The 57,671-nt window shown below is 50.3% G+C and carries 52 protein-coding genes, 1 pseudogene and 1 riboswitch (1 of these 54 running past the window's edge); of the genes and pseudogenes, 28 read left to right on the forward strand and 25 right to left on the reverse strand.

The annotated features are described in order from the left end of the window. The 5 genes from ACJHX7_RS10990 to yehW form a co-directional block, all read left to right on the forward strand. A partial coding sequence (locus ACJHX7_RS10990) for an IS3 family transposase (protein ID WP_322967685.1) occupies nucleotides 1-79 on the forward strand: 79 nt, incomplete at its 5' end. Between the two features lie 193 nt (nucleotides 80-272). Continuing rightward, nucleotides 273-1,190, forward strand: coding sequence for a glycine betaine ABC transporter substrate-binding protein OsmF (gene osmF / locus ACJHX7_RS10995; protein ID WP_001131249.1), 918 nt, complete (start codon nucleotides 273-275; stop codon nucleotides 1,188-1,190). Between the two features lie 6 nt (nucleotides 1,191-1,196). Next, nucleotides 1,197-2,354 (forward strand): glycine betaine ABC transporter permease YehY, encoded by a 1,158-nt coding sequence (gene yehY / locus ACJHX7_RS11000; RefSeq protein ID WP_094029837.1) that lies wholly within the window; start codon nucleotides 1,197-1,199, stop codon nucleotides 2,352-2,354. Next, nucleotides 2,347-3,273 (forward strand): glycine betaine ABC transporter ATP binding protein YehX, encoded by a 927-nt coding sequence (gene yehX / locus ACJHX7_RS11005; protein ID WP_000569360.1) that lies wholly within the window; start codon nucleotides 2,347-2,349, stop codon nucleotides 3,271-3,273. The genes yehY and yehX overlap by 8 nt, the downstream gene beginning before the upstream one ends. Nucleotides 3,274-3,277: 4 nt before the next feature. Beyond that, complete coding sequence (gene yehW, locus ACJHX7_RS11010) at nucleotides 3,278-4,009, forward strand: glycine betaine ABC transporter permease YehW (RefSeq protein ID WP_032171571.1); 732 nt, start codon at nucleotides 3,278-3,280, stop codon at nucleotides 4,007-4,009. On the opposite strand, the gene ACJHX7_RS11015 is transcribed toward yehW, so the two are convergent. Both ACJHX7_RS11015 and mlrA read right to left on the reverse strand, forming a co-directional pair. Further along, complete coding sequence (locus tag ACJHX7_RS11015) at nucleotides 3,990-4,097, reverse strand: protein YohO (protein ID WP_001216963.1); 108 nt, start codon at nucleotides 4,095-4,097, stop codon at nucleotides 3,990-3,992. The genes yehW and ACJHX7_RS11015 overlap by 20 nt on opposite strands. A gap of 59 nt (nucleotides 4,098-4,156) precedes the next feature. Then, entirely contained in the window at nucleotides 4,157-4,888 is a 732-nt protein-coding gene (mlrA, locus tag ACJHX7_RS11020) for an HTH-type transcriptional regulator MlrA (RefSeq protein ID WP_001240405.1), read from the reverse strand. 221 nt (nucleotides 4,889-5,109) lie between these two features. On the opposite strand from mlrA, the gene btsS reads away from it, so the two are divergent. The 3 genes from btsS to ACJHX7_RS11035 are packed head-to-tail and all read left to right on the forward strand — an operon-like array spanning nucleotide 5,110 to nucleotide 8,028. Further along, nucleotides 5,110-6,795, forward strand: a complete 1,686-nt coding sequence (gene btsS / locus ACJHX7_RS11025) for a two-component regulatory system sensor histidine kinase BtsS (protein ID WP_001334139.1) — start codon at nucleotides 5,110-5,112, stop codon at nucleotides 6,793-6,795. Continuing rightward, nucleotides 6,792-7,511: a two-component system response regulator BtsR gene (gene btsR, locus ACJHX7_RS11030; protein ID WP_001308766.1), complete on the forward strand. Its 720-nt coding sequence runs from the start codon at nucleotides 6,792-6,794 to the stop codon at nucleotides 7,509-7,511. Before btsS ends, btsR begins: the two co-directional genes overlap by 4 nt. 46 nt (nucleotides 7,512-7,557) lie before the next feature. Continuing rightward, nucleotides 7,558-8,028 carry a DUF1456 family protein gene (locus ACJHX7_RS11035; protein ID WP_094029838.1) on the forward strand — a complete coding sequence of 157 codons (471 nt, stop codon included), beginning with the start codon at nucleotides 7,558-7,560 and terminating at the stop codon, nucleotides 8,026-8,028. Nucleotides 8,029-8,068: 40 nt separating this feature from the next. On the opposite strand, the gene ACJHX7_RS11040 is transcribed toward ACJHX7_RS11035, so the two are convergent. The 9 genes and pseudogenes from ACJHX7_RS11040 to metG form a co-directional block, all read right to left on the reverse strand. After that, nucleotides 8,069-8,530 carry a YehR family lipoprotein gene (locus tag ACJHX7_RS11040; RefSeq protein ID WP_001296231.1) on the reverse strand — a complete coding sequence of 154 codons (462 nt, stop codon included), beginning with the start codon at nucleotides 8,528-8,530 and terminating at the stop codon, nucleotides 8,069-8,071. A 124-nt stretch (nucleotides 8,531-8,654) separates the two neighbouring features. Beyond that, complete coding sequence (locus ACJHX7_RS11045; RefSeq protein ID WP_094029839.1) at nucleotides 8,655-10,655, reverse strand: SWIM zinc finger family protein; 2,001 nt, start codon at nucleotides 10,653-10,655, stop codon at nucleotides 8,655-8,657. Next, entirely contained in the window at nucleotides 10,652-11,788 is a 1,137-nt protein-coding gene (locus ACJHX7_RS11050) for a VWA domain-containing protein (RefSeq protein ID WP_077516314.1), read from the reverse strand. The genes ACJHX7_RS11045 and ACJHX7_RS11050 overlap by 4 nt, the downstream gene beginning before the upstream one ends. Then, a complete protein-coding gene (locus tag ACJHX7_RS11055) occupies nucleotides 11,781-14,060 on the reverse strand; it encodes a DUF5682 family protein (protein ID WP_077516312.1) in 2,280 nt (759 codons plus the stop codon). The genes ACJHX7_RS11050 and ACJHX7_RS11055 overlap by 8 nt, the downstream gene beginning before the upstream one ends. A 10-nt stretch (nucleotides 14,061-14,070) precedes the next feature. After that, entirely contained in the window at nucleotides 14,071-15,159 is a 1,089-nt protein-coding gene (locus ACJHX7_RS11060; RefSeq protein ID WP_077516310.1) for an ATP-binding protein, read from the reverse strand. A gap of 541 nt (nucleotides 15,160-15,700) precedes the next feature. After that, a pseudogene (locus ACJHX7_RS11065) lies at nucleotides 15,701-16,086 on the reverse strand (hypothetical protein). A 60-nt stretch (nucleotides 16,087-16,146) separates the two neighbouring features. Then, on the reverse strand, nucleotides 16,147-19,791 hold the full coding sequence (yehI, locus tag ACJHX7_RS11070; protein WP_410231588.1) for a DUF4132 domain-containing protein YehI: 3,645 nt from the start codon (nucleotides 19,789-19,791) through the stop codon (nucleotides 16,147-16,149). A 9-nt stretch (nucleotides 19,792-19,800) separates the two neighbouring features. Then, nucleotides 19,801-23,589 carry a DUF4132 domain-containing protein gene (locus tag ACJHX7_RS11075; protein ID WP_094029841.1) on the reverse strand — a complete coding sequence of 1,263 codons (3,789 nt, stop codon included), beginning with the start codon at nucleotides 23,587-23,589 and terminating at the stop codon, nucleotides 19,801-19,803. A gap of 140 nt (nucleotides 23,590-23,729) precedes the next feature. Next, nucleotides 23,730-25,763, reverse strand: a complete 2,034-nt coding sequence (gene metG, locus ACJHX7_RS11080; protein WP_094029842.1) for a methionine--tRNA ligase — start codon at nucleotides 25,761-25,763, stop codon at nucleotides 23,730-23,732. Nucleotides 25,764-25,894: 131 nt separating this feature from the next. On the opposite strand from metG, the gene apbC reads away from it, so the two are divergent. The 6 genes from apbC (at nucleotide 25,895) to ACJHX7_RS11110 (ending at nucleotide 32,686) form a co-directional block, all read left to right on the forward strand. Continuing rightward, a complete protein-coding gene (gene apbC / locus ACJHX7_RS11085) occupies nucleotides 25,895-27,004 on the forward strand; it encodes an iron-sulfur cluster carrier protein ApbC (RefSeq protein ID WP_094029843.1) in 1,110 nt (369 codons plus the stop codon). Nucleotides 27,005-27,266: 262 nt separating this feature from the next. Then, nucleotides 27,267-27,548, forward strand: coding sequence for a YehE family protein (locus tag ACJHX7_RS11090; RefSeq protein ID WP_001046488.1), 282 nt, complete (start codon nucleotides 27,267-27,269; stop codon nucleotides 27,546-27,548). A 294-nt stretch (nucleotides 27,549-27,842) separates the two neighbouring features. Further along, the gene (locus ACJHX7_RS11095) at nucleotides 27,843-28,385 is read left to right on the forward strand and encodes a fimbrial protein (protein ID WP_000830468.1); all 543 of its coding nucleotides are present in this window, start codon (nucleotides 27,843-27,845) and stop codon (nucleotides 28,383-28,385) included. An 80-nt stretch (nucleotides 28,386-28,465) separates the two neighbouring features. Then, nucleotides 28,466-29,140, forward strand: coding sequence for a fimbria/pilus periplasmic chaperone (locus tag ACJHX7_RS11100; protein ID WP_000677183.1), 675 nt, complete (start codon nucleotides 28,466-28,468; stop codon nucleotides 29,138-29,140). 15 nt (nucleotides 29,141-29,155) lie between these two features. After that, nucleotides 29,156-31,636: a fimbrial biogenesis outer membrane usher protein gene (locus ACJHX7_RS11105; protein ID WP_201489302.1), complete on the forward strand. Its 2,481-nt coding sequence runs from the start codon at nucleotides 29,156-29,158 to the stop codon at nucleotides 31,634-31,636. Between the two features lie 15 nt (nucleotides 31,637-31,651). Continuing rightward, the gene (locus ACJHX7_RS11110) at nucleotides 31,652-32,686 is read left to right on the forward strand and encodes a putative fimbrial-like adhesin protein (protein WP_089583092.1); all 1,035 of its coding nucleotides are present in this window, start codon (nucleotides 31,652-31,654) and stop codon (nucleotides 32,684-32,686) included. Between the two features lie 81 nt (nucleotides 32,687-32,767). Here the strand turns inward: ACJHX7_RS11110 and rcnB are convergent, their stop codons facing one another. Together rcnB and rcnA are read right to left on the reverse strand one after the other, a co-directional pair. Continuing rightward, nucleotides 32,768-33,106, reverse strand: a complete 339-nt coding sequence (gene rcnB / locus ACJHX7_RS11115; protein ID WP_000153067.1) for a Ni(II)/Co(II) efflux transporter accessory subunit RcnB — start codon at nucleotides 33,104-33,106, stop codon at nucleotides 32,768-32,770. A 218-nt stretch (nucleotides 33,107-33,324) separates the two neighbouring features. Continuing rightward, complete coding sequence (gene rcnA, locus ACJHX7_RS11120; RefSeq protein WP_089583093.1) at nucleotides 33,325-34,122, reverse strand: nickel/cobalt efflux protein RcnA; 798 nt, start codon at nucleotides 34,120-34,122, stop codon at nucleotides 33,325-33,327. A gap of 120 nt (nucleotides 34,123-34,242) precedes the next feature. On the opposite strand from rcnA, the gene rcnR reads away from it, so the two are divergent. The 5 genes from rcnR to ACJHX7_RS11145 all read left to right on the forward strand — a co-directional run bounded on the left by rcnR (nucleotide 34,243) and on the right by ACJHX7_RS11145 (nucleotide 38,004). After that, nucleotides 34,243-34,515 (forward strand): Ni(II)/Co(II)-binding transcriptional repressor RcnR, encoded by a 273-nt coding sequence (gene rcnR, locus ACJHX7_RS11125; protein WP_000019944.1) that lies wholly within the window; start codon nucleotides 34,243-34,245, stop codon nucleotides 34,513-34,515. A gap of 91 nt (nucleotides 34,516-34,606) precedes the next feature. Further along, nucleotides 34,607-34,703: riboswitch (TPP riboswitch) on the forward strand. Nucleotides 34,704-34,737: 34 nt separating this feature from the next. Then, entirely contained in the window at nucleotides 34,738-35,526 is a 789-nt protein-coding gene (thiM, locus tag ACJHX7_RS11130; protein WP_089583094.1) for a hydroxyethylthiazole kinase, read from the forward strand. Next, nucleotides 35,523-36,323 carry a bifunctional hydroxymethylpyrimidine kinase/phosphomethylpyrimidine kinase gene (thiD, locus tag ACJHX7_RS11135; RefSeq protein WP_000822262.1) on the forward strand — a complete coding sequence of 267 codons (801 nt, stop codon included), beginning with the start codon at nucleotides 35,523-35,525 and terminating at the stop codon, nucleotides 36,321-36,323. The genes thiM and thiD overlap by 4 nt, the downstream gene beginning before the upstream one ends. A gap of 64 nt (nucleotides 36,324-36,387) precedes the next feature. Continuing rightward, nucleotides 36,388-37,206: a glycoside hydrolase family 25 protein gene (locus tag ACJHX7_RS11140; protein WP_089583095.1), complete on the forward strand. Its 819-nt coding sequence runs from the start codon at nucleotides 36,388-36,390 to the stop codon at nucleotides 37,204-37,206. Between the two features lie 51 nt (nucleotides 37,207-37,257). After that, entirely contained in the window at nucleotides 37,258-38,004 is a 747-nt protein-coding gene (locus ACJHX7_RS11145) for a GntR family transcriptional regulator (protein WP_000434038.1), read from the forward strand. On the opposite strand, the gene ACJHX7_RS11150 is transcribed toward ACJHX7_RS11145, so the two are convergent. From ACJHX7_RS11150 to ACJHX7_RS11160, 3 genes are read right to left on the reverse strand one after another with little or no spacing between them, the layout of a single operon-like run. After that, a complete protein-coding gene (locus ACJHX7_RS11150) occupies nucleotides 37,978-38,943 on the reverse strand; it encodes a carbohydrate kinase family protein (protein ID WP_410231591.1) in 966 nt (321 codons plus the stop codon). The genes ACJHX7_RS11145 and ACJHX7_RS11150 overlap by 27 nt on opposite strands. After that, nucleotides 38,940-39,944 (reverse strand): ADP-ribosylglycohydrolase family protein, encoded by a 1,005-nt coding sequence (locus ACJHX7_RS11155; RefSeq protein ID WP_094029846.1) that lies wholly within the window; start codon nucleotides 39,942-39,944, stop codon nucleotides 38,940-38,942. Before ACJHX7_RS11155 ends, ACJHX7_RS11150 begins: the two co-directional genes overlap by 4 nt. Further along, nucleotides 39,941-41,218, reverse strand: a complete 1,278-nt coding sequence (locus tag ACJHX7_RS11160; protein WP_000858523.1) for a nucleoside permease — start codon at nucleotides 41,216-41,218, stop codon at nucleotides 39,941-39,943. The genes ACJHX7_RS11155 and ACJHX7_RS11160 overlap by 4 nt, the downstream gene beginning before the upstream one ends. Nucleotides 41,219-41,474: 256 nt before the next feature. Here ACJHX7_RS11160 and fbaB point away from each other — a divergent pair, with 256 nt between their 5' ends. The 8 genes from fbaB (at nucleotide 41,475) to ACJHX7_RS11200 (ending at nucleotide 49,005) form a co-directional block, all read left to right on the forward strand. Continuing rightward, nucleotides 41,475-42,527 (forward strand): class I fructose-bisphosphate aldolase, encoded by a 1,053-nt coding sequence (fbaB, locus tag ACJHX7_RS11165; protein ID WP_000129551.1) that lies wholly within the window; start codon nucleotides 41,475-41,477, stop codon nucleotides 42,525-42,527. 228 nt (nucleotides 42,528-42,755) lie between these two features. Further along, entirely contained in the window at nucleotides 42,756-43,610 is an 855-nt protein-coding gene (gene gatY / locus ACJHX7_RS11170; RefSeq protein WP_000289803.1) for a tagatose-bisphosphate aldolase subunit GatY, read from the forward strand. 28 nt (nucleotides 43,611-43,638) lie between these two features. After that, nucleotides 43,639-44,901, forward strand: a complete 1,263-nt coding sequence (gatZ, locus tag ACJHX7_RS11175; protein ID WP_000853855.1) for a tagatose-bisphosphate aldolase subunit GatZ — start codon at nucleotides 43,639-43,641, stop codon at nucleotides 44,899-44,901. Between the two features lie 9 nt (nucleotides 44,902-44,910). Beyond that, on the forward strand, nucleotides 44,911-45,363 hold the full coding sequence (gene gatA / locus ACJHX7_RS11180) for a PTS galactitol transporter subunit IIA (protein ID WP_000182901.1): 453 nt from the start codon (nucleotides 44,911-44,913) through the stop codon (nucleotides 45,361-45,363). Nucleotides 45,364-45,393: 30 nt separating this feature from the next. Continuing rightward, nucleotides 45,394-45,678, forward strand: a complete 285-nt coding sequence (gene gatB / locus ACJHX7_RS11185) for a PTS galactitol transporter subunit IIB (RefSeq protein WP_000823289.1) — start codon at nucleotides 45,394-45,396, stop codon at nucleotides 45,676-45,678. A gap of 3 nt (nucleotides 45,679-45,681) precedes the next feature. Beyond that, nucleotides 45,682-47,037 carry a PTS galactitol transporter subunit IIC gene (locus tag ACJHX7_RS11190; protein ID WP_022645856.1) on the forward strand — a complete coding sequence of 452 codons (1,356 nt, stop codon included), beginning with the start codon at nucleotides 45,682-45,684 and terminating at the stop codon, nucleotides 47,035-47,037. A 48-nt stretch (nucleotides 47,038-47,085) separates the two neighbouring features. Next, nucleotides 47,086-48,126: a galactitol-1-phosphate 5-dehydrogenase gene (gene gatD / locus ACJHX7_RS11195; RefSeq protein ID WP_022645855.1), complete on the forward strand. Its 1,041-nt coding sequence runs from the start codon at nucleotides 47,086-47,088 to the stop codon at nucleotides 48,124-48,126. A 105-nt stretch (nucleotides 48,127-48,231) separates the two neighbouring features. Further along, the gene (locus tag ACJHX7_RS11200) at nucleotides 48,232-49,005 is read left to right on the forward strand and encodes a DeoR/GlpR family DNA-binding transcription regulator (RefSeq protein WP_001295426.1); all 774 of its coding nucleotides are present in this window, start codon (nucleotides 48,232-48,234) and stop codon (nucleotides 49,003-49,005) included. Between the two features lie 81 nt (nucleotides 49,006-49,086). Here ACJHX7_RS11200 and yegS read toward each other — a convergent pair whose 3' ends face one another. Next, nucleotides 49,087-49,986 carry a lipid kinase YegS gene (yegS, locus tag ACJHX7_RS11205; protein WP_000807358.1) on the reverse strand — a complete coding sequence of 300 codons (900 nt, stop codon included), beginning with the start codon at nucleotides 49,984-49,986 and terminating at the stop codon, nucleotides 49,087-49,089. 414 nt (nucleotides 49,987-50,400) lie between these two features. Here yegS and yegR point away from each other — a divergent pair, with 414 nt between their 5' ends. Then, nucleotides 50,401-50,718, forward strand: coding sequence for a protein YegR (gene yegR / locus ACJHX7_RS11210; protein WP_001303579.1), 318 nt, complete (start codon nucleotides 50,401-50,403; stop codon nucleotides 50,716-50,718). 329 nt (nucleotides 50,719-51,047) lie between these two features. Here yegR and yegQ read toward each other — a convergent pair whose 3' ends face one another. The 8 genes from yegQ to mdtC form a co-directional block, all read right to left on the reverse strand. Beyond that, complete coding sequence (yegQ, locus tag ACJHX7_RS11215) at nucleotides 51,048-52,409, reverse strand: tRNA 5-hydroxyuridine modification protein YegQ (RefSeq protein WP_000476012.1); 1,362 nt, start codon at nucleotides 52,407-52,409, stop codon at nucleotides 51,048-51,050. A gap of 102 nt (nucleotides 52,410-52,511) precedes the next feature. Beyond that, a complete protein-coding gene (locus ACJHX7_RS11220; RefSeq protein ID WP_001259171.1) occupies nucleotides 52,512-52,808 on the reverse strand; it encodes a type II toxin-antitoxin system RelE/ParE family toxin in 297 nt (98 codons plus the stop codon). A 1-nt stretch (nucleotide 52,809) separates the two neighbouring features. Then, the gene (locus tag ACJHX7_RS11225; protein WP_001329834.1) at nucleotides 52,810-53,106 is read right to left on the reverse strand and encodes a type II toxin-antitoxin system ParD family antitoxin; all 297 of its coding nucleotides are present in this window, start codon (nucleotides 53,104-53,106) and stop codon (nucleotides 52,810-52,812) included. Between the two features lie 208 nt (nucleotides 53,107-53,314). After that, nucleotides 53,315-53,647 (reverse strand): YegP family protein, encoded by a 333-nt coding sequence (locus ACJHX7_RS11230; RefSeq protein ID WP_000929408.1) that lies wholly within the window; start codon nucleotides 53,645-53,647, stop codon nucleotides 53,315-53,317. Nucleotides 53,648-53,837: 190 nt separating this feature from the next. After that, complete coding sequence (gene baeR / locus ACJHX7_RS11235; protein ID WP_094029847.1) at nucleotides 53,838-54,560, reverse strand: two-component system response regulator BaeR; 723 nt, start codon at nucleotides 54,558-54,560, stop codon at nucleotides 53,838-53,840. After that, a complete protein-coding gene (gene baeS, locus ACJHX7_RS11240) occupies nucleotides 54,557-55,960 on the reverse strand; it encodes a two-component system sensor histidine kinase BaeS (RefSeq protein WP_000675169.1) in 1,404 nt (467 codons plus the stop codon). Before baeS ends, baeR begins: the two co-directional genes overlap by 4 nt. After that, nucleotides 55,957-57,372: an MFS transporter gene (locus tag ACJHX7_RS11245; protein WP_000130874.1), complete on the reverse strand. Its 1,416-nt coding sequence runs from the start codon at nucleotides 57,370-57,372 to the stop codon at nucleotides 55,957-55,959. Before ACJHX7_RS11245 ends, baeS begins: the two co-directional genes overlap by 4 nt. After that, nucleotides 57,373-57,671, reverse strand: the final stretch of a protein-coding gene (gene mdtC, locus ACJHX7_RS11250) for a multidrug efflux RND transporter permease subunit MdtC (RefSeq protein ID WP_000667537.1). Its footprint extends 2,779 nt past the window's final position; 299 of the gene's 3,078 nt are visible here — the last part of the coding sequence; the start codon falls outside the window, past its right edge; its stop codon occupies nucleotides 57,373-57,375. It abuts the gene before it with no gap.

The following is a 57,671-nucleotide window of genomic DNA, read 5'->3' on the forward strand; positions in this document are numbered from 1 at the left end:
GAATCAAAAAAGAATAAAACTCAGTCTTGGGGGACTCAGCCCGGTAGAATACCGGACTGAGTATCAAAAAGCCGGTTAACTGAAACTGTCCAGGTTTTGGGGTTCAGTTCAGCTCGCGCCGCATCCGGCAGGAAACGCCGGACCGAATATGCCTCTTAAGTATTTATCTGATTCTGCAACTGAATCCGTCCGCTCAGGCTAACCCTGTCATTATCAACTATGCTTTTCTCTTAATTCGCTGAAAACAACAGTAAAAGAATGAGGAAAGCATCATGCCACTCTCAAAGGTCTGGGCAGGTTCACTGGTTTTGTTGGCAGCCGTGAGCCTGCCGCTGCACGCGGCTTCCCCCGTTAAAGTCGGTTCAAAAATCGATACCGAAGGCGCGCTGCTCGGCAATATCATTTTGCAGGTGCTGGAAAGTCACGGCGTTCCTACGGTAAATAAAGTGCAATTGGGAACGACTCCCGTAGTGCGCGGGGCGATCACTTCTGGTGAGCTGGATATCTATCCGGAATATACTGGCAATGGCGCGTTTTTCTTTAAAGATGAAAACGATGCTGCGTGGAAAAATGCCGGGCAAGGCTACGAGAAAGTCAAAAAGCTCGATGCAGAGCAAAACAAGTTAATCTGGCTGACGCCTGCGCCTGCAAATAACACCTGGACCATCGCCGTGCGTCAGGATGTGGCAGAGAAAAACAAACTCACTTCGCTTGCTGACCTGAGTCGTTATCTGAAAGAGGGTGGCACCTTCAAACTGGCTGCCTCAGCAGAGTTTATTGAACGCGCCGATGCGTTACCCGCCTTTGAAAAAGCCTATGGCTTTAAGCTCGGTCAGGATCAGTTGCTGTCACTGGCTGGTGGCGACACGGCGGTGACGATTAAAGCCGCTGCCCAGCAAACTTCTGGCGTTAATGCCGCAATGGCTTACGGCACTGACGGTCCGGTCGCGGCACTGGGGTTGCAAACCTTAAGCGATCCGCAAGGCGTGCAACCTATCTACGCGCCTGCACCAGTGGTTCGTGAATCGGTGTTGAAGGAGTATCCGCAAATGGCACAGTGGCTACAGCCAGTCTTCGCCAGCCTCGATGCAAAAACATTGCAGCAACTGAATGCCAGCATTGCCGTTGAAGGACTGGATGCCAAAAAAGTGGCTGCCGACTACCTGAAACAAAAAGGGTGGACGAAGTAATTTCCCGTGACTTATCTACGTATTAATCCTGTTCTGGCGCTGCTGCTGTTGCTGACGGCAATCGCAGCGGCGCTGCCGTTTATCAGTTACGCGCCTAATCGTTTAGTTTCGGGTGAGGGGCGTCATCTCTGGCAGCTGTGGCCGCAAACGATCTGGATGCTGGTGGGCGTTGGTTGCGCCTGGCTGACAGCCTGTTTTATTCCCGCTAAAAAAGGCAGCATTTTTGCACTCATTCTGGCGCAATTCGTCTTCGTATTGCTGGTGTGGGGAGCTGGAAAGGCGGCGACACAACTGGCGCAAAATGGCAGTGCGCTGGCGCGTACCAGCCTCGGCAGTGGTTTCTGGCTGGCTGCGGCGCTGGCATTGCTTGCCTGTAGCGATGCCATCCGACGAATCTCCACGCATCCGCTGTGGCGCTGGTTGTTGCATATGCAGATTGCCATCATTCCGCTGTGGTTGCTGTATTCCGGCGTGCTTAACGATCTCTCGCTAATGAAAGAATACGCCAACCGTCAGGATGTGTTTGATGACGCGCTGGCGCAACATCTGACGTTGCTGTTTGGTGCGGTGCTGCCTGCGTTAGTGATTGGTGTGCCGTTGGGCGTCTGGTGCTACTTTTCCACCGCGCGGCAGGGGGCGATTTTTTCGCTACTCAATGTCATTCAGACCGTGCCTTCGGTGGCGCTCTTTGGCCTGTTGATTGCGCCGCTTGCCGCGCTGGTGACGGCCTTTCCGTGGCTGGGTAAGCTGGGCATAGCAGGAACCGGAATGACACCCGCACTGATTGCGCTGGTGCTCTATGCCTTGCTGCCGCTGGTGCGCGGCGTGGTAGTCGGCTTGAACCAGATCCCGCGCGATGTGCTGGAGAGCGCCAGAGCGATGGGGATGAGCGGGGCGCAGCGATTCCTGCATGTTCAGTTACCGCTGGCGTTACCGGTATTTCTGCGCAGCCTGCGGGTGGTGATGGTGCAAACTGTAGGTATGGCGGTGATTGCGGCGTTAATCGGCGCAGGCGGTTTTGGTGCGCTGGTTTTCCAGGGGCTGCTAAGCAGCGCCATTGATTTAGTGTTGCTGGGGGTGATCCCGGTAATTGTTCTGGCGGTGCTTACCGACGCGCTGTTCGATTTGCTTATCGCACTGCTGAAGGTGAAACGTAATGATTGAATTTAGCCATGTCAGCAAACTGTTCGGCGCACAAAAAGCCGTTAACGATCTCAATCTCAATTTTCAGGAGGGGAGTTTTTCAGTGCTGATTGGTACATCAGGCTCCGGTAAATCCACCACTCTGAAAATGATTAACCGCCTGGTGGAGCATGACAGTGGCGTGATCCGCTTTGCCGGAGAAGAAATTCGCTCGCTGCCAGTGCTGGAGTTGCGCCGCCGGATGGGCTATGCCATTCAATCTATTGGCCTGTTCCCCCACTGGAGCGTGGCGCAAAACATCGCTACCGTGCCGCAATTACAAAAATGGTCGCGGGCGCGGATTGACGATCGTATCGACGAATTAATGGCGCTACTGGGGCTAGAGTCAAATTTACGTGAGCGTTATCCGCATCAGCTTTCCGGTGGTCAGCAGCAACGTGTGGGAGTGGCGCGCGCACTGGCTGCCGATCCGCAAGTCTTACTGATGGATGAACCTTTTGGCGCACTGGACCCGGTAACGCGCGGCGCGTTGCAACAAGAGATGACGCGCATTCACCGTTTGCTGGGGCGCACTATTGTGCTGGTCACTCATGATATTGATGAGGCGCTACGGCTGGCAGAACATCTGGTATTGATGGATCACGGTGAAGTGGTGCAGCAGGGCAATCCGCTGACGATGCTGACTCGTCCGGCGAATGATTTTGTTCGCCAGTTTTTTGGACGTAGTGAACTGGGTGTGCGCCTGCTTTCGTTACGTAGTGTGGCGGATTACGTGCGTCGCGAAGAACGGGCAGAAGGTGAGGCGCTGGCAGAAGAGATGACGCTACGCGATGCGCTCTCCCTGTTTGTCGCGCGGGGATGTGAAGTGCTGCCGGTGGTGAACACACAGGGCGAGCCTTGCGGCACGCTGCATTTTCAGGATCTGCTGGTGGAGGCGTAAGCGTATGAAGATGTTGCGCGATCCGCTGTTCTGGCTCATTGCTTTGTTTGTGGCACTGATTTTCTGGCTGCCTTACAGCCAGCCGCTGTTTGCTGCCTTGTTCCCACAACTGCCACGCCCCGTTTATCAGCAAGAAAGTTTTGCAGCTCTGGCACTGGCTCATTTCTGGCTGGTGGGAATTTCGAGTTTGTTTGCGGTGATCATTGGCACTGGTGCAGGAATTATTGTTACTCGCCCGTGGGGCGCGGAATTTCGCCCACTGGTGGAAACTATTGCCGCCGTTGGGCAGACTTTTCCGCCCGTTGCAGTGCTGGCGATTGCCGTTCCGGTGATCGGCTTTGGCCTGCAACCGGCGATTATCGCCTTGATCCTTTACGGTGTGCTACCCGTCCTGCAGGCGACACTTGCCGGGCTGGGAGCGATTGATGCCAGCGTGACAGAAGTTGCGAAAGGTATGGGAATGAGTCGTGGTCAGCGACTGCGTAAGGTCGAGCTACCGCTGGCGGCTCCGGTGATTCTGGCGGGCGTGCGAACTTCGGTGATTATCAACATTGGTACGGCGACGATCGCCTCAACGGTAGGGGCCAGCACGCTGGGTACGCCGATCATCATCGGGCTTAGCGGATTTAATACCGCGTATGTGATCCAGGGGGCATTACTGGTGGCACTGGCGGCGATCATCGCAGACCGCCTGTTTGAAAGGCTGGTGCAGGCGTTCAGCCAGCACGCAAAATAAAGGTATAACCTGCGAGCATGACGCCACCAATTCCGCCTAACGCCATAAACAGGAACAGGGCGATGACCCCAATTTTAGCTATGCGCATAATGCACTCCTTATGTTAACGAAAGGATTGTACAGTAAAGCGCATTTGTTAACGAATCATTAAATGCCGAGTGGGAAAATATCATGGCCTTGTTCCTGCCAACTGGTGAGTTGCTGCTGTTGGGCGGAGGTTCGATTATCACCGCACCACACCAGCAATGTACGACCTTCGAACAGTTCAGGGCGTAGTTGATTGAGCGAGTGGGCGAGGACATCAATGCGCCATCCTTGTTGACTGGCAATCCAGCCCTCCAGCCACAGACGAGTGGTATCCTGAATATTCCAGCCAACCACCAGTGCATCTTTACCCTGTTTTTTGCGCGCCGAAGCCAGGCAAATAGAGATGTAGTTGATCAGTACGCCGTCGAGGATCGCCAGCAGCGCCTGGAGAGTCGGTTGTTGGCACTGAAGCCGTCGGCGCAGTGGAATAAACAGGTGCGTGGTGAGTGTCTGGGCGGGGTAATCCTGACCGCGCTCTTTGATCCACGTTCGCAGGCTATGCAGATTGCCGCTTTGCAGATAAGTCAGTAATGTTTCTTGCTGATCGCGCCAGCCGTTCTGCACATCAACATTTTCATTACTGAGCAGCATTTTAACTTTGCTGACCTGCACGCCGTTGTCGATCCAGCGTTTGATCTCGCGGATACGGTCAATATCGGCATCGTTGAACAGCCGATGACCGCCGTCTGTCCGTTGCGGTTTCAGCAATCCGTAACGCCTCTGCCACGCGCGTAACGTGACAGGGTTAATATCACAAAGCAACGCCACTTCACCAATTGTGTAAAGCGCCATCGTCTCACCCTTGCTCGCGAGGTCCCGGTTTAACTTTAGACGCAGTTTTGCGAACCAGGTAGTTTTGCCCGTTTTTTGTGCATCTATAGGGTGATTTTATTTTTGCCAGGCGATTTTGAGTGATCATACTCACGAATTCTCATTTTTCTGCAAGAGTTCAAAGAAAGTTAAACGCAGGCAATGTATGTTACGCGTTTTAAAGGGAAGTGTGGTTTGCGGGTATGTACGATTTTAATCTGGTGTTGCTGCTGCTTCAGCAGATGTGCGTTTTTTTAGTCATTGCGTGGTTAATGAGTAAAACGCCATTATTCATACCGTTAATGCAGGTCACGGTTCGTCTGCCGCATAAATTTCTCTGCTACATCGTCTTTTCCATCTTCTGCATCATGGGCACCTGGTTTGGGTTGCACATTGACGATTCTATTGCCAATACCCGTGCGATAGGCGCGGTAATGGGCGGCTTACTCGGCGGTCCGGTCGTCGGTGGGCTGGTTGGTCTGACCGGCGGGTTACATCGATATTCGATGGGGGGCATGACCGCGCTAAGTTGCATGATCTCGACCATCGTTGAAGGATTGCTCGGCGGCCTGGTACACAGCATCCTGATCCGTCGCGGGCGCACTGATAAAGTCTTTAACCCCATTACCGCCGGTGCCGTCACGTTCGTCGCTGAAATGGTGCAAATGTTGATCATCCTGGCGATCGCCCGACCTTATGAAGATGCGGTGCGTCTGGTGAGTAATATTGCTGCGCCAATGATGGTCACCAATACCGTCGGCGCGGCACTGTTTATGCGTATATTGCTCGATAAACGCGCGATGTTTGAAAAATACACTTCGGCTTTTTCTGCCACTGCACTGAAAGTGGCGGCCTCGACGGAAGGCATTTTGCGCCAGGGGTTTAACGAAGAGAACAGCATGAAAGTGGCACAGGTGCTGTATCAGGAGCTGGATATTGGTGCAGTCGCGATTACCGATCGAGAGAAATTGCTGGCCTTTACCGGAATTGGTGACGACCACCATTTACCCGGCAAACCGATTTCTTCAACTTATACCTTAAAAGCGATTGAAACCGGTGAAGTGGTCTACGCTGATGGCAACGAAGTGCCTTACCGTTGCTCTTTGCATCCGCAATGCAAACTGGGGTCGACGCTGGTCATTCCGTTGCGTGGTGAAAATCAGCGAGTGATGGGTACCATCAAATTGTATGAAGCCAAAAACCGTTTATTCAGTTCAATCAACCGCACGCTGGGCGAGGGGATTGCGCAACTGCTTTCGGCGCAGATCCTCGCCGGGCAATATGAGCGGCAAAAAGCGATGCTCACCCAGTCAGAGATCAAACTGCTTCACGCCCAGGTGAATCCCCATTTTTTGTTTAATGCGCTTAACACCATTAAAGCGGTGATCCGCCGCGACAGCGAACAGGCCAGCCAGCTGGTGCAGTATCTTTCCACTTTTTTCCGCAAAAACTTAAAGCGGCCTTCGGAGTTTGTTACTCTCGCCGACGAAATTGAACATGTGAACGCTTATCTGCAAATTGAAAAGGCGCGCTTCCAGTCGCGGTTGCAGGTCAACATTGCTATTCCGCAAGAATTATCCCAGCAGCAATTGCCCGCGTTTACCCTGCAACCGATAGTGGAAAACGCCATTAAACATGGGACATCACAACTGCTGGATACAGGGCGAGTGGCAATCAGCGCCCGACGTGAGGGGCAACATTTGATGCTGGAGATCGAAGACAATGCAGGTTTGTATCAACCGGTAACCAATGCCAGTGGGCTGGGGATGAATCTGGTGGATAAGCGTTTACGTGAACGGTTTGGCGATGACTATGGGATAAGCGTCGCCTGTGAGCCTGATAGTTACACCCGAATAACGTTACGACTACCATGGAGGGACGAGGCATGATTAAAGTCTTAATTGTCGATGATGAACCGTTAGCACGGGAGAACCTGCGCGTATTTTTGCAGGAGCAGAGCGATATTGAAATCGTTGGAGAGTGTTCAAACGCCGTAGAAGGGATCGGCGCGGTGCATAAACTGCGCCCGGATGTGCTGTTTCTCGATATCCAGATGCCGCGCATCAGTGGTCTGGAAATGGTGGGGATGCTCGACCCGGAACATCGCCCGTATATTGTTTTTCTCACCGCGTTTGATGAATACGCCATTAAAGCCTTTGAAGAACATGCCTTTGATTATCTGCTGAAGCCAATTGATGAAGCGCGACTGGAGAAAACGCTGGCGCGATTGCGTCTGGAGCGCAGCAAGCAGGATGTTTCGTTGTTACCGGAAAATCAACAGGCGCTGAAATTTATCCCTTGTACGGGGCATAGTCGGATTTATTTGCTGCAAATGAAAGATGTGGCATTTGTCAGCAGTCGGATGAGCGGTGTCTACGTTACCAGTCACGAAGGGAAAGAGGGCTTTACCGAACTGACATTACGTACCCTGGAGAGTCGTACACCACTACTGCGCTGCCATCGTCAGTATCTGGTTAACCTCGCGCATTTACAGGAGATTCGTCTGGAAGATAACGGTCAGGCCGAGTTGATTTTGCGTAATGGCTTAACCGTACCGGTCAGCCGCCGTTATCTGAAAAGCTTAAAAGAGGCGATTGGCCTGTAAAAGACTGCTAAAATGGCTTTTTGCCTCATCAACACCTGAAGGCCTCATGCTAAGTAACGATATTCTGCGCAGCGTGCGCTACATTTTGAAAGCCAATAATAATGACCTGGTGCGTATTCTGGCGCTGGGTAATGTCGAAGCCACCGCGGAACAGATCGTCGTCTGGCTACGTAAAGAAGACGAAGAGGGTTTTCAGCGTTGTCCGGACATTGTTTTGTCGTCATTCCTCAATGGCCTGATTTATCAAAAACGCGGCAAGGATGAGTCTGCTCCGGCACTGGAGCCGGAACGTCGCATTAATAACAACATCGTGCTGAAAAAATTACGCATCGCGTTTTCGCTGAAAACCGATGACATTCTGGCGATCCTCACCGAACAGCAGTTCCGCGTTTCGATGCCGGAAATTACAGCGATGATGCGTGCACCGGATCATAAAAACTTCCGCGAATGCGGCGATCAATTTTTACGTTATTTTCTGCGTGGACTGGCAGCGCGCCAGCATGTGAAGAAAAGCTAAGACGGGTATGGCGGCCATGCGAAACATGGCCGCCGACAGATTATTTCACTTCTTTAAAACCAGCGGCTTTCATCACCAGTTCCATTTGCGCCATAGTGATACCTTTTTTGGCATCTTCAGCAGAAACGTTGATTCCTGAAATACCCTGTAGGGCTTTAAAATCCACTTTTTCCATATCGATAGTCACGTTTTCCTGCGCGTAGGTATCGGTATAGGTTAATTTTTCTTCAACACCCGCGATGTTTTTGTATTTGGCGCTTAACGGCTCAAGTGTCCTGGCGGCATCTTCTTTGGTGGTTGCACCAATGGAGGCAAATTGAATTTTGGTTTCAGAAGATTGCTTAAGCACCTTGTCACCTTTGTAGACATAGGTAATGGCAATTTCAGTGCCGTTCAGATTGGCGCTGAATTTCTTTGATTCTTCTTTGTCACCGCAGCCAGCAAGAGAGAAAACCAGAACAGATGCAACAACAAGGGAAAACAGCTTATTGAAAGCCTTCATGTAAAACTCCATTTTATTTAATCAAGGAACTGGTGACTCTCACCAGGGGCTATATAGGATATGCCTAATACTATGGCGTGAGCAGTCCGGAACAGGAGTAGAACTCTTAATAAAAAGCACTATTTCATCCTTGTTGCTGAAGCATGGGGAATAATTGTTCGCAAAGCAAAACACCGTTATTCATTGCTTCTACCCGTGCCTCGCTTTCTGTATTACGAAATTGTCCCAACACATGTGCCAGCCGATAAAAACCCACCGCGGTGAGGTCATTCGCCAGCAACTCTGCCTGACCAATAGCACTCTGTTCCTGATAGCGCCAGCCGTTATGGAGCAGTTGAATAAGTAACGCCTGGCAGCGCATCAGCAACTGATGAGCGGTAGACGGCACAGGCAAAACGCTGGCAGAAGGTAGCGGTGCCACAGGCGCAGTTTCTGCGTCCAGCGCCCAGGCGCGGTTTTTTGTCATCATCACCCGTGGTTCCAGTGTCAATTGCCCCTCTACAAAGCTGACAAAGCCAGAAACCAGACTCACGGGGTCGTCTGTTTGTTGCAAAAGCGCCGCCATGCGTTCAACAGCAAAGGGCGAACAGGCAGAGGCTGGTAGGGATAATGTCAGCACGTTATCTTCACCTTCGCCGCTGATTACCTGCGCATCCAGTGTCTGGCGGCTGCTATCCCAACCGAGCGAAATACACTCCGCTACCGGCAGAATAAATAAGTTATCCACCTGATTAAGAGGCCGTATGCAGGCGGGGGGACGCTGGCGTAAATATTCCCGCAAAGCCACAATGCCCGGCTGGCGCAATGGCGCGCTCAACATTTGCCAGGCGTCTGGCGACAGCGGCACAACACTACTCAAGCGGTTGCGGGTAGCTAATAGCAGTTCGCCATCGGCACTGCGTTTTGCTGCTTGTGAAACAATTTGCCCACCTGCCAGTGCGCCAGCCAGAAAACTAAACAGCCGACGCGTCGCTGCCGGTGAATTTTCCTGTTCGCTTCTCGGCCAACTACGCGAAAGATGCAAAATACTGCCGGTGTCGGGATCGGTGAACCAGATGCGTAAACCATACTGCTCAATATCCTGCCAGCAACGCATACCTAAAGACACCAGCCGCAGATGATCAAGCTTTGCTTCTCCGGCAATGCCAGAGCCAACGACCGTGCGCCACGGCACAGGAGGAACTTCACCAACACTGTCGCGCCGCGCCATCTCTTGTGCGCAATTTAATCGACTGTTTAATGCCGCAAGCTGACGTAAGCATTCTCCGGCATGGTAGTGGCTGGCGCGGGCGTGGAAGGCATCAACGCTGGCGCGCAATTGCCGTAGCGATTCACTCACCCATCGCCAGTTGCAGCGTTCCGCCGCTTGCTGCGCGCGGCTGAAAGCGGCCTCGTAATGAATAAGCGGCTGGCTGATGCCGCTCAGCCATAATGCCTGGCTTAGTTGCTGAACATATTGACGACACGCGTTGCCCTCTTCGCTGGCAAACGGATCGTCAGATGATGTGACGTGTTCGCTGCGCATCTGCCAGATTAAATGGTTAAATTCTGCTTGCTGCGCTTTGGCCTGGACAAAGGCCTGTACTGCCAGCACAACATGTTCGCAAAGTGTTCCTTCAATACAATCACAGCGTGCGAAACGAATGCTGCTGCGGGAATAAAAACGTACATCGCTCATCGGTAAGCGGGCAGAGGGAATTTCGCCCGGCGTACAGAACAACTCAATGGTGATGCCTTTAGCGACCAGCGCCTGCGCGCGTTTGCGGGTGGCATCGGGAAGGGTAGCCAGTTCTTCTAGCCAGATTGCCGGATCCCACTCTTCTTCTTTTTCCGTAGGCTGGGTGGTGGCGCAAAGTCGCTGATAACTTAAAACCAGCATCACGCGATGGCGGCACATGCCGCTGGCCCCGCAGCTGCATTGAGCCTCTTTCAGTGCCTGACCGTTCGCCAGCTGGGTACGGACACCGTCACTGAAGGTGGCGATTAAAGCGCCGTTCTTATGGCTGATTTCCGGGACGTTGCCATTTTCCAGTTCCTTAAGACTGCGTTTAACAAAACCGGCATTGCTTAACGCCGTCAGGGCCTGCGGCGTCAGTTCTAATAATTCCGGACGTAGTGAATTCATGACTGAAGATTCTCCGCAAGCCAGGCCGCCAGTTCGCCCGGTGTCATGGCAGCTATTTGTGCGCCGACATTAACCAGCGCCTGGGCCATATCGCGGTCATAGCAAGGTGTTGCGGTGCTATCGAGCGCCGCCAGTCCCAGCACTTTGACGCCGCTCTGGACACACTTTTTCACCTGATGCGTCAGCAATGATGATGAACCCCCTTCATAGAAATCGCTCACGAGGATAATGACGCTTTTTGCTGGTTGTTCAATAAGTTGCCGACCATACTCCACGGCACTGGCGATATTGGTTCCGCCGCCTAATTGCACTTTCATTAATAACTCTACCGGATCGGCAACGTCTGCCGTGAGATCAACCACGCTGGTGTCAAACGCCACCAGATGGGTACGAATGCCGGGTAACTGCCATAAACAGGCCGCCATCACCGCTGAGTGGATCACCGAGTCAACCATCGATCCGCTTTGATCAACCAGTAAGACCAGTTGCCATTGTTCGCTTTGGCGCTTAATGCGACTGTTAAAGCGGGGGGATTCGATATACAACTTGCCGTGTTGCGGGTGCCAGTGTTGCAGGTTGGCGCGCAGAGTACTTTTGAAATCAAAGTTTCGCGCCAGTGGAATAAATGAGCGGCGACGGCGATCGCGGACACCAGAAAAAGCCTGACGAACTTCCTTTGCCAGTCGCGCCATAATTTCTTCCACAACCTGGCGTACTATCCGGCGGGCGGCAGCCAGTACTTCGGGATTCATCAGATGTTTGGTGTGCAAAACGGCGCGTAGCAGGCTTTCCGAAGGCTGCATACGTTCCAGCACGTCGAGATTTGTCACCACATCTTCAATGCCGTAGCGCAGTACGGCATCGCTTTCCAGCCGTTCAATCACCTGTTGCGGAAACAGCGTGTGAATACTGTTGATCCACTCAGGGGTGGTGAGATTTGAGCCACCTAATCCACCGGAGCGTTCACCACGCTGGAGCCGTTCAGGATCGCGCCCGTACAGCCACTCCAGCGCGTGGTCTATCTGCCGGGCGTTGTCATCCAGCCCACAAAGCGTCGTTTCTGCCGCTTCGCCAAGAATTAATCGCCAGCGTTGTAGCTCACGGGTGGTCAGAAGATCGTTCAGTTCAGACATGGAAAACTCCCCAGTGTTGCAGCGATGCCAGTGCCTGCTGTTCGAGTTGTTGATGATGTGCAATGGCTTGCGGTGGACAATGCAACGGCATTTGCAGCGCTGAAATGGGAAGCTGTGCGAGCTGGTAATGCTCAAGCACCTGATGCGCCAGCGTCCCGCGTTCTCGTGGTGGTAGCCAGGCCATCGCCGCGCGTAAATCGGGCAGGGCGTTAATAAAATCGTCGTCACTCAGTTGATTTAAATGACTACTGAAACCGGCGATAAATGCCGGCTGACAGGCCAGTTGATGACGGGCTAATGCCAGCAAACCGTGCAGCGCCTCGCCGGATTGTGCCGGGGATAACTGCGCCAGCATCGTCAGCGCCGCTTCGGCACTGGCGTTGGGATGTTCCAGACGCATTAGTGCGCCAAGAGCCGCGCCGCGATCCAGCGCCGGGGCATGAATCGCCTGACTGCGGCGCTCCAGTAAGGCTACCGCCGCAGAAAGCGAAACGCCGGGTAAATTAACGCCGCTATGTAGATCGCGCAGGATATGGCAAAGCGCTTGCCAGCTATGCAGGTGAGCGTGAAACTCCTTTTCATCCGGTCTGCCGTTGGATTCACACAGCCAGAGTGTGCGATCGATAGCTGCGCATAACGTCGTCTGTAATATCTGCGCGCCTTGCATACCGCTAATTTCATCCAGCCGCCATAAGGCGTATAGCACTTCCAGCGCCTGGCCCATTTCGGCAAACTGATTTTCCTGGGCGATTAATAATGTAAGTTGCTCCAGTAATTGTTGACTGAAGGACGCCAGACCCGCTAACGCCGCCTGGCTAAGACATGTGGTGATACTGCCGATTCCACCCGCGTCCAGCATATCGGCTTCTAATTTATGGCGTGCGGCTTCCTGGAGTGTGGCACCAAAGCAGGCGGCCTCAATTAATGCCGCATGTTGGCTAAGCGGGCGGGTTAATTTCCAGCGTTCTTCACCGTTGCCTGCAAGTGTCAGTGTACTTCCCTGCTGGCGCACAACCCCTGGGATCTCCAGTATTACCAGCCGATGTAACACCTGACTTTGCGCCAGTCCATCGGGGGTAAAGCGATTTAAGGTAAGCTCCGCCGGAAAAGAGATTCCGGTACGTTCCAGTTCGCAGGTGACATCTTTTGGCAGAGGTGGCTGTGGCGTCGAGGGGGCAAGTTTACCGAATCCGTCACCCGCTAATGTGTCTATCAACGTTAGCAGAATCGGATCGGTATCGGGATGAATAACGCCGCGATAGCTCCACGGCAACGGCGCGTTCAGGGCTTCTTTGAGCAGCGAGCCGGCTATAGCATCCAGCCAGTCAGTGCGTAACGGTAGTGTATGACCGCGCAACTGTGCCAGTGCCATCGCATGCAGATGAGCGGCAGCCATATCCGCTGTTGAAGCAGGCAAGTGGTGCTGGCGCAAACGGGTAAGAACCGTTTTCAGTAGTTGTTCACCTGCCTGCTGCAAGCCCCACCGCCAGCACCAGTTTTGCCAGACCGGGGCAGGCATTCCTGAAAGGTATCCTGCCAGCACATCAAGGCGCTTTTCACTGTATGGCGTGAGATAGCAACCTGTAACGGCATCTGCCAGCGACGGCAATTCTGGCGTGTTAATTTCTTGCGGGCATTCGCGCCACATTTTTGCCAGTGCCGGAGCGTGCCAGCCACCGCAGACAACTAACACGTCGCCATTATTTTGCTGCATCGCCCATGCAATCCAGCGGGCCATAAAGGCTTCGCGCTGACGATTGAGAGCATCTCCGGGGGAGTCGCCCCGCAGTTGGGCAAAATAGTGCGCCAGTGCAGAGGGTAATGCAGTTTGCTGGCTTTCATCTTCGAACAAGTGATCCCACAGGGTGTCGCTGTTATCCATGCGGGTGGCACGCAGCAGCAAGGCCTGGCTTTCCTCTTGCATATCAGGCGAATCGTCCTCTTCTTCACTTTGTGCCCAGCAAGGCAAATCGATGAAGTAAGTTTGTGCCTGAATACGACGTGCGGCTTGTAGCGCCTGCCACTCCGGCGAAAATTCAGCAAATGGCGTCCAGGCACCACGCCCGGGGGCTGCACCGTCCTGATACTGGCAATAACTGTAAATAGCTACCGGAAGCTGGTGGGCTAACAACAGTTCGTCTACCCGGTCATTAAAATCAGCCGGGCCTTCAATCAACACGTATCGTGGCCGCTGGCTTTCGATTAACGATTTCACCAGCCGGGCGCAGGCCGGACTATGATGCCGGATGCCGACAATTAACGGCTCGCTCATGCATCTTTCCTCACGGCAGGCGGTGGCGGGCTTGATAATAAGCCTGCCAGTGAGCTTCTTTATGTGTAGCGACACGTTGTTCGAAGTAACGGCGCAGACGTGCGCGATCTTCTTCGTTATCTTTGACGATGGTTCCGGCAATACAGTCCACCAGGTCGGCTGGCTCCCCCGCGCGATTCGCTAAAAACCAGGCGCGGACACCCACAGCGTGGGCCACGTTCACGGCTTCAGCGGTGGACATAATCGCTGTCAGTGTATCCATTGACGTTTTCTTTTCGCCGTTGGCACGCAGATCGCGGAAGGTGCGTACCAGTAACTCCAGTACCGCGTCAGGAACTTTATGCGGAATACCGCTATGGGCCAGCAAACGCGCCGAAGCACTGGCGACCAGTTCCAGCTCCTGGGCGAAATCCATAATCGGAAAGACGGTTTCAAAATCGAAGCGACGCTTTAGCGCGGCACTCATCTCATTGACGCCGCGATCGCGGGTATTGGCAGTGGCAATAATATTAAAGCCTTCCCGCGCATAGAGCTGACTGGCTTCACCAGTGAGTTCCGGCACCGTCATTACCCTGTCAGAAAGCATACCTAACAGACAGTCTTGTACTTCCAGCGGTGTACGCGTTATCTCTTCAAAACGGACAATTTTGCCGTCGCGCATTCCCTGGTAAAGTGGGGCAGGGACCAGCGCTTCCGTTGACGGGCCATGGTTGATAAGCAGGGCGTAGTTCCAGCCGTACTTGATTTGATCTTCGGTGGTAGATGCGCCGCCCTGGATGGTTAACCCGGCATCGCCGCTAATAGCGGTTGCCAGTAATTCAGACAGGAGCGATTTTGCGGTGCCAGGTTCCCCCACCAACATCAAACCGCGCCCGGTAGCGAGAGTGACTAACATGCGTTCGACAGCGGAGGGGCTAATCACGACTTTACGGCTAATATTTTGTGCTTCGTCGCCAAGGATAAAAACACGGGCCGCAGGCAAACTTAACTGCCAACCGGGCGGGCAAGGTGCGTGATCATTTTGTTTTAATTTTGCCAGTTCATCGGCGTATAACACAGCGGCAGGCGGACGCTGCAGATGATTATTCTGCGGTGACATATATTCATCCCTGAAATGTATTAATGAAATAAACGATATTTTACGCGCAATAAATGTTTGGCGCATTAGTTGTTTGAGCGGAAAATATCTGGAAAGCAGATCATAGTAAATAAAAAAACCTGCTGGTGAGGCAGGTTCTTTTATTTACTACTTTCAGGCCTAACACCACGGCCTGTGCAACATCGTGTTCCAACGAACGAATTATAACCATCGGTGGACCCCGTTGCAATTAAGATAATGAGATTTATAATCCTGACTGTTGGGAGGTTGCGCCGGATCGAACCCATTTCAAGTCCTGGCTACCGGACGGGTGGTGCCGCAGGTAGTGCCCTGATCCGGAGTGCAACATCGTGGTCCAACATACGTAAACCAGTATCGACAGGCAGTGTAAGGGTAAGATGCTGGTGTTGCGCTCCTTAATAAGGAGAGCGGATGGACACGCTGACACAAAAGTTAACCGTGCTCATTGCCGTACTGGAGTTATTAGTGGCTCTGTTACGGCTGATTGATTTGTTGAAGTAACGGGCAAATTGAAACGCATCTAAGGGGGAAAACCGCTTCCCCCTTTAATAAAGCTATACTCGTCATACTTCAAGTTACATGTGCTGCGACTTGAATTATCTAGAGTATATAATTCTATTTGTTGGTTGAATATATTCTGTAGTTCACAATTAAAAATTACTATTACAGGTTCAGGTGATTCGCCTCGTAATTTTTGCTCATCAATAAACTCATCTCTTATATAAATCAACGCATCATTTATTAGCGGGTCAACATCCTCTCGATCACGTTGATGAAATGTTGGACGTAGACGGAACCTGTAAATAATTCAGAGCATTTATGGATCTCAAGTCTGAAGGAAAACGGATCTTCAGGTACAGGGACCTCATAATCGTAAATAGCAACCAGCTCTTTTTGCACGATCATCGCTTTCCCCGCTGGTAAGTCGTGTAGATAACGGGCAGTCGCATCACTGCCCGCTGTGTTTTAATGGAAAATGACGTCAGGTGCGCTTAACGCCTCACTCAAATCAAACACATAAAGTTCGGCAAAAGTGACGGATTTATTGTCACGGTACACTCGAAGAGAACGGAAGCTCATTAGCGCTTTGCTATCAGTACTGTAATGGTTAAAACCGGGTGAAAACTTAAGGACCAGCCGGTACGCACCTAAGTCATAGACAAATGCGTCCTCATAGCCTGACTCCCAGCCTTTGGATCGCATTCCCATAAGTTGCCCAACGGTAGCGGATTTACCTTCCCAGCGAGTCAGGCTGTTACTGGCTGACTCGTCAGGTGTGAGCAGCACTGTGCGCCGTGCCAACTGGCGAAAAGGCGGCATAATTTCGTAATCGGCAAAAAGCTGTGCAAATTCACTGCGCATTTCTGCTGCCATTTCTAACGGGTGGGCAATGCCAATCAGGGCATCGGCAGGCAGGTCAATTGGCTCATCTTGCTCATTGCAGAACTCCCCCTCAGCGGCCACACGAAAGGCGTTGAGTAAACGACGCGGTTCATTTGCCGGATAAACACCCCATATCAATCGCTGAGTAACCAGGCGGGTAAAGGGATGATTAACAAAGAGAGAATGAAAATCTGCCAGCGACCAGCGGCGGGTGGTGCGTAGGGCAGTTTCAAGACGCGGGAGCAGGTTTTTGCTCACCTGAGTCGCATCTTTTTTTAGCCCTTTGAGTCGGGCCAGTGCCTCGGGGGCTTTCAGTTGATCGTCATCGGCTCGCAACCGGGGAACGCTTTTCTGACGAACGTTTTGTTGATCGTAGATAACCGGGTTGAGGTTTTCATCGAAGCGAACGGTAAACTGCCGGGGACCAAAATCAAAAATCAACGCCTGTGGATCATCCAAGCCCAGTGTTGGGACTAATCTGTCCGCTAACTCTTCCTGGCTTAGCCCACGATTTTCTGCGACCACCTGAAGAAATTCCGCCGCGTTATCACGTAAGGGGCGGGATTTCGCCCGTTGCGATATATGATGCAGCTGTATCAGCGCCATATCATTATTCATCAGGGTAAGTATATTCAGACCACTGACAGCACGGGCAGATTTGCCCTCTTGTGGCCAGGCAAGGATCTGTGTCGTCAGATCCCGTGCCGTGCTTTCGTCGCCAAAGAGACTTAATGCCAGAAATGCCCAGTTGTCTTTTGCGGGAGCACCAGCTTGTTGCCACGCGGTGAAAAGATCCCAGGCAAAAGCTGCCAGCGTTTGCGGCTGGCAGAACGTTTTCAGTTGTTCCAGCCCGCAATAAAAACGTCCGCCCTGGGTAAAGCGCAGCATGTCGCCGATAATTTCCAGAGCATCATCGGTAACAGGTTGATTATTCGTGATAAGTCTCGGTCTGGACCACATTGTCGGATGCCAGAAATCAGGGGCTTTGGGAATGCGTGCCGGGTAAATGTCCATTGGACCCTGTTTAAGTAATTGCTCCAGGGCAGGCCATACATCTGTATGCTGCCAGCGGTTTGCCACGGTTTGCAGTAATTCGCCATGTCCCTGTTCGTAAAGTAAACGCAGGGCAAGTAATGCAGCTTCGCTATTATCGCTGGATTTGGTGAAGACAAGAGGGATAAGTGCAGTAGCTGTATGTTCCGGCCAATGTAAAATCCACTGGCGAGCCAGATCACGCTGCGCCGCGAAACGTCGCCAGACGCGGGCAACGGGCAGGGCCAGTTCTGTTGCGCCGAAATTTAAAATTAATGGAAATGTTTCTTTTGGACGATGTGAAAAAGCCAACAGCAGACCTGGTAGAGCATCCAATCCGAAGATACTGAGAAAATAGTCCTCACCCGCAGACAGATGCTTTTTCTCATTGATACGTAGCCAGAAAGTCAAAGCCATCTCACGCGGCAACTGCGCCAATAAATACAGGTTCCAGATACTCTTTTCCCGACGATAGCGTGAGTAGCTGTCATTTTCCCATATGTTAATTAACACTTCTACGTGACCGTTGCGAAGCGCCTGTTCTGCTAATTGAGCTTCCGGGGAGCTCCAGCCATTCATGATCTCTTCAACCCGCCCTGGGTAGTAATGCCACTGAACAATGAGTGAATTGCGTGCAGCATCCAGTTTTCCGGGGAGTATATAATTCAAAAACAGCCATACATCATCTCCAAAACCCAGCTCCTGTAATACAACTCGTCCACTTTTTTGTTCCATGCGTTCCGCAAGAGATTCCGTGCTGAAATAACGGGCAGACTCAGTGGCGGCAAGCCTCTCTCGTTCGCCTGGTTGCCAGTAAACTTGCGGCGTTAATTCGAACGGTGCCAAATCAAGACGTGGAACTGTCATTTTTTTCTTACTACGCCACGGTGGTGAAACGAGGATTTCAGGCATTTGGCTGTTATCGGTGCTATCAATAACCGTTTTGGGCGGTGCCGATAAATAACTATTCAGCACTGCCCGGGCTTGAGTACTTAACCACGGCATCACCTCTTCTGCCAGTTGTGGCTGCGATGCCATCAGAGTTTGTAACAGCGTACGCCAGTATTCATCTCGAGCTTTTTGCTGTGCAGGCAGCTTTTTGTCTTCGATGATTGGATAACCAGGGCGTGCAGGCGGTTCTTTTAACGCCAGAAGCTCTGCCAGTGCGGCAAGCGTCGCATGGGGGAAGTTTTTACTGTATTTAGCCACACGTTGCAGGCTGGGTTTGTTTTTATCAGCAACTAACAGCAGGGTGCGGATGACCTGCGGATGGTTAATTTGTACCAGCAGACTGCCGCAATCTTCTTTATGGGCATACATTGCCAGGCGTGGAACGGCTGCCAGTCCTTGTTCGCGCAAAAGGGCAGCGCAGGCCGCGTAGCCGAAGTGGTTTTCATGCGACATGTAGCTGGCTTCGCGATCGCTAAATATATCCTGGCTCCAGTAGCGTTCGAGTTTTCCCACTGCCCTGTGGTCAGTAGCAACAACTTTTAACCACTCCTTAGAATGAAAATGAGTCCACGGGCATTCAAGGCCTACCAACTCATTGGCGATTTCTGGTTTTTCCGGGAGGATGAGTGCAATAAAAGGACGGCGAACTTGGGGTAGTCCTGGCAGTGCGGCAATGAGTTTGTCGGCGCAACGCTGCCAGCAGCTTTCCTCTGCCAGAGAGAGATGCTTACGCAGTCGGAGATCGAATTCGTTATAGGTTTCTGAGCGATAACCATAGCCATAGCCATAGCCATAGTCCTCCTTCTGATACTGCAATGTTACTACCAGAGGATCACTCTCATAACACCGTACAATAAACTGGCGTGCAATCACCACTTCAGTCGCATATTCCAGTCCCTCTTGTTGGACGATTTCGTCGAGTAACTGTTGGCTATCATTTTGCGCGATACAGGCTAGCGCCGCCATTGTCCGGGCCGGAATTGAGGGTTTGTGCTCGCCGATCAAGTTGATGGCCTGCGTGATGGCGGACTGCCATTCCAGTGAAAAATTTTCATAACGCCAGACAATGTTTTTTTTCTTCTCTGCTTTTTGTAGCAATTCATCACCCAGTGTCTGGATGAGGTTTTCAGTGATAACAGGCACCGGTTCGCCCGGCCAATTGCGATGGCTGAGTAGTGTTTTGCCTTTTTTATATTTCAGTTCCAGTTGGGCGTTATCCGCCAGCCACGGTAATTCCTTGTCCATGTTCTTTCCTTATTCAAACAGGGCTTCAATATCGTTTATTAGCTCGCTGGCGGTGATGGCATCGAGTACGGAGAACTGCGCTTCCTGTGTTGAATTACTCCCCCAGCCATAGCTTTCCGCTTTGCCTTCCCATAGCCACAGCTTGCTTAAGAGTTGCTCGGCACTGAGTTCGGCTGGCGACATACCAACTGCAAATCCTTCATCGATTTCCATGATTAATGACCAGCGGCCCAGAGGTTTGATCATCCAGCCGATCCAGCCACCGTCCTGCGGTTCACCACGCACCCAGCCTTTATTCGACAGCCCCATAACCCGACCGCTCGGGCATTTTCTGCCTGCCCAGCGGGTTAGTTCGCTGGCGTTGCGTTCGACTTCAGTCAGGGCATAACTGTTGCGGTCGAGCTGACGGAACGGCGGTAAAAGTTCGTAGTCGGCAAAAAGCTGACCAAAGGCGGCGGCATCCGTCGGTGATATTTCCAGAACGTGAGGAATACCAATAGAGATATCGCCTTCCGGCAGGGTGAAAAGATCATCGTCAGCGGTGCTGTAGCTGTTATCTTCTGCCACCCGGAAACAGGCCAGTAGCTCGTTTTCGGTGCTATAAACGCCCCAAATCAGACGGCGGGTTAAGTGGCGAACCAGCGGATGCTCAACCAGGAATAGCTGGAAGTTTTCCGGCGACCAGTGGCGGCGTAGGCACATGGCGGATTCCAGCCTTGCTACCTGCTGGGCGGCAACGGTACGCGCATCTTTTTTCAACAGTTTGTAGCGGTTAACTGCATCGTTCGCTTGGGTTTCATCATCGCTTTTGTTCGGTTTAGGCAAGTCTTTCAGGCGGCTGCCGGAAGCATCACGCACAAACGGTTTTAAGGTTTCATCAAAGCTGACGGTGAACTGCCGTGGCCCGAAATCCAGCAGCAGCGAACCGTTATCATCCAGACCGAGATCCGGTGCTAACCGATCTTCAAGTTCTGCCACTGTGAGTTCGCGACTTTCGGCAATGTCGGCAATTTTTTCTTTCGCCCGCTCCTGTAAGGCTTTGAATTTCAGTTTCTGGGCGATGCCGTTAAGCTGCATCAGGGCGATATCGCTGCCGATAGCAGCGAGAATATCCAACCCAACGGTGGCACGTTTATGCTGAGATTCGCCAGGCCAGGCGCGGATTAATGGCGTCAGTTTGCGGGCGGTGTCATCGTTGCCAAGAACACCTAATGCAGTGAACGCCCAGCTCTCTTTCGACGGCACGCCAGCGGTCTGCCAGGCGGTAAACAGATCCCAGGCAAACTCAGCCAGTGAGTCGGCAGTACAGGCGTCTTTCACCTGTAATAACCCCGGATACAGCGTATCTTCCTGAGGGAAGCGGAGCATTTCACCGAGGTGGAAGAGGGCGCTATCTGGCAGTGATTGGGCGTTTGCTTTTAATACCGGGCGCGTCCAGAGCGATGGCTGATAAAAGGCCGGAAGTGTCGGGATTTTAGTCGGGTGATTATCTAAGGGATCGAGCGCAAGTAGAGCGTTCACCGCATCGGTTACTTCCGGCTGGTTATAACGCTGGGCGATTTCTTGCAGTAATGACGGATAACCATTTTCAATCAACATACGTAAAGCGGCACGGGCGTTATCCTGGGATTCACCGGCTTTGCCGAGTGCCGCAGGCAACAGGCCGGTAATGGCATGTTCCGGATATTTCAGCAGCCAGGTGCGGGCGTCTTGTCGTAGAGTTTTGAGTTTGTTAAAGGCGCGGGCGACGGCAGGAGCCAGTTCCGTTGCGGCAAAATAATTAGCAACCGCAAAACCTTCTTGAGGGTAGCGTGAAAACGAGTGTAGAAAACCACTCATACCTGCCAGTCGCAAATAAAGCATGACAGGTTTTACCGCGGTATGCGGCTCTTTGCTGAGAAATTCCCATAGTTTAATCGCTTTTTGCATAGGTAAAAAGGGAAGTGAGTTGAGATGCCACTCTCCCTGATACGGTGCATGGTGGGCTTTAAACATTTGGATGAGTGTAGCGAAGTCCTCACGTTCCCATGCGTCAATTGCCGAGTCAGAAGCGCCGATATATTTATATGTGTCAAAATCCCAGCGGCGATACCCCAGCGAGTAAAGGAAATCTTTAGCACCTTCACCTGGCTTATGCGGTTCCCAGTCCCAATGAGTTTGAAACTCTTTAGCTTCTGTGTCGGTTATTGTGCATATGGATTCGAGGTTGAGCGGTGCTAAATCAAGCACCGGAATCGGCGATTTTTTCTTTTTCGAAAGCCATGGTGGGGAGACTACTATGGCCGGCAGTAGATCGGCACTGGCATGGTTTGAGGGCTGTTTCAGTTGTTGCTGGCATGATTTCAGCACTGCAACTGCGGGTGTCGAAAGCCAGGGAATGACCTGTTCTGCTAGTGTAGGTTGCGAGATAAGCATCGTCATTAGCATAATGCGCCAACTATTCTCTTCTTTTTGCACTAGAAGTTCCGCCAGTGCTGCCAGTGCTGCGTGTGGGAACGCAGCGCAGGCTTTCGTCATTCGATCGTGACAGCGTTTAGTATGCCCGGCTACACGTATAAGCAGTGTTAATGCGAACGGATGATTGATATGACTCAACACATCGGCGCAGTAGTCACTTGCGACATAGGGTGCAAATCGGGGCAGGGCTGCAACACCTTGCTCCTGTAATACGGTGGCTGACCATATCGCACCACAATAGTAATCATCAAAAATGGCATATGGCTCGTGATATTTTTCTAATGAGGCAAGAATGTGCTCATCAGTCGCCACTATTTTTAGCCACTCAAGCGAGGGTAATTTCTTTTGCCCCAGTAGACGCTGGGCAATTTCATGTGCAATTTCTGGTTTTTCGGGTAATAACAAAGCAATTAATGGTTGCCGCCATTCTGGAATATGTGGAACTGCGGCAATAAGTTTTTGTGCACATTTTTGCCAGAGAGACTCTTCCGCCAGTGATAAATGTTTACGTAGGCGTAATTCAAAGCTGGAATATTGCTGCAAGTAATCAGGTGAAATGCCAGACGACAGGAAAACAATATTATTGTTGACATAATCCCATTCAATAGATATTTGTTGAAGATGTATTATTACATCAGTAGCATATTCCAGACCGCCTTCCTGAATAATCTGATCCATAACATCCTCACGCTCTTTATATCTCGTGCAGTGCAGTTCAAGTGCCGCGAGTACAGCCATTACCGGTGATGGTAATTTTGTCGTTTTCGGGCTGTTAATCAGATCGATCGCCTGAGCGATGAAGTTTTGCCACTCTAAAGTACAGGCGCTGAAGTCAAATGTAGCTGTTTTGTTATCCCGTTGCGACACGCCACAGGCTAAGCGACGTAACTGGGTTAATTTATCTACAGGTGTAACAGGATCTCCGGGAAAGCGGCGATGGCTTAAGGTGGTGGGTACGACTTCAAGCGGAAAAACGACAGCAATATCTTTTGCCAGCCACGGTAAAACAGCATCTGTATTTTTGTCAGCCGCACGGGTTTCTGCTACGAAAGAGGGTTGTTCCTGAATAATGGTGGATAAGTCCGCTACCTTGAGAGAGTCCGTTACCGTTTGGGAAGGTTGCAAAGAATTATCCTTCGCTTGCTCCACATATCCCTTCTTCACCTTCTCCGCAATCAGCTTAAGCTCCGCTTTTGCCGCTGCCGCAGCATCCGCAAAACTTTTTACCTGGTTTTGCCCTTTGGTGCCAACTTTTCCCCAACAGATATGCAACTCGTTTTCCTGTTGCTCCACCGCCCAGAATTTATGTGATTTTTCGTCCTGAAAGATAAAGTGTCTCATTCTGCATCCCTGTAATTTTATCCAGTTGAATGCAGATGCTACCAGTATTTATGCGGGTTAGAGAGAGACAAAATCGCAAGAAAACAACTTTAGGAATTTATAAAGAAAAGGCGCTGTCGATGCAGCGCCTTGATGGGGGATTATTTCACCTGATGACCCGGTTTAGCACCGGCATCCGGGCTTAGCAGGAAGATATCTTTCCCGCCAGGACCAGCAGCCATTACCATGCCTTCGGAGATACCGAAGCGCATTTTACGTGGTGCCAGGTTAGCCACCATAATGGTATGACGACCAATCAGTGCCTGCGGATCCGGGTAAGCAGAACGAATGCCGGAGAAGACATTGCGTTTTTCACCGCCGAGATCCAGCGTCAGGCGCAGCAGTTTGTCAGAACCTTCAACAAACTCTGCGTTTTCGATCAGCGCCACGCGCAGGTCAACTTTGGCGAAGTCGTCAAAGGTGATGGTTTCCTGAATCGGATCATCTGCCAGTGGGCCAGTAACTGGCGCGGCAGCTGCTTTCACTTCTTCTTTAGACGCTTCCACCAGTGCTTCAACCTGCTTCATATCGATGCGGTTATACAGCGCTTTGAACGGATTCACTTTGTGGCCCAGCAGCGGTTGCTGGATACCATCCCAGGTCAGTTCTGTATTGAGGAATGCTTCTGCGCGCTCGGTCAGTTTCGGCAGTACCGGCTTCAGGTAAGTCATCAGCACGCGGAACAGGTTTATGCCCATTGAGCAAATTGCCTGCAGGTCGGCATCGCGGCCTTCCTGTTTTGCCACCACCCACGGAGCCTGTTCATCGACATAGCGGTTAGCCAGATCAGCCAGCGCCATGATTTCGCGTACTGCTTTACCAAATTCGCGGCTTTCCCACGCTTCACCAATCACTTCAGCGGCATCAGTGAAGGTTTTGTACAACTGCGGGTCAGCCAGTTCGCTTGCCAGCACGCCGTCAAAACGCTTGTTGATAAAGCCCGCATTACGAGAGGCCAGGTTAACCACTTTGTTAACGATATCGGCATTCACGCGCTGAACGAAATCTTCCAGGTTGAGATCGATATCATCAATGCGCGAAGAGAGTTTCGCAGTGTAGTAGTAACGCAGGCTGTCGGCGTCAAAATGATTCAGCCAGGTGCTGGCCTTAATAAAGGTACCGCGAGACTTAGACATCTTCGCGCCGTTCACCGTCACATAGCCATGAACAAACAGGTTGGTCGGCTTGCGGAAGTTGCTGCCTTCCAGCATTGCTGGCCAGAACAGGCTGTGGAAGTAAACAATATCTTTACCGATGAAGTGGTACAGCTCGGCGTTGGAGTCTTTCTTCCAGTATTCATCGAAGCTTACGCTGTCGCCGCGCTTGTCGCACAGATTCTTGAAAGAACCCATATAGCCAATCGGCGCATCCAGCCAGACGTAGAAATATTTACCCGGCGCGTTCGGAATTTCAAAACCGAAGTACGGCGCGTCGCGGGAGATATCCCACTGTTGCAGGCCGGATTCAAACCACTCCTGCATTTTATTTGCCACCTGCTCCTGCAACGCACCGCTGCGGGTCCATGCCTGCAACATTTCGCTGAAAGAGGGCAAATCAAAGAAGAAGTGTTCAGAATCACGCATTACCGGCGTAGCGCCAGAAACCACCGATTTCGGTTCGATCAATTCAGTCGGGCTGTAGGTCGCGCCGCAGACTTCGCAGTTATCGCCGTATTGATCCGGGGATTTACATTTCGGGCAGGTGCCTTTCACAAAACGGTCCGGCAGGAACATGCCTTTTTCCGGATCGTACAGCTGAGAAATAGTGCGGTTTTTAATAAAACCGTTTTCTTTCAGGCGAGAGTAGATAAGTTCCGACAACTGGCGGTTCTCTTCGCTGTGCGTCGAGTGATAGTTGTCATAGCTGATGTTAAAGCCTGCGAAATCAGTCTGATGCTCCTGACTCATTTCGCCAATCATCTGCTCCGGGGTGATACCGAGCTGCTGAGCTTTCAGCATGATCGGTGTACCGTGGGCATCGTCGGCGCAGATGAAGTTGACCTCGTGGCCGCGCATTCGCTGGTAACGGACCCAGACATCAGCCTGGATGTGCTCCAGCATATGGCCGAGGTGGATTGAGCCGTTAGCGTACGGCAGTGCGCACGTCACCAGAATTTTCTTCGCGACTTGAGTCATAGTAGGCATTACTTCTTAATAGTGAAAAGGGGTTAGATAGTACCAAATGGGAAAATGTTAAGTAAGTACTTCTCTATATTCTTCAGGTAAACTATCAGCTGATGGTTTATCTATACAAAAAAGGAGTCGGGATGAACGAACAATCCCAGGCCAAATCACCAGAAGCCTTGCGCGCAATGGTCGCCGGGACACTGGCCAATTTTCAGCACCCAACCCTGAAGCATAACCTCACCACGCTGAAAGCGTTGCACCATGTCGCCTGGATGGACGACACGTTGCATGTGGAACTGGTTATGCCATTCGTCTGGCATAGCGCGTTCGAAGAGTTAAAAGAGCAAGGTAGCGCCGAACTGCTGCGCATCACCGGGGCGAAAGCTATCGACTGGAAACTGTCGCACAATATCGCCACCTTAAAACGCGTGAAGAATCAGCCGGGAATTAACGGCGTGAAGAACATCATTGCGGTCAGCTCCGGTAAAGGCGGCGTGGGTAAATCCTCCACGGCGGTAAACCTGGCGCTGGCACTGGCGGCGGAAGGGGCGAAAGTCGGCATTCTGGACGCCGATATCTACGGCCCATCAATACCCACCATGCTGGGCGCAGAAAATCAGCGTCCAACTTCGCCGGACGGTACCCATATGGCACCGATTATGTCTCATGGACTGGCAACCAATTCAATTGGTTATCTGGTCACTGACGACAATGCGATGGTGTGGCGTGGTCCGATGGCGAGCAAGGCGTTAATGCAGATGTTGCAGGAAACCTTGTGGCCGGATCTCGACTATCTGGTGCTTGATATGCCGCCAGGCACCGGTGACATTCAATTGACACTTGCACAAAACATTCCAGTAACTGGCGCGGTAGTGGTCACCACCCCGCAGGACATTGCGTTGATCGATGCGAAAAAAGGCATTGTGATGTTCGAGAAAGTCGAAGTTCCGGTGCTTGGTATTGTCGAGAACATGAGTGTGCATATTTGCAGTAACTGTGGTCACCATGAACCGATTTTCGGTACCGGTGGTGCAGAGAAACTGGCCGAGAAATACCACACGCAGTTGCTGGGGCAGATGCCGTTACACATCTCCTTACGTGAAGATCTCGATAAAGGCACGCCAACGGTTATCAGCCGTCCGGAGAGCGAATTTACCGCTATCTACCGCCAGCTGGCTGACCGCGTTGCAGCCCAGCTTTATTGGCAGGGAGAAGTCATTCCTGGCGAGATTTCCTTCCGCGCGGTCTAACGCGTATTAACCTTTTTGGTTGCTTTTCATACACCGCAGAGATGTTACATTGATGCGGTGTATTTGTTTTTGCCGCATTAATGAACACTTATTTAATGCTGCAAATATTCTGCGGACCTTCGTCCGAAACTCTATAAAGTCGATTGATCGTACAGGCAATGCTTCATTATCATCCTTCGTGGCTGTGTAGTGGATGTACAGCTATAGTTTGTTATGCACTCATTCTATCCAGGCATAACCTTTACTACAGGGATAACGTTCAATGAATAAGTACTGGCTGTCAGGAATTATTTTTCTTGCCTATGGAATGGCTTCTCCCGCGTTCTCTTCACAGACTGCCACATTAACGATTAATGGCAGGATCAGTCCCCCAACATGCAGTATGGCTATGGTTAATGGACAACCTCAACAGCATTGTGGTCAGTTAACGTATGATGTTGATACCCGTCATCAGGTTTCTTCGCCAGTCAAAGGTGTAACGACAGAAGTGGTTGTTGCAGGTAGCGATAGCAAACGTCGAATCGTGTTAAATCGCTACGATTAATTTGCCACCCTGGTTTTTTAATCGGATTTAGAAAGCTGAAATCACTCGTGTGAATGATTTCAGCTTTTTTATTTATATCAATAATACCATTTACAAAAATCTGCATTAATTAATAGATGTGATAAATATTTAATATGCTTAAGCATTTGTTGTATTTATATTGCAATAGTTAATTTGTTTTAAATCAATAAAACAATATGTTTACATTGCGGCAACTTTTTTGATGTGAGAAATTTGTTTCCAAGAGATACAGACTCTTAACAACCAAAAATAAATTTTATTAAGGAACATATTATGAAACGTTCAATTATTGCTGCCGCTGTCTTTTCTTCTTTTTTTATGAGCGCTGGGGTATTTGCCGCAGACGTTGATACCGGAACATTAACCATTAAAGGGAATATTGCAGAATCTCCGTGTAAATTCGAAGCGGGTGGCGATTCAGTAAGTATTAATATGCCAACTGTACCAACCACTGTCTTTGAAGGTAAAGCTAAATACTCGACCTATGATGATGCAGTCGGTGTAACCAGCAGTATGTTAAAAATTAGCTGTCCGAAAGAAGTTGCTGGTGTAAAACTCTCGTTGATTACCAACGATAAAATAACCGGAAACGATAAGGCGATAGCCAGTAGCAACGATACCGTGGGGTACTATCTCTATTTAGGTGATAACAGCGATGTCCTGGATGTTTCTGCACCTTTTAACATTGAGAGTTATAAAACAGCGGAAGGTCAATATGCTATTCCGTTTAAAGCAAAATACCTGAAGTTGACAGATAATTCAGTGCAATCAGGTGATGTGTTATCTTCTCTGGTTATGCGTGTGGCGCAGGATTAATAAATAAAATTTCAAGTTTCTCCAGGTAATAAACATGGCCGCTATCCCCATGGCGGCCTTTTAATTTAAGAGGCATTAAGATGAAAGGATTATTTGCTTTACTCATTTCTTCTATGGTCCTTCCTGCACATGCCGGTATTGTTATCTACGGGACGCGTATTATTTACCCGGCAGAAAATAAAGAAGTGATGGTGCAGTTGATGAATCAGGGAAACCGTTCTTCGCTGCTGCAGGCGTGGATTGATGATGGTGATACGTCGTTACCACCAGAAAAAATTCAGGTTCCTTTCATGTTAACGCCACCAGTGGCAAAAATAGGGGCAAATTCCGGGCAGCAAGTTAAAATCAAAATTATGCCGAATAAACTGCCCACTAATAAAGAGAGCATTTTTTATCTGAATGTTCTGGATATTCCACCAAATAGTCCAGAGCAAGAGGGCAAGAATGCACTGAAATTTGCAATGCAAAACAGAATCAAATTGTTTTACCGGCCTGCGGGTATTGCACCGGTAAATAAAGCGACATTTAAAAAGTTACGGGTAAATCGCAGTGGCAATGGATTGGTGATAAAAAATGACTCAGCAAATTGGGTGACGATTTCGGATGTCAAAGCTAATAATGTCAAAGTCAATTATGAAACTATTATGATTGCCCCCTTAGAAAGTCAGAGTATTAATGTCAAAAGTAATAATGCGAATAACTGGCATCTGACCATTATCGATGACCATGGCAACTATATTAGTGACAAAATTTAATTGCAGGAGCTGCCTATGTTGAGAATGACCCCACTTGCATCAGCAATCGTAGCGTTATTGCTCGGCATTGAAGCTTATGCAGCTGAAGAAACCTTTGATACCCATTTTATGATAGGTGGAATGAAAGACCAGCAGGTTGCAAATATTCGTCTTGATGATAATCAACCCTTGCCGGGGCAGTATGACATCGATATTTATGTCAATAAGCAATGGCGCGGGAAATATGAGATTATTGTTAAAGACAACCCGCAAGAAACATGTTTATCAAGGGAAATTATCAAGCGGTTAGGCATTAATACCGATAACTTTGCCAGCGGTAAGCAATGTTTAACATTTGAGCAACTTGTTCAGGGTGGGAGCTATACCTGGGATATCGGAGTTTTTCGTCTCGATTTCAGTGTCCCGCAGGCGTGGGTGGAAGAACTGGAAAGTGGCTATGTTCCACCGGAAAACTGGGAGCGGGGTATTAATGCGTTTTATACCTCTTATTATGTGAGTCAGTATTACAGCGACTATAAAGCGTCGGGTAATAGCAAGAGTACATATGTACGTTTTAACAGCGGGTTAAACTTACTGGGGTGGCAACTGCATTCTGATGCCAGTTTCAGTAAAACAAATAGCAATCCAGGGGGGTGGAAAAGCAATACCCTGTATCTGGAACGTGGATTTGCCCAACTTCTCGGCACGCTTCGCGTGGGTGATATGTACACATCAAGCGATATTTTTGATTCTGTTCGCTTCAGCGGTGTGCGGTTGTTTCGTGATATGCAGATGTTGCCTAACTCGAAACAAAATTTTACTCCACGGGTGCAGGGGATTGCTCAGAGTAACGCGCTGGTAACTATTGAACAGAACGGTTTTGTGGTTTATCAGAAAGAGGTTCCTCCTGGCCCGTTTGCGATTACAGATTTGCAGTTGGCCGGTGGTGGAGCAGATCTTGATGTCAGCGTGAAAGAGGCGGACGGTTCGGTAACCACCTATCTGGTGCCTTATGCAGCGGTGCCGAATATGCTGCAACCCGGCGTGTCGAAATATGATTTTGCGGCAGGTCGTAGCCATATTGAAGGGGCGAGCAAACAAAGTGATTTTGTTCAGGCGGGTTATCAGTATGGTTTTAATAACTTATTGACGCTGTATGCCGGATCGATGGTCGCGAATAATTATTACGCGTTCACTTTGGGGACTGGCTGGAATACACGCATTGGTGCCATTTCCGTCGATGCCACGAAGTCGCATAGTAAACAAGACAACGGCGATGTGTTTGACGGGCAAAGTTATCAAATTGCCTACAACAAATTTGTGAGCCAAACGTCGACGCGTTTTGGTCTGGCGGCCTGGCGTTATTCGTCGCGTGATTACCGGACATTTAACGATCACGTTTGGGCAAACAATAAAGATAATTATCGCCGTGATGAAAACGATATCTATGACATTGCCGATTATTACCAGAACGATTTTGGCCGTAAAAATAGCTTTTCTGCTAATATGAGCCAGTCATTGCCAGAAGGCTGGGGTTCTGTGTCATTAAGTACGTTATGGCGAGATTACTGGGGGCGTAGCGGCAGTAGTAAGGATTATCAGTTGAGTTATTCCAACAACCTGCGACGGATAAGCTATACCCTCGCGGCAAGCCAGGCTTATGACGAGAATCATCATGAAGAGAAACGTTTTAATATTTTTATATCGATTCCCTTTGATTGGGGTGATGACGTTACGACGCCTCGTCGGCAAATATATATGTCTAACTCAACGACGTTTGATGATCAGGGGGTTGCCTCAAATAATACGGGATTATCAGGAACCGTTGGAAGCCGGGATCAGTTTAACTATGGGGTCAACCTGAGTTATCAGTATCAGGGAAATGAAACGACAGCTGGGGCGAATTTAACCTGGAACGCGCCGGTTGCGACAGTGAATGGCAGTTATAGTCAGTCGAGTGCTTATCGACAGGCTGGAGCCAGTGTTTCAGGGGGCATTGTCGCCTGGTCGGGTGGCGTTAATCTGGCGAACCGTCTTTCTGAAACGTTTGCTGTGATGAATGCGCCAGGAATTAAAGATGCTTATGTCAATGGGCAAAAATATCGCACAACAAACCGTAATGGAGTGGTGGTATACGACGGAATGACACCTTATCGGGAAAATCACCTGATGCTGGATGTGTCGCAAAGCGATAGCGAAGCAGAATTACGTGGCAACCGGAAAATTGCCGCCCCTTATCGCGGCGCGGTTGTACTGGTTAATTTTGATACCGATCAGCGCAAGCCCTGGTTTATAAAAGCGTTAAGAGCGGATGGGCAACCATTAACGTTTAGTTATGAAGTCAATGATATCCATGGTCATAACATTGGCGTTGTCGGCCAGGGAAGCCAGTTATTTATTCGCACCAATGAAGTACCGCCATCGGTTAATGTAGCAATTGATAAGCAACAAGGACTTTCATGCACAATCACCTTCGGTAAAGAGATTGATGAAAGTAGAAATTATATTTGCCAGTAATAGTCAGGTGGTTCTATGGAAATTCGCATAATGCTATTTATATTAATGATGATGGTTATGCCTGTGAGCTATGCGGCATGTTATAGTGAGTTATCTGTTCAGCACAATTTGGTTGTTCAGGGGGATTTTGCACTTACTCAAACACAAATGGCGACATATGAGCATAATTTTAATGATTCGTCATGCGTGAGTACAAATACTATCACCCCTATGAGCCCGTCGGATATTATTGTTGGACTTTATAACGATACCATTAAATTAAATTTACATTTTGAATGGACCAATAAAAACAACATTACGTTGTCAAATAATCAGACCAGTTTCACCAGTGGTTATTCGGTAACGGTGACACCTGCGGCCAGTAATGCAAAAGTGAATGTTTCTGCGGGAGGCGGTGGTTCAGTGATGATTAATGGAGTTGCGACATTATCCAGTGCTTCATCATCGACACGCGGGAGTGCCGCAGTACAATTTCTACTGTGTTTATTAGGTGGTAAGTCATGGGATGCATGTGTAAATAGCTACAGAAATGCATTGGCACAAAATGCAGGTGTCTATTCCTTTAATCTGACATTGTCATACAACCCGATAACCACAACCTGCAAACCGGACGATTTATTAATTACGTTAGAGAGTATTCCCGTTTCACAATTACCAGCCACAGGTAACAAAACAACAATAAATAGTAAAAAAGGGGATATTGTTCTGCGTTGTAAAAATTTATTAGGTCAACAAAATCAAACATCACGGAAAATGCAGGTGTATTTATCAAGTTCTGACTTGTTAACCAACAGCAACACGATCCTGAAAGGTGCGGAAGATAATGGCGTAGGATTTATTCTTGAAAGTAATGGTACGCCAGTCACACTTTTAAATATCACTAACAGCAGTAAAGGATATACAAATTTAAAAGAAATTGCGGCAAAGTCAAAACTTACAGATACAACGGTTTCAATTCCGATAACGGCCAGTTACTACGTTTACGATACAAACAAAGTTAAATCTGGCGCACTGGAGGCAACCGCATTAATCAATGTGAAATACGACTAATAATAAGCAAGACGAGCAAGTGGCTAATAATAAAAAATAACAAGGTGTTTGCATTTCCCCCTCTCTCCGAGGGGGCTTTTTTTAGCGATGATAAAAAATCTCACCGTCGTAGGCTTTAATGATTTTACCGTCGGTGTCGCTGATCAACACGTACGCGCCACCCATATAGGTCCAGTGCGTCCCGGCATCAGGCGCGGGCAGGTTACGTAACTGCCACTGCTTAATGTTGTACTCATCGGTACGGTACATTTCTGGTACGGTGTCACCTGGTTTGAAATGCTTAAAGTCAGCAATGAAACTGCTTAACTCATACTTAGAAATTCCCGAGGTATTGGTCGAACCCGCGGTGGCTGGTGCGGCCCAGGCGGCACTGGTAACCAGCAAAAGCGCACCCAGCAACATCTTATTTTTAATGGTCATAAACTCTCCACTTTGGGGATCTGTAATATCAGTCGCATATCTTTCCTGCCATACAATATAACTGACAAGCGATATTTTGTTAGTGATCCCATGATTTCGTAAAAAGTGTAAATGAAAGGATGCCCTAAAAGCATCCTTAGCGAGCAGAGAGTCAGCGGAAATAGCTGATTTAAGAATCATCCTGGGCTGAAGATAACATGCAAGCCTAAAGGATTGAGTTATCGCATTATGCCCATGAAGCCATGTACGCCCATATACACACCAACTAAGCCAATCAACAGACTGGAAAAATAGGGAGCGCGTTTAGCGAGAGTGTTAAATCCGCTCCAGCGTTTTGCGACCTGCTGAACGCTGATTGCTGCGCCAACGCCTACGGTGACAAGCGTTAACGCCAGGCCAATGCTAAAACTGACGACCAGTGTTGCGCCCAGTGTCAGGGCTTTCAACTGAATGCAAATCAACAGCACGGTAATTGCTGCCGGGCAGGGGATAAGGCCACCGGTTAAGCCAAATAACAAAATTTGCCAGTTGGTGACCTCTCTACCATCAAATCGTCTTTTAATGTCATTGGCATGGGCTCGTGCATGGGCATCCTGATACTCGCCATGTTCGTGATGGTGATGATGCTCATGATCATGCTCGTGCTCGTGCTCGTGCATATTCTCCAGCCAGTTGCGTTCGCCGCGCCAGGTACGCCAGAACATCCAGAACGCGGTGCCAATAATGATCACCGCGGAAATCAACTGGAGCCACGGTTCTGCAGATTGAGCAGTAAAACGTTTGCTGATCACCATCCCGCCAAAGGCAATCAACCAGACCACCGCGGTATGCGAAATGGTTGCTGCCAGTCCGAGCATCACCGCCTGTTTAATGGTGCCTTTGATGGCGATGATAAACGCCGCCATCATCGTTTTTGAGTGCCCTGGTTCCAGGCCATGAAGCGCACCAAGTAAGATGGCGCTGGGGATGAAGAACCAGGCATTTCCTTGCTGAAGAAGAGTGGTAAATTCGGTCATGATAATAATTCTTAGTATTAATTCGGCAATCTGATTCTACTCCCCCCCAGTACCTGATACTACCCCCCAGTAGATTAATAGTGCTATGATTTTTCATATTCTTGTTAACCAGGTGTTGCCATGTCTCATACCATCCGTGATAAACAGAAACTGAAAGCGCGTGCCAGTAAGATTCAGGGCCAGGTCGTGGCGCTCAAGAAAATGCTCGACGAGCCGCACGAATGCGCTGCAGTTTTACAACAGATTGCTGCTATCCGTGGCGCGGTAAACGGTCTGATGCGGGAAGTGATTAAAGGCCATCTGACGGAACACATCGTTCACCAGGGGGATGAGCTAAAACGTGAAGAAGATCTGGATGTCGTTCTGAAGGTGCTGGATTCTTATATCAAATAATTTCACAACGTTATTGTAATACCGCCGTTTTTCCCCGTTTACAACGCGTGCGCTGGACATTACCATCCTCCTCTGCGATTTATTATCGCAACCAAACGACTCGGGGTGCCCTTCTGCGTGAAGGCTGAGAAATACCCGTATCACCTGATCTGGATAATGCCAGCGTAGGGAAGTCACGGACCACCAGGTCATTGCTTCTTCACGTTATGGCAGGAGCAAACTATGCAAGTCGACCTGCTGAGTTCAGCGCAATCTGCGCACGCGTTACACCTTTTTCACCAACATTCCCCTCTTGTGCACTGTATGACCAACGATGTGGTGCAAACCTTTACTGCCAATACCTTGCTGGCGATCGGTGCATCGCCAGCGATGGTTATCGAAACCGAAGAGGCCAGTCAGTTTGCGGCTATCGCCAGTGCCTTGTTGATTAACGTTGGCACGCTGACGCAGCCACGAGCGCAAGCGATGAGTGCTGCCGTTGAACAGGCAAAACGCTCTCAAACACCCTGGACGCTTGATCCAGTAGCGGTGGGTGCACTCGATTATCGCCGCCGTTTTTGTCTGGAACTTCTGTCTCATAAGCCAACCGCCATACGTGGTAATGCTTCGGAAATCATGGCATTAGCTGGCGTTGCTAATGGCGGACGGGGAGTGGATACCACTGATGCCGCAGCTAACGCGATACCTGCTGCACAAACACTGGCACGGGAAACTGGCGCAATCGTCGTGGTCACTGGCGAGGTGGATTATGTTACCGATGGACATCGTATCGTTGGCATTCACGGTGGCGATCCGCTAATGACCAAAGTGGTAGGAACTGGCTGTGCATTATCGGCGGTTGTCGCTGCCTGTTGTGCGCTACCAGGCGATACGCTGGAAAATATCGCATCTGCCTGTCACTGGATGAAACAAGCCGGAGAACGCGCAGTTGCCAGAAGCGAGGGGCCAGGCAGTTTTGTTCCACATTTCCTTGATGCGCTCTGGCAATTGACGCAGGAGGTGCAGGCATGAAACGAATTAACGCTCTGACGATTGCCGGTACTGATCCGAGTGGTGGTGCGGGGATTCAGGCCGATCTTAAAACCTTCTCGGCACTTGGCGCTTATGGTTGCTCAGTTATTACTGCACTGGTGGCGCAAAATACCCGTGGTGTACAGTCGGTGTATCGCATTGAGCCTGATTTTGTCGCCGCCCAGCTCGATTCGGTGTTCAGTGATGTGCGAATCGACACCACTAAAATCGGTATGTTGGCGGAAACCGATATTGTTGAAGCGGTGGCAGAACGGTTGCAACGTTATCAGATCCAAAACGTGGTACTCGACACCGTTATGCTGGCAAAAAGCGGCGACCCGCTGCTTTCACCTTCGGCAGTTGCCACGCTACGCAGTCGATTATTGCCACATGTTTCATTAATAACGCCAAACTTGCCCGAAGCAGCCGCCTTGCTCGACGCGCCACACGCGCGCACCGAACAGGAAATGCTGGAACAAGGGCGATCGCTGTTGGCGATGGGCTGTGGCGCAGTGCTAATGAAAGGTGGTCATCTGGATGATGAGCAAAGCCCGGACTGGCTGTTTACCCGCGAGGGTGAACAACGGTTTACCGCACCGCGCATTATGACCAAAAACACTCACGGCACTGGTTGTACGCTCTCTGCGGCGTTGGCTGCACTGCGCCCGCGCCATACAAACTGGGCTGACACCGTACAGGAGGCAAAAAGCTGGCTTTCATCGGCGTTAGCCCAGGCCGACACGCTGGAAGTTGGTCACGGTATTGGTCCGGTTCACCACTTCCACGCCTGGTGGTGAGCACCGTACTATAGCTGCTTTGGTTATTGTCAGCCTTTGGCACTGACATTCAGGGATGAAACCAATGCAGCTGAGAATCACCAGTCGAAAAAAATTCACCGCTTTATTATGCGCTCTTGGGCTAATTTCCATCGTTGCAATTTATCCGCGTCAGACGGTGAATTTTTTCTACTCGACAGCAATTCAGATTAAAGACTACATCCACTTCTACGGTTATCGTCCGGTCAAATCTTTTGCTATTCGCATTCCTGCCAGTTACACCATTCACGGAATAGATGTTTCGCGCTGGCAGGAACGGATCGACTGGCAGCGGGTGGCAAAAATGCGCGATAACGGTATTCGCTTGCAATTTGCCTTTATCAAGGCGACGGAAGGCGAAAAGCTGGTGGACCCCTATTTTTCGCGTAACTGGCAACTAAGCCGCGAAAATGGCCTGCTGCGCGGGGCGTATCATTATTTTTCCCCGTCGGTATCCGCTTCAGTTCAGGCGCGATTATTTCTGCAAACGGTGGATTTCTCACAAGGCGATTTCCCTGCCGTGCTGGACGTAGAAGAACGGGGAAAATTATCAGCAAAAGAATTACGCAAGCGGGTAAGTCAGTGGCTAAAAATGGTCGAAAAAAGTACGGGGAAAAAGCCGATTATTTACTCAGGAGCCGTTTTTTATCACACGAATCTGGCGGGCTATTTCAATGAATATCCGTGGTGGGTGGCTCACTACTATCAACGTCGTCCGGACAATGACGGAATGGCCTGGCGCTTCTGGCAGCATTCCGACCGTGGACAGGTCGATGGCATTAATGGTCCGGTGGATTTTAATGTGTTTAATGGCACGGTGGAGGAGTTGCAGGTATTCGTTGATGGGATTAAAGAAACGCCTTAAATAAGAAGCAGTGATATACTCCCACCAGACTCCCTGGCAGGAAAAAGACAAATGGAACAAGCGCATACCCAGCTGATTGCCCAACTGAACGAACGTATTTTAGCGGCGGATAACACGCCGCTTTATATTAAGTTTGCCGAAACGGTAAAAAATGCCGTGCGCAGCGGGGTGCTGGAGCATGGCAATATTTTGCCCGGTGAGCGTGATTTAAGTCAGTTAACCGGCGTTTCGCGCATTACGGTGCGCAAGGCGATGCAGGCGCTGGAAGAAGAGGGCGTGGTGACGCGTTCGCGTGGTTACGGTACGCAGATCAACAACATCTTCGAATACTCGTTGAAAGAAGCGCGAGGTTTTTCTCAGCAGGTGGTATTGCGCGGGAAAAAGCCCGATACGCTATGGGTTAACAAGCGTGTCGTGAAATGTCCCGAAGAAGTTGCGCAGCAGCTGGCGGTCGAAGCGGGAAGTGATGTCTTTTTGCTTAAGCGTATTCGCTATGTCGATGAAGAAGCGGTATCGATTGAGGAATCGTGGGTTCCGGCACATTTAATTCATGATGTTGATGCCATCGGGATTTCTCTTTATGACTACTTCCGCAGCCAGCACATTTACCCACAACGTACGCGTTCCCGCGTTAGCGCCCGGATGCCGGATGCCGAGTTTCAGTCACATATTCAGTTAGATAGCAAAATACCGGTGCTGGTGATCAAGCAAGTGGCGCTTGACCAACAGCAACGGCCTATTGAGTACAGCATCAGCCACTGTCGCAGCGATCTATACGTTTTTGTGTGCGAGGAGTAGTTCCTCGCGCGTTGGCGCACAATCACCGCCCCGATGCCCGACAACCCACGACGCCACTGCATTGCCCAGTAATACGGCATCCGCCAGTGGCAGACCAGAGGCCAGCCCGGCAAGTACGCCGCCGGCATGACTGTCGCCCGCCCCAATGGTGTCTACAACTTGCGTTGGAAATGCCGGAATGCAGCCAGAAGCGTCGTTGCTGAAATACCATGCGCCCTCTTTATCGAGACGAACGATCAACGGCGCGGCAAATTTCTCCTGCCATTGCTTGCCTAGTGTTGTTATCTCTGCGGATAGAGCAAAACGTTCGGCGGCAATCTCAGCCTCCTGACGATTGAGTGACACTAAAGGTCGACAGGCCATGATCCGCGCCAGTAATGCATCCGGGATATCGCCAATACGTGGGCCAAAATCGATAAACGGCGTCACGTCTTGCAGCTCTTCCAGCCATTCCACTAACAATTGGCCGCAGGGCGAGGCCAGTTGATAACCGGAAAAATAGAGCAGGCTGCCAGGCGCAACGGTTAATCGCGCCAGCCACTGGCGATTCCACTGATTTTCCACACCGCTGAATGACATAAAAGTGCGTTCGCCATCAGGCTCAACCAGCGCCAGACACCAGCCGTTATCACCTTCGGCGTTATCGATCAGGCTGATTAAGCCCTCTTTTGCCATCCGGTTGCGAATAATCTCCGCCCACACGCCCTGACCGAGCGGCAAGGCATTACCCGCTTCGATGCCGAGGCGCTTTAACGCCACGGCAATATTCAGTGCGCAGCCGCCAACGTTAACGCTCTGCTGTTTCAGTTCGATATCGCCCCCACGCCAGGGGAGGGCATAAGCGTCGGCGATCACATCAATGACCGCCGCGCCGACGACCATCACCGGCTGACGCGTGGCTAATTCAGGCAGCAGCGTGTGTAATCGAGCGCCGCTCATATCGCCTCCCGTTGTTGGCGATACTTCGCCAGCGCCGTGGCATAGCGGTTGAAATCAAGCTGATTTACTGCATCCAGTTCCGCCTTTAACGCAGGATCGATAGCGTTAACGCCATGCAACGCGCCGCAAATTGCCGTCGCCATAGCACCGATGGTGTCTGTGTCGCCGCCAAGGTTAGCGCACAGGACGGCGCAGCGATTCGGGTCGGTTTGTGCCAGTTCAACCAGCGCAATGGCGCACGGAACGGACTCAATAGTGCTGGTACCTGCGCCAACGACCTGATACAGCTGTTCGCTGGCGGATTCGGTGCCGTCGGCATTGCGCACAATTTTCAGCGCAATCTCCAGACGTGCTGCCAGTGAGGCGCTGAAGGTGGTGATGCGTTTTTGCTGTGCATGTCGCGCAATCGAGGGCAGTGAATCAACAATCGCTGACCAGATTTCTCCGTCAATGGCACGAGAAATCGCCCATGCGATGACTACCGCCCCCGCAACCGCCAGATCGGATTTATGTGTCGGGCTGGAGGCCAGCGCCACATCATCAATAAAAGAGTCAATATCGCGCGCCGGAAGCAAACAACCTAATGGCGAGACGCGCATCGCTGCGCCGTTGGTCACGCCGTTATTTTCCAGTTCAGCAACGGGTTTACCGTCGCGAATGGCGTTAAGCGCAATCTTCGAGGTCGGACCTAGTACGTTTTTGTTAAAGGCGTCGAAACGCAGCGCCCAGTCGAGAATATTACGCCCAATCAGATCCGGATCGATCTTGCCTTCACGTTCCAGTAACGCATCCGCCAGACACAGCGCCATCGAGGTATCGTCGGTGAATTCGGCGCGGTTAAAATAACAGGCTGCGTTATTCTCCTTTGGCCCAGGCAGAAAACGGTCAATCCAGCCAAAGTGTGCTTTGACGCGACTGCGCGGCCAAAGCTCGGAGGGCATCCCCATCGCATCCCCTAACGCCTGCCCATAAAGAGCACCGAGAATACGTTCTGTTTTCATTTAACTTCCCCTTGTGTCAACGCAATATCGCGATCATCGACCTTGATAGCCGTAATTTCGTTGTCGGATTCGCGGAAAAAAATCATGAACAGCACGGCGATAATGGCAATCATCACCGCGCCGAAAGTCCACATCCCGGCCCAGTTGAAAGTCAGTCCGTTTACCGGTTCCTGATAAGCGAACATCTTTTCCATCATCACACCGCCAAGACGATAGCCGAGCAAACTGCCGAAGCCCTGGCAGCAGAGCGTGATCAGCCCCTGCGCAGCGGTACGCATATGCACGGGGGCTTTTTTATCGACATAGATGTAAGCGGTAACGTAGTAAAAATCGTAACTTACGCCGTGCAGCAAAATGCCGAGGAACAGTAACGCGTAGGTGAAATATTCATCCGCACTACCGTAAATAAAGAAGCCATAGCGGATCGCAGCGGTGACCAGACCAAGTAATAATACCTTTTTGATACCAAAGCGTTTGGTAAAAAACGGTAATGCCAGCATAAAGAAGATTTCAGAGAACTGGCCGAGCGTCATCCAGCCAGTGGCGTTTTTCATGCCAACTTCGGTCAGATAACCGTTGGCAAAGATGTAATAGAACGCCAGTGGCATCGCAAACAGGAATGAACAGAAGAAAAAGACGAGGAAGTTCTTATCGCGCAGCAGGATCAGCGCATCCAGGCCGAGCATGACTTTAATATCCATTTTGCCGGTGCTTTTTGGTGGCGTGTCGGGCAGAAAAAACGCAAACACACCAAGCAGAGCAGAACTTCCGGCAGTAATCAGCAGCGGGATGTTCGTCGGTGAGATATCGGCATAACCCAGCATTTGCGGCAAGAATCCACATGCCAGACCAGAGGCAATCCAGCCGATAGTCCCCATCACACGAATGCGTGGGAAATCACGCTCCACATCCGGCACGTTGGCAAAAGCGATACTGTTAGTCAGCGCAATGGTCGGCATATAGGTTAGCGAGTAGGCCAGCAGTAAAGGGAAGAACCCGGCAAAAGTGGTCTGTTGCGCGGCGAAATACATCAGCACCGCACCAGCGAACATCAATACCGCCAGCACTTTCTGTGCCGAGAAAAAGCGGTCAGTGATGGAGCCAACCAGAATCGGCGACAGGATCGCCGCAATGGCGGTACAGGCATACGACCAGCCAATTTCTCCGGCACTAAAACCGCTTTTACTTAACCACAACCACAATGGCACAAACCACGCGCCCCAGATAAACCATTCAACAAACATCATGAACGACAGCTTTGCTGTTGTTTTCATCTTTTAATTCCTTCATGACAGGTAATGTAAGGTACGCGATGACAATACCACTTAATAATACCTTTCAAATACCTTTGCGGTGAAAACTTGACCGCGGTAACATTTTTTCTGATGAATCGAGCCAACAGAAAACGCTGAAAAAACATCCAAAAGATGGAAAAACTCGCCCGTAACGACCAGGATTATGATTGCCCGCAAAAGGCGGGCCAGGACAATCCATAGCCGATATCCAATCGGAATTTACGGGAGCATAGTAATGACAGATATTGCGCAGTTGCTTGGCAAAGACGCCGACAACCTTTTACAGCACCGTTGTATGACTATTCCTTCTGACCAGCTGTATCTCCCCGGACATGACTACGTAGACCGCGTGATGATTGACAATAATCGCCCGCCAGCGGTGTTACGTAATATGCAGACGTTGTACAACACCGGGCGTCTGGCTGGCACAGGATATCTTTCTATTCTGCCGGTTGACCAGGGCGTTGAGCACTCTGCCGGAGCTTCATTTGCCGCTAACCCGCTCTACTTTGACCCGAAAAACATTGTTGAACTGGCGATCGAAGCGGGCTGTAACTGTGTGGCGTCAACTTACGGCGTGCTGGCATCGGTATCGCGGCGTTACGCGCATCGCATTCCATTCCTCGTCAAACTTAATCACAACGAGACGCTAAGTTACCCGAATACCTACGATCAAACGCTGTATGCCAGCGTGGAGCAGGCGTTCAATATGGGCGCGGTGGCGGTTGGGGCGACTATCTATTTTGGCTCGGAAGAGTCACGTCGCCAGATTGAAGAAATTTCTGCGGCTTTTGAACGTGCGCACGAGCTGGGCATGGTGACAGTGCTGTGGGCCTATTTGCGTAACTCCGCCTTTAAGAAAGATGGCGTTGATTACCATGTTTCCGCCGACCTGACCGGTCAGGCAAACCATCTGGCGGCGACCATAGGTGCAGATATCGTTAAACAAAAAATGGCGGAAAATAACGGCGGCTATAAAGCGATTAATTACGGTTATACCGACGATCGCGTCTACAGCAAATTGACCAGCGAAAACCCGATTGATCTGGTGCGTTATCAGTTAGCTAACTGCTATATGGGCCGGGCTGGGTTGATAAACTCCGGCGGTGCTGCGGGCGGTGAAACTGACCTCAGCGATGCAGTGCGTACTGCGGTTATCAACAAACGCGCTGGCGGAATGGGGCTGATTCTTGGACGTAAGGCGTTCAAGAAATCGATGGCTGACGGCGTGAAACTGATTAACGCCGTGCAGGACGTTTATCTCGATAGCAAAATTACTATTGCCTGATACGCCTCATACGAACAGCACTACCCCGTAGGGCGGATAAGGCGTTTACGTTGCATCCGGCATAAAAACACGCGCACTTTGCTACGGCTTCCCTAACGGGAGGCCGTTTTTTTTGCCTGTAATTCTGATTAATTTTCACATTGTCGTTTTTGTGATCGTTATCTCGACATTTGAAAACAAATCATTTCATTGTATTTTGAAATCGAAAACAAACGACAGGATATGAAAATGTACGTGGTATCGACAAAGCAGATGCTGAACAACGCGCAGCGCGGCGGTTATGCGGTTCCGGCATTCAATATTCACAATCTCGAAACGATGCAAGTGGTGGTGGAAACTGCTGCCAGCATGCATGCGCCGGTCATCATCGCCGGAACGCCCGGCACATTTACTCATGCCGGTACAGAAAATCTGATGGCGCTGGTCAGCGCGATGGCGAAGCAATATCACCATCCACTGGCGATTCATCTCGACCATCACACGAAATTTGACGATATCGCTCAGAAGGTTCGTTCTGGCGTGCGCTCAGTCATGATTGACGCCTCGCATTTGCCTTTTGCGCAAAATATTTCACGGGTCAAAGAGGTGGTGGATTTTTGCCATCGCTTTGATGTCAGCGTCGAAGCGGAGCTGGGGCAACTTGGCGGCCAGGAAGATGATGTGCAAGTCAATGAAGCCGATGCGTTGTACACCAACCCCGTTCAGGCGCGTGAATTTGCCGAGGCAACCGGGATTGATTCCCTGGCGGTCGCCATCGGCACGGCTCACGGTATGTATGCCAGCGCACCGGCGCTTGATTTTTCTCGACTGGAGAACATTCGCCAGTGGGTGAACTTACCGCTGGTGCTGCATGGTGCGTCAGGATTATCGACTAAGGATATTCAGCAAACCATCAAACTGGGGATATGCAAAATCAACGTTGCAACGGAGCTGAAAAATGCCTTCTCGCAGGCGTTAAAAAATTACCTGACCGAGCACCCCGAAGCGACCGATCCCCGGGATTATTTGCAGTCGGCTAAATTCGCAATGCGCGATGTGGTGAGCAAAGTGATTGCCGATTGTGGCTGCGAGGGCAGGGCATAACGCACCTGCCATTTAACAAGGAAAAAATATGAAAACGTTAATTGCCCGGCATAAAGCTGGTGAACATATCGGCATATGTTCAGTCTGTTCTGCCCATCCGTTGGTTATCGAAGCGGCGCTGGCATTTGATCGCAACAGCACGCGCAAAGTGCTGATTGAAGCAACGTCAAACCAGGTCAATCAATTTGGCGGTTATACCGGAATGACACCGGCAGACTTTCGCGAATTTGTTTTTGCGATTGCCAATAAAGTTGGGTTTGCACGCGAACGCATTATTCTCGGCGGCGATCATCTGGGGCCAAACTGCTGGCAGCAAGAAAATGCGGATGCGGCGATGGAAAAATCCGTCGAGCTGGTAAAGGCATATGTTCGTGCCGGCTTCAGTAAAATTCATCTTGATGCGTCAATGTCCTGCGCGGGGGATCCTATACCGTTAGCCCCAGAAACGGTTGCTGAACGAGCTGCTGTGCTTTGTCTGGCGGCGGAAAGTGTGGCGACAGATTGCCAGCGTGAGCAACTGAGCTATGTCATTGGCACCGAAGTTCCGGTTCCGGGTGGTGAGGCCAGCGCCATTCAGTCAGTACACATCACCCAGGTTGAAGATGCCGCCAATACTTTACGCACGCATCAAAAGGCCTTTATTGCCCGTGGTCTGGCAGAGGCGTTAACACGCGTGATTGCCATCGTGGTGCAGCCTGGTGTGGAATTTGACCATAGCAATATTATTCATTATCAGGCGCAAGAAGCTCAGGCGCTGGCGCAATGGATAGAAAAAACCAAAATGGTTTATGAAGCGCATTCCACCGATTACCAGACTCAGGCGGCCTATCGGGAATTAGTCCGCGATCACTTTGCAATATTGAAAGTCGGTCCCGCATTAACCTTTGCTTTACGTGAGGCGGTATTTGCGCTGGCACAAATTGAGCAGGAACTTATCGCCCCCGAAAATCGCAGCGGTTGCCTGGCGGTAATTGAAGAAGTAATGCTCGACGAACCGCAGTACTGGAAGAAATATTATCGCACGGGTTTTCACGATTCATTACTGGATATTCGTTACAGCCTGTCGGATCGTATTCGTTATTACTGGCCGCATAGCCGGATTAAAAATAGCGTCGAAACGATGATGGTGAATCTGGAAGGCGTGGACATCCCACTGGGCATGATTAGTCAGTATCTTCCCAAACAATTTGAACGCATTCAGTCCGGGGAATTATCAGCAATACCGCATCAGCTTATTATGGATAAAATTTATGATGTTTTGCGCGCCTATCGCTACGGCTGTGCGGAATAAGGACGGTATATGACTAACCTGTTTGTTCGTAGCGGAATTTCTTTTGTCGATCGTAGCGAAGTTTTAACCCATATCGGTAATGAGATGCTCGCGAAAGGTGTGGTTCATGATACCTGGCCACAGGCATTAATTGCCAGAGAAGCAGAATTCCCTACCGGGATAATGCTTGAGCAGCACGCCATTGCAATACCGCATTGTGAGGCGATTCATGCTAAGTCGTCAGCCATTTATCTGTTAAGGCCAACAAATAAAGTTCATTTTCAGCAAGCGGATGATGATAACGACGTGGCGGTATCGTTGGTTATTGCGTTGATTGTGGAAAATCCGCAGCAGCAATTGAAACTTTTACGCTGTTTATTTGGCAAGTTACAACAGCCCTATATCGTCGAGACACTAATCACTCTTCCTGAAACCCAGTTAAAGGAATACTTCACAAAGTATGTTTTAGATTCAGACGAATAAATCCCTCTGTAACAATGAAAAGGACTATTTATGAAACGCAAAATTATTGTCGCTTGCGGAGGTGCGGTTGCGACCTCTACGATGGCGGCGGAAGAAATTAAAGAGTTGTGTCAGAGTCATAATATTCCGGTTGAATTAATCCAGTGTCGGGTTAATGAAATAGAAACCTATATGGATGGCGTGCATTTGATATGCACCACTGCCAGGGTGGATCGTAGTTTTGGCAATATTCCGTTAGTTCACGGCATGCCTTTTGTTTCTGGTGTCGGTATCGAAGCATTACAAAATAAAATTCTGACTATCTTACAGGGGTGACCTATGTTTTCAGAAGTCATGCGTTATATTCTCGACCTCGGCCCTACGGTGATGCTGCCGATTGTCATCATTATTTTTTCTAAAATATTAGGCATGAAGGCAGGCGATTGCTTTAAAGCGGGTCTGCATATCGGGATTGGCTTTGTTGGCATTGGCCTTGTGATTGGCTTAATGCTGGATTCCATTGGTCCGGCGGCGAAAGCGATGGCGGAAAATTTCGACCTGAATCTGCATGTGGTCGATGTCGGCTGGCCGGGCTCTTCACCCATGACCTGGGCGTCGCAAATTGCGCTGGTGGCGATTCCGATTGCGATTCTGGTTAACGTGGCGATGTTACTGACCCGTATGACGCGGGTGGTAAATGTTGATATCTGGAATATCTGGCATATGACCTTCACCGGCGCGTTGCTGCATCTGGCAACCGGTTCATGGATGATAGGGATGGCGGGTGTGGTAATTCACGCGGCGTTTGTTTATAAGCTCGGCGACTGGTTTGCCCGCGATACCCGAAATTTCTTTGAGCTGGAAGGCATTGCTATTCCGCACGGTACGTCGGCGTATATGGGGCCGATTGCGGTGCTGGTCGATGCTATCATCGAGAAAATCCCAGGCGTTAACCGAATTAAATTTAGCGCCGATGATATTCAGCGCAAATTTGGCCCTTTTGGCGAACCGGTCACCGTGGGTTTTGTGATGGGGCTGATTATCGGCATCCTTGCGGGTTACGATGTCAAAGGTGTATTGCAGCTGGCGGTAAAAACGGCGGCAGTTATGCTGCTGATGCCACGGGTGATTAAACCTATCATGGATGGTTTAACGCCCATCGCTAAGCAGGCCCGTAGTCGTTTACAGGCGAAGTTCGGCGGTCAGGAGTTCCTGATTGGCCTTGATCCGGCGTTGTTGCTGGGGCATACGGCGGTGGTATCGGCAAGCCTGATTTTTATCCCTCTCACCATTTTAATTGCTGTTTGTGTTCCGGGTAATCAGGTGCTGCCGTTTGGCGATCTTGCAACTATCGGCTTCTTCGTGGCGATGGCGGTCGCGGTGCATCGTGGAAATCTGTTCCGCACCTTAATCTCGGGTGTCATCATTATGAGCATCACCCTGTGGATCGCGACGCAAACTATTGGTTTGCACACCCAACTGGCGGCTAATGCTGGGGCGTTAAAAGCCGGGGGTATGGTGGCTTCAATGGATCAGGGCGGTTCTCCTATTACCTGGTTACTGATTCAGGTTTTCTCCCCGCAAAATATTCCCGGTTTCATTATTATCGGCGTCATTTATCTCACCGGTATTTTCATGACCTGGCGTAGAGCGCGCGGCTTTACCAAACAAGAGAAAGCCGTTCTCGCAGAATAATTTTTACCTGAGGGGGAGAATATCCCCCTTAACCAATCAGGAGTTTTTATGAAATCAGTGGTGAATGATACTGATGGTATCGTGCGCGTTGAAGAACGAGTCATTCCTGAAATTAATCATCAGGATGAGGTGCGGGTAAAAATTGCCAGCTCGGGCGTATGTGGTTCCGATTTACCCAGGATATTTAAAAATGGTGCACATTATTATCCAATAACGTTAGGCCATGAATTTAGCGGCTATATTGATGCGGTGGGATCCGGTGTTGATGATTTACATCCTGGCGATGCGGTTGCCTGTGTGCCGTTATTACCCTGTTTTACTTGTCCAGAGTGTCTGAAAGGGTTTTATTCCCAGTGCGCAAAATATGATTTTATTGGCTCACGGCGTGATGGTGGGTTTGCCGAATATATTGTCGTTAAGCGGAAAAATGTCTTTGCTCTACCTGCGGATATGCCTATTGAGGAAGGGGCTTTTATTGAACCGATTACCGTTGGCCTGCATGCTTTTCATTTAGCGCAAGGTTGTGAGAATAAAAACGTTATTATTATTGGTGCCGGAACCATTGGCCTGCTGGCCATTCAGTGCGCTGTCGCGCTGGGAGCAAAGAGTGTGACGGCTATCGACATTAGCTCAGAAAAACTGGCACTGGCAAAATCTTTCGGTGCGATGCAAACATTTAACAGCCTTGAAATGAGCGCGCCGCAAATGCAGGGCGTTTTACGCGAGCTGCGCTTTAATCAGCTTATCCTCGAGACGGCTGGCGTCCCGCAAACCGTCGAACTGGCGGTAGAGATTGCCGGGCCTCATGCCCAGCTGGCGCTGGTGGGCACGTTGCATCAGGATCTGCATTTAACATCGGCAACGTTTGGCAAAATATTGCGTAAAGAGCTGACGGTTATCGGCAGTTGGATGAACTACTCCAGCCCTTGGCCGGGGCAGGAGTGGGAAACGGCGAGCCGGTTGCTGACAGAACGTAAGTTAAGCCTGGAGCCATTAATCGCTCACCGTGGAAGCTTTGAAAGCTTCGCCCAGGCGGTGCGTGACATCGCTCGTAATGCTATGCCGGGCAAAGTGTTGCTCATTCCCTGAAACCGCGGGCCAGCGTGATGCTGGCCCGGTATTGTGCAAAACAGATCATTCACCAATGGTCCCCCTTCGTTTACACTAGCCACAATTGAATATGGGTAAATGACGATGAATTCATTCGAGCGAAGGAATAAGATCATCCAATTAGTGAATGAACAGGGAACCGTGCTTGTTCAGGATCTGGCGGGAGTATTTGCTGCCTCGGAAGCGACAATCCGTGCCGATTTGCGCTTTCTCGAACAAAAAGGCGTGGTTACGCGCTTTCATGGCGGTGCGGCGAAAATAATGTCCGGTAATAGTGAAACCGAGACCCAGGAAGTCGGGTTTAAAGAGCGATTTCAGCTCGCCAGCGCGCCAAAAAACAGAATAGCGCAGGCGGCAGTCAAAATGATCCACGAAGGGATGACCGTTATTCTCGACAGCGGAAGTACGACAATGCTTATCGCCGAAGGATTAATGACCGCCAAAAATATCACGGTGATTACCAACAGTCTCCCGGCAGCATTTGCCCTTTCCGAAAATAAAGACATTACTCTGGTCGTCTGCGGTGGCACGGTCCGCCATAAAACGCGCTCGATGCATGGCTCCATTGCTGAGCGTTCATTGCAGGATATTAATGCCGATTTAATGTTTGTCGGTGCTGATGGTATTGATGCGGTTAATGGTATTACGACCTTTAATGAAGGCTATTCGATTAGCGGGGCGATGGTCACAGCCGCAAATAAAGTGATTGCCGTTCTCGATTCATCGAAATTTAATCGTCGCGGTTTTAATCAGGTACTGCCAATCGAAAAAATTGACATTATTATTACCGACGATGCTGTGTCAGAGGTGGATAAACTGGCATTGCAGAAGACACGAGTGAAATTAATTACGGTGTAGTATTGTTCTGTATGCCGGATAAGTTGTTTACACCGCATCCGGCATTACGGATTTTCCCTGGTTCAAGAGAGAATAGTTTGATTAACGCAATAATGGACAATCCGGTGGTAATCGACAACGCAACGCCGCCGGAAGTATTTCAATATGAAAGTTTTGTCCGCTCAACGGTTCGCCATCAAGATTAAAAGTGATTTCGTGTGGGGCTTGTATATCAAACCACGACGAAGCGCCTTCGATAATATTCGGGTTATCTTCGTCAGATTTTAAGGTTGATACGAGAGCCGGAAGAATTTCATCGCCGGTAAAAATGCGCAGTTGCAGCAAGCCATCGTTAATTAACGCGTTCGGGCACAATTGCTGACCGCCACCGGCCTGACGCCCGTTACCAATACCAATGACCAGGGCGTCACCTTGCCAGTGAAAGTTTTCACCGCGGATTTCACAACGGTCCGGTTGCAGAGTATCCATGCGCATTAAGCCATGAATGATGTAAGAGACGCCACCCAGCGCGGCTTTTAATTTTTCCGGCGTTTCTGTGGTAATACGCGTCCCAAATCCGCCTGTCGCCATATTAATAAAACAGGTTTGTTTGTTGACCTGCGCTATATCTATCGCAATGGCGTTACCGGCAATTGCCAGTTTCAGCGCCTTATCCAGTGCCTCAGGAATCCCTACACTGGTGGCAAAATCATTGGCGGTTCCTAATGGCAAAATTCCCAGCGCGGGTATGTCATCCCCCTCACACTGAATCAACGCCGTAGAAACTTCATTAATGGTGCCATCGCCACCACCGGCAATCACCGTTGCGACGCCCAACTTCCGGGCCTCCTCTACATATCGTGCGGCATCGCCTTTCTCCCAGGTGACCCGCACATGGATCGTCATTCCTTCCTCACGCAACAGCATAATTGCTTCGCGCAGGGGTAGATTGTCAGTACTTTTGCCATTAAGAATCAGTAAGCTGGCGGGAAATTCTGCCATGATCGTATGTGCCTTTATGATTGGTCTGTAGATAGTGTAGAGCAGAAAAGAAAAGGTAGAGTCAGAACAGGATGAAAGTCGGAGGATAAAAAGTCAGTTCAAGTATGGAAGATTCAGTGGTTACCACCAGGAGCTTGCAATGGGGACAGCGAATACTAACGGCAGCCACCGATAAATTTCAAAAAAGAGCATATACCTAATATTCAACTAAACAGTGGCATCTTCAATATACTATTAAAAATATATTAACCCCCCCATGGGGTTACCCGGAAGGGCATCCGTGTCTGTAATTCCTACTTATGTAGGAAATGTTGTACAGAACATTTATTATAATCCTATTCAAATATAATAATCATGCCATTATTATATTTAAACACCAGAGCGTGTCGTTGGTATTTAATGGGGGAAGGTAAGATGAAAAAGATAGCTGCTATATCATTAATTAGTGTTTTTCTTATGTCTGGTTGTGCTGTGCATAATGATGAGACAAGTATCGGTAAATTTGGCCTTGCATATAAAAGTAATATTCAGCGTAAACTCGATAACCAATACTACACCGAAGCCGAAGCTTCTTTAGCCAGGGGCAGAATTTCTGGTGCAGAAAATATAGTAAAAAATGATGCAGCTCATTTCTGTGTTACTCAGGGAAAAAAAATGCAGATAGTTGACCTGAAGACAGAAGGTGCAGGATTACATGGCGTCGCTCGTCTGACATTCAAATGTGGAGAGTGAGAATATTTTTTGGTAAGCGTCAAACATGCGCGTTCTGGCTGTGCGTAGCCGGAACCTGTGGGAGCACGATGCCGATAAGTGAAAGGCATCGTGCTATGAAGGAGGATTCTATCGATGTGGTCAATGGAAGACGGTTACCAGAGATAGGGCTTATGCATAAAAAATAAGCCCGTGTAAGGGAGATTACACAGGCTAAGGAGGTGGTTCCTGGTACAGCTAGCATTTTATGGGTTATGTTTTTCAGCGAAACGGATGATAACCTTAATAAATGCAGCTGTATGTGATCGGTTTCTAAGAATTTTCCATCCGGGAAAAATAATCGAAATTAATCACTTACCGTGGGGGTTACGCGTGGTTTCCCCGGAGAAATTACGCATCAGCAGCGCGTAATTTAGCTCAAGATCCTGCGGCACCGGGATCCACACAGTATAACCATCGCCCGGTGCGACCGGCATAGCTTCACCTTTGGCGTTTTCCATATGCTCAAGGGTAAAGTTAATGTTCCCTTGCGGCGTCATCAGCTCAAGGCTGTCGCCAACGGAGAATTTATTTTTCACCGCTACCGCCGCGAGGTCGCCCTTGCGCTCACCGGTAAACTCACCAACAAACTGCTGGCGGTCAGAAACTGAATAACCGTATTCGTAGTTCTGATAATCGTCGTGAGTATGACGACGCAGGAAACCTTCGGTATAGCCACGATGCGCCAGACCTTCCAGAGTTTCCAGCAGGCTGGTATCGAATGGTTTTCCCGCAGCTGCGTCATCGATAGCTTTACGGTAAACCTGCGCGGTGCGTGCGCAATAGTAGAAAGATTTTGTACGACCTTCGATTTTCAGCGAATGCACGCCCATTTTGGTCAGGCGTTCAACGTGGGCGATAGCGCGCAGATCTTTCGAGTTCATGATGTAAGTGCCGTGCTCATCTTCAAACGCAGTCATATACTCGCCCGGACGCTGAGCTTCTTCGATCATAAACACTTTGTCGGTTGGCGCGCCGATGCCCAGCGTCGGCTCAACATTTTGCACCGGAATCGGCTCGTACTTGTGCACGATGTTGCCAACGTCATCTTCTTTCCCTTCCTGGACGTTGTACTCCCAGCGGCAGGCGTTGGTGCAGGTGCCCTGGTTCGGGTCGCGCTTGTTGATATAGCCAGAGAGCAGGCAGCGACCGGAGTAGGCCATGCACAGCGCACCGTGAACGAAGATCTCGATCTCCATATCCGGCACCTGATTACGGATCTCTTCAATCTCTTCCAGCGACAGCTCGCGAGAGAGGATCACGCGGGTCAGTCCCATTTGCTGCCAGAATTTCACCGTCGCCCAGTTCACGGCGTTAGCCTGCACCGAGAGGTGGATCGGCATTTCAGGGAAGTGCTCGCGCACCAGCATAATCAGCCCTGGATCGGACATAATCAGCGCATCCGGCCCCATCTCCACCACCGGTTTCAGGTCACGGATAAAGGTTTTCAGCTTGGCGTTGTGCGGTGCAATGTTGACCACGACATAAAACTTTTTCCCCAGCGCGTGGGCTTCATTGATGCCGAGCTGAAGATTTTCGTGGTTGAATTCGTTGTTGCGCACACGCAGGGAGTAACGTGGCTGGCCCGCATAAACAGCATCTGCGCCATAAGCGAAAGCGTAACGCATATTTTTCAGCGTTCCCGCCGGGGAAAGGAGTTCCGGTTTAAACATAATTCTCTCGTTCTGATGACAGGTCAGATCCGCTTCACCTGATGAAGCGGTTAGGGGAGTGCCCCCACTTTAAGGGCGGGCATTGTAGCGCAATCGGCGGGTTTAGCTCCAGTGTAAATGTCTGGAGGCGTCCTGGTTTTGGTTAAGGATACGAATGACGATAATTTCCTCTGGCGATTGCAGGAAATAAATTACGTGGCGTTCAAAAGGAAGAACAAAAATACCTTCGCCTAATTCAGGTCTGGGCGTACCTATATTATTGTTACTCAGAATCTGGAGAACGTCTGAAAGATGTTCCACATATCTGTCGGCTTGTGGTTCGCCGAAATGGTGATAGCTGTAATACCAGATGCCTTCTAAATCCTCATTGGCTTTTGGCATGAGTTTTATAGTACGCACATTATTTCCTTATCCCTGCTTTCACCTTCCGTAAAAACGCGTCCTTTTCCCACGGCTGAGCTTCACCACTACTCAACCCTTCAGCGAGCATGTCACGTAACGCTTGCAGGCGAGACTCTGCTTGCTTTTCTCGAAGTAAGCGCAGCGACTCACGGATCACTTCGCTTTGGGTGCGATAGTCGCCGGATTCAATTAAGGACTCGATAAATTCACGCAACTCATCGCCGAGATCAACCGTCATCGTTCTGGCCATTTTACACCCGCCTGTAAGTAAAAATCTTACATCAGTGTATTTCATAAACCGGATAGCGTCACGAAAGTATTAGAAGATATTTTGGCATATGAACATGTTCAGGAAGATAAGTATGGGATGGTAAACAAAGAAAGCATAACGAGTGCTCGTCAGTGCCCACTATTTTAATGGCGGAGGTTAATCTTAATTATCAATAACTAAGAGTTGTTTTGATATAAAGCCGGACGCCAACAACCCACGCCCGGCATCGTAATTACGTATTGTCTTTTACCGTCTGGCTTGTGCCATTGGCTTTAACGGAGGCAATTCCGGTTTCACGAGATTGCGCGGTGGCGTACATCTGGCTGGAGCCGATAATTTGATGATTGGCGGCTTTCAGATTGAAATAGAATTTGCCGTTGCTTGCCGTTTTTTTCTCATAGCGTTCTTCTTGCGGGCTGTTGCTACGTACCGACGCGATGCCCTTTTCCGCAGAGGCTTTTGAGGTATACAGCTCGCTGGTGAGGATAGTCTCACCATTGCCCGCTTTTAGCACAAACCGGAATTGATTATCACTGCTCTTACTGAGTTCAAACCAACCAGCCATAATGACTCCTTGATTGAAATTGCGTATCGAAAACAGCATCTAAAAGGACTGTTTGCCGATTAAAGTATGAGCGATTTTCAGGTGCTTGCCAGGGCGGAGAGATAATGTCAGTTTGCTGACCATGCGTGGGATAATGTTGCCGGATCTGGTCTGAATGCCATCTCCGGCTAACAAAGTCATGTCGCTAAAACTAAACGATGCGGCAAGCGTCGGCTTCCCAGCGATAACCGACACCGTAGACGGCGCGGATAAAAGACTGCTTTTCGTCCAGAGCTTCCAGCTTGCGACGCAGGTTTTTAATGTGGCTGTCGATGGTGCGGTCAGTTACTACGCGGTAGTCGTCATAAAGATGATTGAGCAATTGCTCGCGGGAGAACACTTTTCCTGGTTCATGAGAGAGTGTTTTCAGCAGACGAAATTCCGCAGGCGTCAGGTCAAGCATTTTACCGCGCCATGAAGCCTGAAAACGACCTTCGTCGATAATCAACGGGCTTTCAGCATCCTGTTGCTGCAACTCACGCTGCGGTTTGCAACGGCGCAAAATGGTTTTGACGCGCGCTACCACTTCCCGTGGGCTGTACGGTTTGCAGATGTAGTCATCTGCGCCAATCTCCAGCCCGAGCAGGCGGTCGATCTCTTCGATTTTTGCTGTCACCATCACGATCGGAATGTCAGAAAAACGACGAATCTCCCGACACAACGTCAGGCCATCGGTGCCAGGGAGCATCAGATCCAACAGAATCAGATCCGGTGGTGTCTGGCGTACATATGGCAGTACCTGATCGCCGTGGCTGATAAGCGTCGGCGCATAGCTCGCAGCACGCAGATAATCAATGAGTAACTGTCCCAGCTTCGGTTCATCTTCCACGATCAAAATACGCGGTGTGTTTTCGTCGATTGGTAACTCGGTCATACTTCTCTCTGTAAATCCCGTTCCAGCGGTAACTCTACTGTAATGCTTACCCCGCCAAAAGGCGAATGGGCAGCAATAATGCGACCATTATGTGCTTCAACAATGTTCAGGCAAATCGCCAGCCCCAGCCCGGAACCGCCGCTGGCTCGGTTGCGGGAGCCTTCGGTGCGATAAAAACGTTCAAACAATTTTTGTAGCTGATCGTCACTGACGCCCGGCGCGCTGTCGGCAAAGGTCAGTCGCACCGTTTTGTCGTGCTGCTCGGCAGAGATTTTCAGACTACCGCCGCTATCAGTGTAGCGCAGGCTGTTTTCCAGTAAGTTATTGAATAACTGCATTAAACGGTCGCGATCGCCAAATACGGTAATACTGTCTGGCAGGGAAAATTGCAGTTTCAGGCCACGGCTGGCGAATCGTTCGCGAAATGCGCCGCCCGCCACTTCCAGCAGTGGGATCAAATCTACCGGTGCTTTTTGATAGGCGAGAGCGCCTTCATCAGACATCGACAATTGATGAAGATCATCCACCAGTTTGGTCAGTGTACCGACCTCTGCCTGTAAAGAAGCCACCGTCTCCGGCGTGAATTTACGCACGCCATCCTGAATAGCTTCCAGTTCGCCGCGCAGTACCGCTAAAGGCGTGCGCAGCTCGTGGGAGATATCGGCCATAAAATCGCGGCGCATCTGTTGGTTTTTCTCCAGGGTGCTGGCGAGCTGGTTGAAGTCTTGCGCCAGTTTGCCCAATTCATCTTCACTGGTGGGCGTCACGCGAGTAGTGAAATCGCCCGCTGCCAGTTTGTGTGTACCGTCCACCAGTCGTTTGACCGGAGCCAGCAAACCGCGCGCCAGTGGGAATGTCGCCAGCGCCGCTAACAAGGTAGATAAAGCGACAATCAGCCAACTGGTTTGCCTCTGTTGTCTGTCAAAATTGATATCGGTATTGCGGGTCAGTCGTTCAACAGGGGAGGCGATCACCGCACCCACTTCCGCCCCATTGACCATAATGGGCCGCCGTGTGCCGTCTGGTGGAATCGGTGCTCGCGGGCCAACCAGCACTTTGTTGTTTTGATCAACCACCCAGAATTGCGTGCGCCAACCGTGTGGCGGCATACCGGGGCCGGGCTTATCTTCGTTGTTATCATGCTCCAGTGAACGTAGGATCTGAAATACAAAGCGATCGTTATTACGCAGGAAGCGCCAGTTCCCGTGCTGGGCGTACTGCTCACCCAGCGCATCGCCGAGCATTTGCAGCCGTTGTTCATTACCATGCTTGATGTAATCGATAAAGCCGCGCTCAAAACTGATACGTACCGCCCAGTGCATCGTGATCAATAAGACAATGCAGGTGGCGAAAATCGCCAGAAACAGTTTGCCGGTAATACCGGGTCGCCAGAACTTCATTGCGCGCTCCTTTTTCGCCGCGAAATAGCCACATTTTGATGCGTATCGTTCGGCACTCTGGCAAAGATGAACGCCGGAAGGGCGATGATAAATGCCATGCTAAGCCAGGTGTACATAAAGACGGTTTGTGTGGTGCCGCTGTCGACGCTGACATGCTGTGAACCAAAAAGTCCCAGCAACAGCCCGGCGATAGTGACGCCGATACTCATCGACAATTGCATAATCATCGACAGCAGGCTGTTTCCGCTGCTCGCCAGATTGTCCGGGAGATCTTTCAGCGTCAGGGTGTTCATAGAGGAGAAACGCGTCGAGTTGACCATCCCTTGTAAAAACAGGACGAACGGCAAAACGTAGTACCAGCCCAGCAGAGCGGTAGTCATAAACAGCAGGGTGACCAGCGACAGGCCCAGCGTGGTCGCCACCAGTACCCGACGGTAGCCAAAGCGATTCACCACCTGCACTACAATTCGCTTCATTCCCATGCTGCCGAGCACCATCGGGATCATCATCAGTCCGGCATGGAACGGCGAGAAACCGAGGCCAATCTGTAAGAAAACCGGTGTCATAAAGGGCAACATGCCGCTACCGATACGTCCGGCAAAACTCCCCGCCAGACCCAGCGAAAAGGTACGAGTACGGAACAGTTTCAGACTGAACAGGGCGCGGTTGTTATTTCTGGCGTGCAGCAGATAAAGCACCAGTGCCACCACGCCAACTGCGACCAGGCCAGCAATCGCCAGCGGCGATAAACCTGTACCTTTACTGCCGTCCAGCGCCAGGGTTAATACCGCCATGCCAACCGCCAGCAATAAAAAGCCGGAGAGATCAAAGCGCCGCGTCTGCATGGTGTAGTTCGGCATTAACATCAGTGTGGCGATCGCACCGATAATCCCCACCGGAATGTTGATCAAAAAGATCCAGTGCCAGGAGGCGTACTCCACCAGCAGGCCGCCGAGCGCCGGACCGAGCAGCGGCCCGACCTGACCGGGTAACGTGACAAAGGTCATCGCCGCCATATATTGCTCGCGCGGTACGATTTTCATCACCGTCAACCTGCCGACCGGCACCATCATCGCACCGCCAACGCCCTGTAACGCGCGTGCCAGCAACAGTTCGTTCAGCGTGCCGGAAAGTGCGCAAAATAGTGAACCGAGAGTAAACAGCACGATGGCGGTAAAGAAAATATTGCGCACGCCGACTTTGTCCGCCAGCCAGCCGCTGGCGGGCAGCATCACCGCCACGGTCAGCACATAAGAGACAATGACCATGTGCATATGCAACGGACTTTCCCCGAGGCTTTGCGCCATTGAGGGAAGGGCAGTGTTTACGATGGTGGTGTCCAGCGACTGCATAAAGAAGCCGAAAGCCACAATCCACAATTGCCAGCGGGTGCTGTCGGGAAGATCTGTCATTTACTCGGTTACCGTTTGTTTAGGTTTACGCGAAAAACGCAGCCGCAGACGGTCGAAAAAGAGATACACCACCGGCGTGGTATACAGCGTCAGAAGCTGGCTCATTACCAGACCGCCGACAATGGTGATCCCCAGGGGTTGCCGCAGCTCCGAGCCGTCACCGCCCGACAACACCAGCGGCAGCGCGCCAAACAGCGCCGCCAGGGTAGTCATCATAATCGGGCGAAAACGCAGCAGACAGGCCTGGAAAATAGCTTCCTGCGGCGTCAGGTTACCGTGCCGTTGGGCTTCGAGCGCAA

Origin of the sequence: Escherichia sp. WS1451, assembly GCF_046487365.1 — a bacterium.
Taxonomy (GTDB): Bacteria; Pseudomonadota; Gammaproteobacteria; order Enterobacterales; family Enterobacteriaceae; genus Escherichia; species Escherichia coli.

Bases quoted from the DNA above. Each gene is read 5' to 3' on its own strand.
- osmF (WP_001131249.1), top strand. From the start codon at position 273: ATGCCACTCTCAAAGGTCTGGGCAGGTTCACTGGTTTTGTTGGCAGCC.
- yehX (WP_000569360.1), top strand. From the start codon at position 2,347: ATGATTGAATTTAGCCATGTCAGCAAACTGTTCGGCGCACAAAAAGCC.
- yehW (WP_032171571.1), top strand. From the start codon at position 3,278: ATGAAGATGTTGCGCGATCCGCTGTTCTGGCTCATTGCTTTGTTTGTG.
- ACJHX7_RS11015 (WP_001216963.1), bottom strand. From the start codon at position 4,097: ATGCGCATAGCTAAAATTGGGGTCATCGCCCTGTTCCTGTTTATGGCG.
- mlrA (WP_001240405.1), bottom strand. From the start codon at position 4,888: ATGGCGCTTTACACAATTGGTGAAGTGGCGTTGCTTTGTGATATTAAC.
- btsS (WP_001334139.1), top strand. From the start codon at position 5,110: ATGTACGATTTTAATCTGGTGTTGCTGCTGCTTCAGCAGATGTGCGTT.
- btsR (WP_001308766.1), top strand. From the start codon at position 6,792: ATGATTAAAGTCTTAATTGTCGATGATGAACCGTTAGCACGGGAGAAC.
- ACJHX7_RS11035 (WP_094029838.1), top strand. From the start codon at position 7,558: ATGCTAAGTAACGATATTCTGCGCAGCGTGCGCTACATTTTGAAAGCC.
- ACJHX7_RS11040 (WP_001296231.1), bottom strand. From the start codon at position 8,530: ATGAAGGCTTTCAATAAGCTGTTTTCCCTTGTTGTTGCATCTGTTCTG.
- ACJHX7_RS11045 (WP_094029839.1), bottom strand. From the start codon at position 10,655: ATGAATTCACTACGTCCGGAATTATTAGAACTGACGCCGCAGGCCCTG.
- ACJHX7_RS11050 (WP_077516314.1), bottom strand. From the start codon at position 11,788: ATGTCTGAACTGAACGATCTTCTGACCACCCGTGAGCTACAACGCTGG.
- ACJHX7_RS11055 (WP_077516312.1), bottom strand. From the start codon at position 14,060: ATGAGCGAGCCGTTAATTGTCGGCATCCGGCATCATAGTCCGGCCTGC.
- ACJHX7_RS11060 (WP_077516310.1), bottom strand. From the start codon at position 15,159: ATGTCACCGCAGAATAATCATCTGCAGCGTCCGCCTGCCGCTGTGTTA.
- yehI (WP_410231588.1), bottom strand. From the start codon at position 19,791: ATGGACAAGGAATTACCGTGGCTGGCGGATAACGCCCAACTGGAACTG.
- ACJHX7_RS11075 (WP_094029841.1), bottom strand. From the start codon at position 23,589: ATGAGACACTTTATCTTTCAGGACGAAAAATCACATAAATTCTGGGCG.
- metG (WP_094029842.1), bottom strand. From the start codon at position 25,763: ATGACTCAAGTCGCGAAGAAAATTCTGGTGACGTGCGCACTGCCGTAC.
- apbC (WP_094029843.1), top strand. From the start codon at position 25,895: ATGAACGAACAATCCCAGGCCAAATCACCAGAAGCCTTGCGCGCAATG.
- ACJHX7_RS11090 (WP_001046488.1), top strand. From the start codon at position 27,267: ATGAATAAGTACTGGCTGTCAGGAATTATTTTTCTTGCCTATGGAATG.
- ACJHX7_RS11095 (WP_000830468.1), top strand. From the start codon at position 27,843: ATGAAACGTTCAATTATTGCTGCCGCTGTCTTTTCTTCTTTTTTTATG.
- ACJHX7_RS11100 (WP_000677183.1), top strand. From the start codon at position 28,466: ATGAAAGGATTATTTGCTTTACTCATTTCTTCTATGGTCCTTCCTGCA.
- ACJHX7_RS11105 (WP_201489302.1), top strand. From the start codon at position 29,156: ATGTTGAGAATGACCCCACTTGCATCAGCAATCGTAGCGTTATTGCTC.
- ACJHX7_RS11110 (WP_089583092.1), top strand. From the start codon at position 31,652: ATGGAAATTCGCATAATGCTATTTATATTAATGATGATGGTTATGCCT.
- rcnB (WP_000153067.1), bottom strand. From the start codon at position 33,106: ATGACCATTAAAAATAAGATGTTGCTGGGTGCGCTTTTGCTGGTTACC.
- rcnA (WP_089583093.1), bottom strand. From the start codon at position 34,122: ATGACCGAATTTACCACTCTTCTTCAGCAAGGAAATGCCTGGTTCTTC.
- rcnR (WP_000019944.1), top strand. From the start codon at position 34,243: ATGTCTCATACCATCCGTGATAAACAGAAACTGAAAGCGCGTGCCAGT.
- thiM (WP_089583094.1), top strand. From the start codon at position 34,738: ATGCAAGTCGACCTGCTGAGTTCAGCGCAATCTGCGCACGCGTTACAC.
- thiD (WP_000822262.1), top strand. From the start codon at position 35,523: ATGAAACGAATTAACGCTCTGACGATTGCCGGTACTGATCCGAGTGGT.
- ACJHX7_RS11140 (WP_089583095.1), top strand. From the start codon at position 36,388: ATGCAGCTGAGAATCACCAGTCGAAAAAAATTCACCGCTTTATTATGC.
- ACJHX7_RS11145 (WP_000434038.1), top strand. From the start codon at position 37,258: ATGGAACAAGCGCATACCCAGCTGATTGCCCAACTGAACGAACGTATT.
- ACJHX7_RS11150 (WP_410231591.1), bottom strand. From the start codon at position 38,943: ATGAGCGGCGCTCGATTACACACGCTGCTGCCTGAATTAGCCACGCGT.
- ACJHX7_RS11155 (WP_094029846.1), bottom strand. From the start codon at position 39,944: ATGAAAACAGAACGTATTCTCGGTGCTCTTTATGGGCAGGCGTTAGGG.
- ACJHX7_RS11160 (WP_000858523.1), bottom strand. From the start codon at position 41,218: ATGAAAACAACAGCAAAGCTGTCGTTCATGATGTTTGTTGAATGGTTT.
- fbaB (WP_000129551.1), top strand. From the start codon at position 41,475: ATGACAGATATTGCGCAGTTGCTTGGCAAAGACGCCGACAACCTTTTA.
- gatY (WP_000289803.1), top strand. From the start codon at position 42,756: ATGTACGTGGTATCGACAAAGCAGATGCTGAACAACGCGCAGCGCGGC.
- gatZ (WP_000853855.1), top strand. From the start codon at position 43,639: ATGAAAACGTTAATTGCCCGGCATAAAGCTGGTGAACATATCGGCATA.
- gatA (WP_000182901.1), top strand. From the start codon at position 44,911: ATGACTAACCTGTTTGTTCGTAGCGGAATTTCTTTTGTCGATCGTAGC.
- gatB (WP_000823289.1), top strand. From the start codon at position 45,394: ATGAAACGCAAAATTATTGTCGCTTGCGGAGGTGCGGTTGCGACCTCT.
- ACJHX7_RS11190 (WP_022645856.1), top strand. From the start codon at position 45,682: ATGTTTTCAGAAGTCATGCGTTATATTCTCGACCTCGGCCCTACGGTG.
- gatD (WP_022645855.1), top strand. From the start codon at position 47,086: ATGAAATCAGTGGTGAATGATACTGATGGTATCGTGCGCGTTGAAGAA.
- ACJHX7_RS11200 (WP_001295426.1), top strand. From the start codon at position 48,232: ATGAATTCATTCGAGCGAAGGAATAAGATCATCCAATTAGTGAATGAA.
- yegS (WP_000807358.1), bottom strand. From the start codon at position 49,986: ATGGCAGAATTTCCCGCCAGCTTACTGATTCTTAATGGCAAAAGTACT.
- yegR (WP_001303579.1), top strand. From the start codon at position 50,401: ATGAAAAAGATAGCTGCTATATCATTAATTAGTGTTTTTCTTATGTCT.
- yegQ (WP_000476012.1), bottom strand. From the start codon at position 52,409: ATGTTTAAACCGGAACTCCTTTCCCCGGCGGGAACGCTGAAAAATATG.
- ACJHX7_RS11225 (WP_001329834.1), bottom strand. From the start codon at position 53,106: ATGAAATACACTGATGTAAGATTTTTACTTACAGGCGGGTGTAAAATG.
- ACJHX7_RS11230 (WP_000929408.1), bottom strand. From the start codon at position 53,647: ATGGCTGGTTGGTTTGAACTCAGTAAGAGCAGTGATAATCAATTCCGG.
- baeR (WP_094029847.1), bottom strand. From the start codon at position 54,560: ATGACCGAGTTACCAATCGACGAAAACACACCGCGTATTTTGATCGTG.
- baeS (WP_000675169.1), bottom strand. From the start codon at position 55,960: ATGAAGTTCTGGCGACCCGGTATTACCGGCAAACTGTTTCTGGCGATT.
- ACJHX7_RS11245 (WP_000130874.1), bottom strand. From the start codon at position 57,372: ATGACAGATCTTCCCGACAGCACCCGCTGGCAATTGTGGATTGTGGCT.